The sequence below is a fragment of the Pedobacter polysacchareus genome (genome assembly GCF_019802255.1).
In the GTDB taxonomy this organism is placed as follows: domain Bacteria; phylum Bacteroidota; class Bacteroidia; order Sphingobacteriales; family Sphingobacteriaceae; genus Pedobacter; species Pedobacter polysacchareus.
In genome coordinates this window covers 115,344-173,014 of record NZ_JAHYSS010000008.1, presented here as the reverse complement: position 1 = coordinate 173,014, position 57,671 = coordinate 115,344, and the positions used below count along the sequence as shown (strand labels likewise).

Genomic DNA, 57,671 nt, shown 5'->3' with positions numbered 1-57,671 from the left:
AAAACCATATTGAAATATGGATTCTTTTCTTACGGTGTTTCAGAAGCACTTTTCATGTCTGATAAAGAAAAGAAAGTCATCGAAACATTATTTGATGCCATTGCCATCGAACTGGATCGCCATAATGATCAGTTCAGTCAGGACATATTGGTATCGCAGATAGAATTACTGCTGAACCACAGCAACAGGTTTTATAACCGACAGTTCCTCACACGTAAAGGGATTTACAAGGGCTTAATTGAGCTGATGAATGACTATCTACAGGAGCGTTTTAACCAGCCAGGACTGCCTTCAGTGCAAGAAATTGCTGCACATTTGAAGGTTTCTCCGAGGTATTTAACAGACCTCCTGAAGTCTCTAACCGGACAAAGTACACAACAACATATTCATGACAAGTTGATCGAAAAGGCAAAAAACATCCTGGCGACCAGTAACCTCAGCATTGCTGAAATCGCTTATACATTGGGATTTGAACACCCGCAGTCTTTCAATAAGCTGTTTAAAAAGTTAACAGATATATCGCCCGGTGTCTATCGACAAAATTTTGGTTAATGAAAAAATCAGTTTCGTATACCCGGTAATTGTGGTATACGAAACTGATTTCCCGCTGAGTTACCTGTATCCTCCGTTTAATAAATTACCAAAGAATATCGAATTCAGGAACAGACGTCCTGTACCCAACCAATAACCCCTGTAAGTAGGATCATCGGCAAATAGGATCACTTCTCCTCTACCAATTCCTGTGGCAATAATTGCCGCAGAACCCGCTACTTTGTCAATATTCGATTGAGAAGAATAACCGTTCACGAAAGGCTTTAATGCATACTGTGCTACAGTTGCATATTTATTTTCACTTGGCAGTAATAACGTAGCGCCATTTTTATTGATAAACAGTTTGCGGGAACTGACCCCAAAAGCTACCGGATGGGTAATGTCAAGGTCGGCTAAGAAGATCGCCCCATTGATTCTTTTTGAACCTTCCACATCTTCCTGATTGGCAAAATCCAGTCTGTCTTTAGTCCCTCTCACAGGTTTGGCAGCAAGCGATTCAGCTCCAGCTGCCCCTCTTCCCGGACCTTTAGTTTTATCTTCTTCTTTAGATGATGCCGCAGCTAACGGTGCTGCTGCTGGCACCTCGCCCCTTCTGGAGAAATTGTCTGTTTCCGAAAGCTTTTCTTTTACGATGCCCTGGTTTACTGCCCAGGCTGTTGCCGTTTGGAAAGTGATCAGCGTTCCACCTTCAGTTACCCAGTTTTTGATCTTATCAATCGTGGCTTTGTCCCAATCGCTATAGTTACCGCCTGGCAGTACCAACACGTTATAGCGGTTCAATGGTGCTCTGGCAAAACTTTGCAGGTCCAGCTTAGTAACCGGCAGGTCTAGCTGCTGATTCAACAGGAACCACACCTGACCAGCTTCAGAAGAAGTTACACCCTGACCAAAAGCCAGCGCAACTTCAGGTTTTCGCACAGCCTTAATACTGCTGCTGCCTAAATCGATACCCTCGGCACTAAAACCTGTGGCCACCGGGCTAATGTCAATATTAGCAGATCGGGCCACACTTTTCAATACCGCATACAGGGAATCCGGAGGAAGCGTCTGCCCTACTACCGGAATCACCAGAGCGCCTGGCAGGTATGCTTTTTTCTCGGAGCCAACAGTTGCAACGAAAGATTTAAACGCCGTTTTAACCAGCACGTTTTGCAGCTGCAGCTGATACAATGCTTTCGTAAAATTATAATCGGAAGAATTGATCAGGTAGGCATAAGAGGAACGATTGCCATTTAACCGCCCAGTTTCCGCAGCTACATTTTTTACAGCGGCACCCTTAGAAAAAGCACCATTTACTTTTGCATATTTCAATCCGTAAGCCTGAATGATACTCCATCCGGTATTGTCGTAAAAGATGCTGTCCTTCAATATATTCTCCTCAAAGATAGAGTGAATAATTAAAAAGTTGGGCTGGGCAGATGGAACAATATAACTTTTTCCTTTCTCAAATGTTTTCCCCTCCTGACTGATTTTATCAGCAAGTTCATACACCTCTACATGATGCTGTAAGAGCAAGCCCAGGAATTTCTGCGTCAGGTTCACATCATTTTGATCGCCAAACACAAATGCTTTGGCAGGATTCTTTTGTCCTTGTCCTAAAGCGTATTTGAAGAAGTCTTTTTGTACTTTAAAAAGCCCCGATTTCTCTGCCACAGCACCTCTGATCGTAGAGAAACTCGTGGCCAGGTGGTTGCGGATGGTGAAGGCAAAAGTTAATGGGCCATTGGTGGATTCCTGCAAAATCCCCCTTGAACTCGCCTGCTCAAAAGTTGCCGCTACCGAACCAAAAAACTTAGGATAAGTAGAACCATAAATCGGTGATAAGTTATCATAATTTTCTTTGGTAAAATAAAGCGATCCGATATCATCCAGCGCTTTTGCATGGTATTTTGCCAGGTTTACCTGAAATTCATACAAAAACTGTGGGATCACAGGGCTCTCATGGCGTTTCGGCGAAGGTTCAAAATAATACGTGGCATTCGTTCCCTGCTCATGAAAATCGATCTGTACATTTGGATACCATTTATGGAAGAAAGCAAGGCGGTTCCGGCTTTCTACCTGTACAAGGTTCAGCCAGTCTCGGTTCAGGTCGGTAAAATAATGGTTGCTCCTTCCATTCGGCCATGCCTCCTGGTGCGCTTTGTCCAGCGGATCGCCTACCGCAGGAAAAGAATGATAGGAATTATGCCAGTTCGCCGCACGGTCTCTGCCATCCGGATTAAGCGCAGGATCAATAAATACGATTGCTTCTGTCAGCCATTTCTGGGTTTCCTCATCATTGCTTGCTGCCAGGTAGTAAGCTGTAAGTAAGCTCGTTTCTGTACTGGAAGTCTCATTGCCATGCACCCCGTATCCCAAGTGGATAATCACTGGGGCATTATTGCTCAGTACAGGTTTAGAAGGATCTACCTGATCCAGGTGTTCCTGTCTGATCTGTTCCAACTTCGCATAATTTGAAGGCGCAGTGATGGTCACCACCACTTGCTCACGCTGCTCATAAGTTTTCCCAAGACTTTCCAGGTGTACGCGGTCGGATAGCTTTTCCAGCTGCCGTAAATAGGCCAGCACCTGATCATAGCGCGTATAATAAGTACCGATAGGATAACCTAAAAACTGTTCAGGTGTGGGGATTTTGGGATCCAATGCGCTGGCTTTAGGAAAGAAATAAGCATTTTGAGCCGATGCAGACTGGATCCAGATCAAACTGAGCAGGATCAATATTTTAGTGGTATGGAAGAAAAATTTCATGTCTTTATGCTATAAATTAATACCCTGGGTTTTGTGTCACATCCGGATCTGATTGGATGTCTGAATAAGGAATGGGAAACAGCCAGTAATTCTTATTGGTGATTCCGAGTACAGTTCCTGCACGCTCAGTTCTGACCAGGTCAAACCAGCGGTGTGCCTCAAAGGCAAATTCAATCCCGTTCTCGTCTTCAATTGCCTGGATCAGCGCTGCTTGTGTAGTCGCTGTAGTGGCACCCACATCCGCCCTCGCTCTTACTGCATTCAAATCTGCTGCAGCCTCAGGCAGCTTGTTCAGCTGCGCTCTTGCCTCCGCTCGGATCAGGTAAAGTTCTGCAATGCGGATCAGGTAGGAAGGATCGGTGCTGAGCCCAACGGTGTTGTACAGCACGCCATAAACGGTAGCCCCAGTACCGGCAATCAGTGCTTTCCTGGCGCCACCAATATCAGGATTGTTCAATTTCGAGATCAGGCCATCTGAAGGTTTCAGTGTAAACTGCCCGCCAGAAGAACTAGGATACCAAAGGTTCCAATAGCTATTCCTGTCATTTGAGGAATAAGCCAGTTCCAAAATAGACTCTGCAGTTTGAAATGGCGCGGTGAAAAAGGATTTATAAGGTTTAACCAGCGTATATTTTGTATTGCTGATCACCTGTGTAGCATACGTTTCTGCAGCTGCCCACTGTTTTCTATACAGGTGCAATCTGGCGCGTAAAGCTCTTGCTGCACTTTTCTGTGCACGGTTTCTGGTGTTCGCATCCTCTGGCAGCAGCTGCTCAGCCTGAATCAGATCCGCCAATACCTGATCATAAGTCTGGTCCAGCGTACTGCGTTTGATACCTTTCAGCACAGACAGATCGTTGGTCGGTTTCAGCTGAAGCTGCACTCCTCCCCAGCCCCTGCCTAAATCAAAATAAGACAATGCCCGGATGAAATAGGCTTCCCCTAGGATTTTATTTTTCTCTGCATCCGTTAGCAAAGGATCATTCACCAATGGTACATAAGCAATTACGCTGTTGGCAGAATTGATCGTTCTGTAGAGACTCTGATAAGCAGCAACTGTGATCACATTATCCGTAGGTATCGCATTCTGGTCCAGCTGTAAATACTCACTCAGCGTTCCGTTGAAGATGACGTGATCTGCGGTAATCGTTCCCAATGTTGGATAAGAGGACGAATAGTAATTCTGCACCCGGTCGTAAGCACCAATAATTGCCGCTCTGGCGGTACTGACATCTGTGATTGCGCTTGAGCTGGGCAATGCATAATCTGGTAATTCCTCCAGGTATTTTTTGCAGGAAACAGAGAGCAGGACAAAAGCCAGGAGCAAGCTGTTTCTAAGATATGTTGTGTTCATTTTTTTCTGTTTTAAGATCATTAAAAGGTTACGTTTGCACCAATCTGAATGGTTCTTGGCTGAGGCACAGTTGCCCAGTCATAACCCACGGTATTCTGGTTGCTGGATTGTGAACTGACTTCCGGATCAAGACCTCCGTATTTAGTGAAAGTCAGCAGGTTTGTCCCCTGTACATAAACCCTAACTTTACTGATGCCAACTCTGGTCAGAATATCCTTGGGAAGTGTATAACCAAGGGTAACAGTTTTCAGTCTGATGAAAGATCCATCTTCCAGGTATCGGGAAGAAAGACTAGCTACATTTCCACCGTAGTTGTTTGCGGCACCGCCGTTTTCAGTCGGGTTTCCGCTATAGGTCGTCAGTCTTGGAATGTCGGTGATATCTCCCGGTTTCTGCCACCTGTCCAGCTGACGAGGCAGAAAGCCAATATTGGCCTGTGTACCGCCATGCACCATAAAGAAATCATTCATGTTCATGATCTTATTGCCCTGCTGGAAGTAAAAGAAGAAGCTGAAATCAAATCCTTTATAGCTGAGGTGATTCGTTAATCCGCCAGTGAATTTCGGCAATGCATTGCCTACAATCTGACGATCTGCGGAAGTAATCTTTCCATCCCCATTCAGGTCTTCATAAATCGCATTTCCGGTTTGCTGATCTACATACAATTGTTTATACAACTGAAATGAATTCACAGCATACCCTTCTCTTAAGATAGAAATATTTCTTCCTGAAGCCCCCAGACTGATATCCGAAGCCAGTTTTTCAATCTTGTTGTTGTTGAAAGAGATGTTGAAGTTGGTAGTCCACTGAAATTCATCGGTCTGAATATTAGTAGAATTAATGCCCAGTTCAAATCCTTTGTTCCTGACTGCCCCATAATTCTGTAAATAGGAAGAAAATCCTGAACGGTAAGGAACAGGAACGTTCAGCAGCAGATCATAGGTGTATTTATTGTAATAATCTGCCACAATTTCCAGGCGTTTCTTCAGGATGGTAAACTCGGTTCCTATGTTAAACTGTCTGGTGGTCTCCCAGGTCAGGTTAGGATTGCTCAGCTGTGTTGGTGCAATCCCTGGCTGCTCCAGGTAATTGGCTCCGGACGACCATAATCCTTGTGCAGCATAAGCACCTATCCCATTCTGATTGCCCGAAAGTCCTAGACTGGCCCTTATTTTCAGTTCATCAAAAACATTCAGTTGTTTGATAAAATCTTCCTGACTCAATCTCCAGGCGAGCCCTCCGGAAGGAAAATAACCCCAGCGTTTATTTGATCCGAATTTCGAAGAAGCATCGGCGCGGATACTTCCATCAATGGTATATTTTCCATCATAGGTATAACTGGCCTTACTAAAGAAAGAAATCAGGTTCGCTGCTGAACGTGATGCCGAACCAGAACGCGTAGCAGCTACTGATATCGATTTAAGACTGTTTGCAGCGAAGCCCGACCCTGAAGCCGAAGTACTCTGATTTAATACCGTGTTGATGGTATTCCCGATCAGCGCATTGATATTATGTTTCTTATCCGCTCCTAAGTTCCTCACAAAACTCAATACCTGCTCATTGGTGAGCGCGAGTATTTTGTTCTCACTGGAGGAGGCTGAGCCATTGCTCGCAATACCAGCACTGATTAGTGTATTGGAATAACTATTGTCATATTCGCTGGTATTGTCAATACTCCAGCTGCTGCGCAATTTTAATCCTGGCAGGAAAACATACTCACCATAGATATTGCCGATCGTTCTCCATCCTACGGCCTTACTGTCTATGTTGTTGATCAGCGCCAGGTGGTTATCAAAACTTCCATAACGCGCATAAGTACCGTCGGCATTGAAAATTGGCAGATAAGACCTTGGGAAAAGCGCAGAATTGATGACTCCTGTAGGGTTGTTATCACTGCCGCTCAGCTTTCGGTCTGAACGTGTAAAATTGATACTGGTTCCCACTTTCAATTTATCTGTTAAGTAATTATCATAATTGAACCGGCCAGAATAACGGGTATAGTTTGAGGGTTTCACAATAGATTCCTGGTTGAGGTAACCTAAGCCTATATAATAGGTGCTTTTATCGGTTCCTCCCAAGGTAGACAGCTCATAATTAGAGGTCCTAGCAGTGCGAAACAGCCCACTGATCCTGTCGTAAGTAGGCATACTTGCAGGATCAGGAAAAGGCAGCACCAAAGACGCAGGATCCAGGCCATTATCAATAGCGGTATTTATTCTGGATTCGTTGGTCAGCAAGGCGACTTCCGGCCCTGTGGCTACTTTGAATTTATCTACAGCAGTAGACCATCCCTGAAAGGTATTCAGGTTGATGGCCGCTTTGGTATTTCTTTTACCACGCTTTGTAGTCACGATGACCACCCCATTTGCGCCAAGAGATCCATAAATGGCCGTTGCATTGGCATCTTTCAGGATCTGGATGTCCTCGATATCAGAGGGATTTAAATCCGCCATCGGATTAGATGCGGCCTGATTTCCCAGTCCGGCGTTAATCGGATCATTGTTGTTTACAAACACCCCATCAATGATATACAAAGGATCTACAGATGCGTTGATGGAGTTATTCCCACGTACGCGGAAAGTAATCCCTCCGCCCGGAACTCCTGAGTTGGTAGTGACCTGTACACCGGTCGTCTTTCCTTGCAGCAGCTGATTAAAACCACCTGAGGGTTGATTCTGTACCACCGAGCCGCTCACACTGCTGATCGCACCGGCAATGTATTTCCGCTCCTGGGTACTATAACCGGTCACCACCAATTCGTTCAATTGATTCAGTGTTTCCTCCAGCTTGATCGTCACGGGACTGCCGTTCACGGTCAATATTTTCTGGTCGTAGCCAATAAAACTAACTACCAATATATAAGGAAAACTCTGACCGGTTACAAAGCTGAATTTACCATCTGAATCGGTTGACACAGTATGAGTCGTTCCTCTGATTTTAACTACTGCCCCAGGTAGTGGCTGATTAGTACCTGCATCCAGCACAATACCATTAAGATGAGATTTGATAGTCGGACTTACCTCTTGTGCGCTGGCAATGGCAGTCCAGAAAACGCACAAAACGAGGTAGAACCCTTTTTTGTAAAGATTTTTCATTGTTGTTGTTTAGGAAATTTTAGACAAAATATTTCCATTAGCCCCCCCCATTGGTGGCTTCAGAAAATTTTAATTGAGTATTAGTTTAAATCCGAAAGGGATTTTGAAAGATGTTAATAGCCGATGCTATTACAAAAAAAACAGCTGCATACAGGAGGAAACGATGCGCTGTAAAGGTGTCCGAAATGATCCGAATGAAGGTTCGCTTTTTTCACAAAAGCCGCGGATAGTAAAGAGTGTTTCATGCTTGCAAATTATAAAGTCTACTAATTTAATAGGATAAATCTAAGACTATATTTTTACTTCTCCAAAATAAACTACTAAATTAATAGACTTTATTTCAGATAGCGCTCCTAACACCACCTAATGGGATGCGCAAATCGCGTATGAACTTAGATTGATCGCTGAGAAATAGAAATACTAATATTAAAATTGAAATTACCGAACCGATCACAAAAGAGAAACCGGATTAATTGACCATATTAGCTAAAAACCGCTAATCCCCTCATGAAGAATAAATACCTTATCGCTTTAGGTGCATCAGCTGGCGGGCTCGCTGCTCTGGCTGAATTTTTCGACCATACACTTCCTGATGCCGTTTCTTATGTGATTACGACACATTTGTACCCGCATCAAAAAAGTATGCTGACCGAAATCATACAAAGACATAGCAGTCTTGAGGTGTGTGAAGTAGAAAACGACATGCCAATACAGCCCAATATCATCTATGTGATGCCCGAAAACAAAGTCATGTCTATCAATAATGGCAGTCTGATTTTAACTACCCGAGACCTATCTGTAAAAGTAAACATGGCCATTGATATATTTTTCAATTCATTGGCGACAGACACCATATTTAAAAAAATTGCGGTGATATTATCGGGAATGGGTGAAGATGGCACGAAAGGGGTGCAAATGATTTCCGAAGCAGGCGGCTATGTAATTGCCCAGATCCCTGAATCTGCCGCTGAAGACAGCATGCCCATTAGTGTTATTATCTCCGGATATGTGGATGAAATCCTATCTCCTAAACAAATGCCGCAAGCCATCATTGACTACGTGAAAAGATCCTCTTAAATAGCACATACAGCAACTCGTTTACTGTACAAATGATGTCCTAAGGATACATGATCTCAGCTCTTGCTAAGCCGAAGAATACTTCTTTGGCTTCATGCCGATATGCTGTTCAAAAACCCTCGAAAAATGACTGAGATTGGTAAAGCCCAGCTGGTATCCTACTTCCGACACCGTCAGCCTTTTTTCTTTTAACAACCTTGCGGCTTCCTGCATTCTAGAGCTTTGATAATATTCAAAAACGCCTTTCCCGAAGGTCTGTTTAAATAGTTTTCGAAGCTTGGGTTCACTCATGCTGGCTGCCCTGGCCAATGAAGCAATATCTGGGGCTTGATTTAAGGCAGACTGCAGTCGTAATTTGATGGTATAAATTGCCTTCATATCTTCTATATGCATCCCACTCGTGGCAACGGCTTCTCTTTGCAGCAATTGGGCGAAAATATAGCACAGCAGCTCTTCACACTTGAGTTTATAATAATGTATTTCCAGACTTTCAGGGATGGTTTGCCGCACCATCTCGCCAGCTGTCTGGATCATTTCAGCAGTAATACCGGTTTCAAATACAAAATTGTTTTTGGCTTCCAGGATACTGGCTACCACAGGGTGATCTATTCCACCGAAATACTCCCGCAGGTAATGCCGGGAGGCCGCAATCGTTACACTGCTGAAATAAGTATTAGAAGGCATAGAAATAACAGATGATACGGCCTGCATCCCAATAAATACACTGGCTTGTTCTAACGGAATTTCCTTTTCAGCAGGCATTGGAGCAAAAACCCCACTAAGAAAAAAGATCACATTGTCCTGCCCTTCGGCCAGTAAATTGGTCCTTTCCAGCAATATTTCTTCTTTCAGGTAATAGTTACGAACCATCATTCGCAGATCGCTTCCCCAGTTGAAACCTGTCAGATAGCCTCCACCCTTGTCCTTTGGAATGTAGAAAAAACGACCCCGAACACTTGCCCCTATCGCCTTTGCAAACTCAGCCATGATCCCTGAGCCATTCTCATCTACTACCGATACTTTCATTTATGACTGTTTTTATATTAAATTGAGCTATTTTGACTATAAATATAGTAGTAATTTTGTTTAACATAAATAAGAAAGATATGTTATTACAAGATAAACAAATCGCCATTATTGGCGGAGGGCCCGGTGGATTGACACTAGCCAGGCTTTTAATACAACAAGGTCTCCATGTCAAAGTATATGAAAGAGATGCCGATCGAAATGTCCGTCAGCAGGGCTCTACTTTAGACCTTCATGAAGGAACTGGCCTGAAAGCACTGGAAGTTGCAGGATTGCTGGAAGAATTTAAAAAACATTACCGTCCCGGAGCTGATAAAATGAAAATCATCAACAGCCAGATGGAAGTTTTATTAAACGACCATGCAGCAGCAACTCATGAAAACTTTGGCCATGAACATTTCCGCCCGGAAATCGATCGTGGTCCGCTCCGCGACCTCTTGATCGCCTCCCTGGAAGAAGATGACATCGTTTGGAATGCGAAATTCAAGGAGATGAAGCCTGCCGGAGCTGGCTGGGAATTGTCCTTCGACAATGGCAGCAGCGCCTATGCAGACCTGGTGATTGCCTCAGATGGTGCCAATTCTAAGGTCAGGAAATACCTCACGGATATTCCAGCCATATATTCGGGCGTCACCGCTATTGAGGTCAATATTTATAACGCTGAAAAGAACGCCCCGCAGCTATGGCAACTCGCCAGCGGAGGAAAACTATTTGCGCTGGAAAATGGTAAAACGATCTTCTTTGGTCCCAAAGCAGATGGTACACTCAGTTTTCTCATCGGATTGAATGTATCAGAAGACTGGCTAGCCAATTCCAACATCGACTTTAGCGAGAAATCACAGGTGGCATTATGGTTTCAGCAGGAGTTTGCAGACTGGAGTAGCAATTGGCAGTCTCTATTTGCTACAGATGAAATATGGATCATGCCAAGACCAATGTATCACTATTCGACAGATCAAAACTGGAATACACTGAACAATCTGACGATGATTGGAGACGCAGCGCACAGAATCCCGCCTTATGCAGGAGAAGGTGCTAATCAGGCTTTGGCTGATGCTTTGGAGCTTTATGAAGCACTATGCCTCGGACAATTTGAAACGATCCAGCAAGCCATCGCTTCTTTTGAAGGCAAGATGAGGGCACGAATGGTAGAAATCACGGAAGAAACGCTGCAGAATACAGCAGTGATGCATTCCGCGGATAACCTGCAATTTTTGATGGGCTTTTTTAATGGTTAAAATCATCCCCATCTATATTCATTAAAAAGCTCAACAACACACTCCGCCTGGCTGGAGGCAAAATTGCAGTCCTCCGGCTCCCATCATAGGCATACCGATATCCATACAAATTCTTAAATCCGAATGCATTATTCAGGTTAAGATTAAATGCAGAAAAACCTTTAAGCCAGTTTGGTAAATGGGTAATCCCCAAACTGATATTGTGGTTATTCTGCGTTCTGTCACTCATAAAAACTGGGTTTAAGGGATTATAATAACTCCTGCCCGTACTAAAAGTATAGGTTCCTGAAAACTGCCAATGAACATTTGAGATGCTCCTCATAACCACTAGATTAAAGGTATGCTTAGGAGCGAAAGTTGGCCTGGCCGAACGCTCAAAATCAATATAATTTCTCTTGGTATCCAAATAGGAATAAGAAACATAATACTCCGTTAAATCAATGCTTTGTTTGTCTTTCCAAAAAACATCAAAACCTCTCGAATAACCTTTCCCATTATTATTAAATGCTTCAATTTTCAAAGGTGGCCCATAAGCCTGAAACCCTGAAAAAACCGGAGTTTTAATCTTCACAAGATCCTGATAATCTTTTTGGTAAACCGACAGCCTCAACACCCTAAAAAGCACTTTTAATTCATATTCCAACGCGTATTGAATGGATTTCTCGTAGTCCAGCGCAGCAGTCTGTGTTAGAAAACTGTCGTCTGGTTTTTGGTAATACCAGCCATAAGAAGCAACTAATTTATGACTGGGATCAAGCTGATAATATAACGCGGTACGGGGTGCCAGATTCAGTTGATGAAGGTAAGCCGAAGACTCCATTCTCAAACCTGATTTTAAGTTAAGCTGATCCGTAAAATAGAGTTCCGATTCTGCAAAACCCGCAGCGAGTACATCGCTGTATTTTCTAGACATACCTGCATAGCCCTCCGACCTCTTATTTTCAAACAATTCAGCCCCAATATTGAGCAGTGAGTTTCCCCTGAACTTCCGACTAAGAAACACTTTTTGATGCCAGACTTCATCATTTTGAAAATACGCAGCAGCATTTCCCGGCCCTGATTCCCCTATAGTTACTTGACCTGACTCCAGGGTTTTATTATAAGATACTCCAGCAAACAACTTCCAATCCCCAGTGATAAAATCCTGGTAATTTGCATTGACATACACATTTTTATTCCTGTTGTACAGCAGGTCTTTTGCCGGATAGTTTGGATTATTGATATAAAATGAAAGCTGGGTATCGCTGTAATCGGCAAACACCTTGAACATGCCTGTTTCCGAGGTTTTGTATTTATAATGCAGCGACAATTGCTTTTGCTCAGGATCTTTTTTCCATTCCGTGTATTGCGGTACGATTTTATGATACGGTGAAAAGTTATAATAATTTCCACCCAGCATTAAAGAGCTGTTCTTAAAGCGATGGGTATGCGCGGCACCAAGCCCCAGGTCAACCACAGAAAATTCTGTGGAAGATTTCGTCGCCACTCCTCTGGTGTCCATCGTTAAAACAGAAGATAAGGCTTGTCCCGCAACTGCGCTATACCCATTGGTGCTGAAAGTCGTTTTGTCAAATAGGAATGCCGAAAACCTGCTTCTATTGGCAAGATCTGGCAGCCGACTACCAAAAGCATTCTTCACCAGCATGCCATCAAATAATACGGTCGTTTCCGCGGCTGTACCACCACGCACAAAAAAACCCGTCTCATTTCCTGCAGGAGCAGCACCTGGATAGGTTTGCAGTGCCGCAGTTACATCAGCCGCCGCACCAGCAGTCAGTACCATCGCAATCGAGCCAAGCGTGTAATCCCGGTTAACCTCCGTCAGATTTCTTGTATTCAAAATCTGAATTCCAGCCAGGTTCTGGTTATTCTCATGGAGTGTAAAGTTGGCCTGCAAGCTATCTCCTTTAATCAAAACCCGCAAACTGTCGGCCAGATAACCAACCGCAGAAACCCGCAGCAGGTAATGACCAGAAATATTCGTCTTTAACTTAAACTGCCCATTGGCATCCGTGATCGTACCTAAACCCGGAACGGGAGTCGGAATAAGACCGGTTCCGAAATTCAACACCCTCATACTCACCCCTGGCATTGGCAAACCCTCTGCAGACTGGACTTTCCCTGACAATACCGTTTGTCCGGAACTAAAAAAAACAGACAATACAAAGCCTGCAAGCAGCAACATCTTCTTGTGAAACATTATAAAGAAAAAATGAAAGAAATGGGAAGAAAAAAACAGCCTCCGGTATTAAACCAGAGGCTGTCCATATTGAATTTAAGACTTAACTTTTTGAATTTAGAACTTTAGAGATTCTATTCTCTAAGTCCGTTAAATGATATTTATTTAAGGAATCATGAGTTTTAGGAATGGCCTGTTTAAGACTGGATTGCAGTGCTTTTAATTCGGCTTTCACAAGAGAATAAACATCTGTTTCTGTAGTTCCAGGTACTTTAGAAATAACAACTTCCAACAATGAACCAACATAACTCTTCTGTAAGTTTCTCCGGTAGCTATCCATTTTTACAGATGGCGATTTTAGCTCTTTCCAAATGCTGTTGTGTACGCCATTTAAGTGTTCCACTACGGTATAAGTCCCTTTTCCAAAACGTAAATTATTGGCTAGAATCTGATGCAATACCGAAATGTCCAGCAATGTATTCAGCGTTTTAATCTGCATATCTTCCACAAAGTTTGAACCTGTAGGATTTTGTTTCGGATCAAATGTAGGATCCATATCACTGTCCTGAATATTAGCATTCAGCAACCAAGTCGGAGTAGTAAACAACTCTTTATCAAAAAACTGAATGGCTTCTAGCTGTAATTTTCTAGGCGTAGCCGAATACACAGGAAGTTTTTCATCTTCACTACTATACGTTCTGTAAATACCGCCAACATTGCTCAATACATGGTTCAGGTATCTGTAATATTGCTTCAGTAAATCAGAATGCGTTCTTTCCGTGTTCCCATATAAACCACCTTTTTCATAAGTCCATGTTTTTAAATTTGGAAGGATGCGTTTCAGGTTCTTAATTCCATAGCTGCTCGCTTTCATAGAATTATCACCCAGGTCCTCTGTTTGCACGCGTGGGTCCCCACGCTTAGTTTCCCCATCACCGAACCATAACCTTGGGTTTTTGCCCACACGGTCTACGATCCATTGCTTTACAATTTTCTCATCTTCCTCGGCTGTAGCAGCATGACTGCTTTTATAACCCCATTCTATCGCCCATTGGTCATAATCACCAATTCTTGGGAACAAATATTTCTGCGGAATATGATCTTCTGGCTGAGCCACATAATTGAAACGTGCATAGTCCATGATACTGGCCGTATGACCGTATTTTTTCAGATAATTCAGATTTCTTAAACTATCAACTGGTGTTTTACTGCTGGATCCAAAGTTATGGCGTAACCCTAAAGTATGCCCTACCTCATGACTGGAAACAAAACGGATCAGCTGACCCATCAGTTTCTCATCAAACTTCCCTTTTCTGGCTTCCGGATCTGTAGCACCCGCTTGGATCAAGTACCATTTGTTTAACAAGTCCATTACGTTATGGTACCATCCGATATGTGTTTGAATGATCTCTCCACTCCTTGGATCGGCAATATGAGGCCCATAAGCATTGGCCACTTCCGATGGAAAGTAATTGATCATAGAATACCTGATGTCATCTATATGCATCGTGGTATCATTTTCAGGCCATGGCTTTCCGATGATTGCATTTTTAAAACCTGCTTTTTCAAATGCCACCTGCCAATCAGAAACCCCATCAATCAGTGGCTGTACCCATTGTTTTGGCGTAGCCGGATCAATATAAATCACAATTGGTTTTTTCGGCTCTACCAATTCGCCTTTTTTCCATTTTTCTACATCCGCATCCTTCGGCTCCAATCTCCAGCGAGAGATAAATTTTTTAACTTCTGCGCGCTGCTGATGATCATCAAATTGTTTATAATCATAACCAAAATAACCTACCCTTTTGTCAAAAAACCTTCTTTGCATCGGTATTTTAGGAAGCAAAACAAAAGAAGTATTGGTCTCCAAACTCACTGGTGAGGGATTAGGATTAACGAGATTCGCCTTGGACATCATTGTTTTGCTAATCGCAATTTCCACATTAATTGGATAGGCGCGAATAGACTCAATGGTTACATTTTTCATGAAAGAGGAAGTCAGATTTCCTTCCAGACTCACACCAGGATTGATGCTATTGATAAAATTGACATCCATTAAAAACTTGGAAACATCTATAATGCAGCTGCTCGAATCTTTGGAATACGCAACAATTGGAAAACTAGCTACCAATGGGTTTAAACTGGATCGCAAAACGGCTTTATTGATAGCGCTATTTGGATCAGCCTCACTGATTAGGATGTTATAGCGAATGCGTATAGACGAATCTGCTCCTTTTTCAAACTGAATGGTTTTTTCGTCCAGCTGTTCCCCTGCATACATGCCATAACCACCAGGGGCTTTCGATAGACTGTTAATGACCATCACATCTCTTTTCAACAGGCTATCTGCAATTTCAAAATAAACGGTATCTCTATAACGGTGTACACCAAACAAACCCTTCTGCGTTTTAAAGTTTTTGTTAATGATTGATTCGTAAGGTTTGATCTTCTTATTAGGATCTATTTTCGGTTTGTCTGCTGCTTTTTTGGTGGTATCCGCAACTGCATTTTTAGCCTGTTTTGAACGTTTGCTCTTTTGTGCAAGCGTCACCATAGAACTGCTCAGAAAAAGACCGAGCAATAGATATTTACTGTATTTAATAATATTCATTGTTTGATTTGAAATTAGTTTTCGATGGAGAATTGATCGGTTGCTTTTACACTGGTTACCCCAGGTAGGCTATTCAAGAGCTGGGTAAAGCCTTTCGCTCTGATGGCAGACTTTGCATCTGATAGAATGATTACAGGAATGCTGAAGGAATGCTCCTTTTCCAAGTTGTAATCTACTCTATTCCCCTGCTGCTGACGGTCACTGCGCAAGTCGATCATGACTCCTTTGTTTTCCGTTTTAGCCCATTGTGTCAGGTAGATAGAGGCAAAAGGCTTGAACATGTTCACCAGGTTCAAGGCAGCCTCATCGGCTGCTGCATCCCCAAGCGGAATACAAATGTATTGACCGCCACTGCCCCGTTCTCCGAGGTTGACAATATCTGCTTCAAAGGTCATCCCACAGGAAGTATACCCTCGCCTGGCCACAAACTCCTCCTCCAGGTTAAATGATGAGCCGCTAAAACGGGGCATTTTTTTTCGTTCAATAGGCACATCTCCAGCGCCTTCGCAGGAAGACAACAGGGAAATGCTTAGCGCAATCAGGGCATAGCCCTTCCAGCCCTTGTTTAATAAATAAGGTTTCATGGTTTTATATGTGATTTGATTTTTTTAGTATCCTGGGTTTTGCGTAAGATTTGAATTGGCAAGAATTTCAACGGGAGGAATAGGGAACAGCAGGTCATCAGCCCTAATACCCTGTTTTCCGGGTACCGCCGACAAGACAAGAATTGCTTTACCAGTTCTTTTCAGGTCAAAGAAACGATGACCCCATTCTGCAAACAACTCCACTCTTCGCTCCTGTGCAATTGCGTTTAGCAAACTTTGCTGATTTGCTGCCGCTGTTTTCCCCAGTCCAGCTCTGTTCCGGATCAAGTCAATGTCCTCTGCAGCCAGACTGATTTTATTGAGCATTGCCCTCGCCTCTGCCCTGATCAAATGCAGTTCTGCTAACCTGATCAGCACGTAATTGGTTTTATCCTTCTCAGAATTAGGATATTTGTTAGCGAAATAAGTCTTCCTCCCAAAATAAGGCGCATCAATCGGACTTGGGTTATAATTTAACCAAGTAATTTTTCTTTGGTCATCGGGTTCAAAAGCATTCACCAGCTGTTCCATTACTGCTATTCTTGGTATCAATGCAGTTTCAAATTCAGGGTAATTATTCGGATCTAAAAAAAATTCCTGATCAGATACCGACAAAAATGATAAAGGAACAAGCGGCAAAAAATGGGTCATTTCATTAATCACACCCACATTTGTACTCGGGTTTATTCTGAATTGAAGCACAGTTTCCTTGCTATCCGGATCAAATGCATGTCCCAAGGCTTCTAATTTGTAGGCAGAATTCGCAATCACCTGATTCGCATAGTTCTCGGCATTATCCCAATCCTGCATGTACAAATAAACTCGGGCAAGTAAGGCTTGTGCCGCCACTTTATTGGCCTTGGTATTACTCATCGCAGCGGCTTCAGGATCAGAAAAAAGTATGATCGCCTCCTTTAAATCGGCAATGATCTGTCCATATACTTCCGCCCGACTGGCTCTTTTTAACCTGATCGTCTTTCGATAGTCGCTGCTCAATGGCAAGGGAATATCTCCAAAGAAATTGGTGAGGTAGAAAAAACTGAAGGCCCTAAAAAATCTGGAAGAAGCTTTAAGCTCAATCCGCTTCACTTTGGTCAGTGTTGTCGCTGTTGAAGCAGCCTCTCCATCCAGGATGGCATTGGCCGTATATATTGTTTTGTAGGTCTGCATCCATAAAACACTCTCCGAAACGGTGTTGTTCACCAGTATTTTATTGCTGTTGATTTCCTGCTCTTCTGCAAATAACACCCCATTACTAAGGCCCAGCTCGTCTGCAGCCATTCCTCCATACATGGTTGCTCCTCCATTTAACATCGACAGCGTTCCATCACTAGAAACCATTTGGCTATACATACCAGCCAAAGTTTGGTTGGCCTGCTCGTCAGAAGAAAAAATCTTAGCACTGGTCACCGTATCTATGGGCTCATCTATATCCACTAGTTTCTTACAGCTCGTCAATAAAAGCGCAATACCAATGACTGCGCAGCTCAAATATCTATAAGTCATTTTCATCATCATTTAGTATTATATTAAAAACTACAGTTTAAACCGATGGTAATGGTTCTTGTTAATGGCTGGGACCCAAATTGTCTGACCTCAGGATCCAGGCCATGATAGTTACTCAGGACAAAAATATTATCACCAGTCAGATTCACAGACAGATTGCTGATACCTATCGAATTTAACCGACCAACAGGTAACAGATAAGCTAACTGAAGACTTTGAAGTCGAATAAATGACGCATCTACATAAGCGGCATCGGAAGTCGAATAATTGTTATTGCTGGTTTTGTTGACCGTAGTCAATTTAGAAAAGAGGGCCCGATCACCTGGATTCTGCCAGGTATTTTCATACTCATACACACTCCTGTTTTTGTTATCAGACGGTCCGACTCTTTCTGAACCCTTTTGTTTGAAATAAGTAAAACCGGCCGTTAAGGAAAGATTTTTATACCTGAAACTTTGGGACATCCCTCCAAAAAAATCTGGGGAAGTATTGATGGCGATCACACGGTCATCAGTTCCAGTACCACTTGGAATATTAGTCACATATAATATCTTACCATCACCATTAACATCCTGAAAAGTATTTTCTCCCGTTTGAGGATCTACACCAGTAAAATGAAAAACATAGGTATTATTGAGGGATTGCCCAATTTTATAACTCGCATAATAAGGAGATTCCTCAAATTTAGGGTACCCTGCTAATATATTTTTATTTTTCGAAAAATTAAAACCTGCTTGCCAGGAGAAGTTTTTAGTATCCATTATTCTTGCAAAAAAACTCAATTCAATCCCGCTGTTCTCCACTTCCGCTGGTGAGTTTAAGACCACATTAGTAAAACCGGTATAACCAGGCGTTGGGAAAGACAATAACTGATTATTGGAATAATCACGGTATAAGGAAATATCCAGGTTGACCACATCCTTAAAGAAGGCAAGTCCTAAAGCAACTTCCGACTTTTTATTTTGCTGCCAATGAAAATCATCATTTGGCTGAATCTGAGGAACAAGTGGATTAACACCTTCGTAAGGCTTCATTTTTGTGCCAGAAGCATTAGATCCCCATTGTGTTAAATACTGATAGTCTCCAATCCCATCGCTTCCAATAACTCCATAACTTCCCCTCAACTTAAGTAAACTAATAAATTTAGGTAGGCTATTTTTTATCCAAGGTTCTTCAGAAGCAATCCAGGCTGCCCCAATAGAACCAAAATTCCCAAAACGATTGGCAGGACCAAAACGGCTGCTGCCATCACGTCTTCCGTTTAAATTGAGGATATATTTATTTTCCCAATTGTAATTTAACCTTCCAAATACACCTAGATATTTATGAAATAATGCACTTTCTTGATTCTCGAAAGTGGTCGCAGAGTTGATACTTTGCAATTGTTCATCGGAAGCAAATCCTCGGGCCGTCAATCGTGTTAATTTTGTTGAGGTGGATTGAAAGGTAGCACCAAGCAATGCATTTAATTTACCTTTTCCAATAAATATATTGTATTCTGCCTGAGGTTCTATCACCACATTTTTCACATTGGTATTTGCGGAAGAAATACTCGACTGTGCCGTTGGATTTGTGACCAGGTTAAAAGCAGAAAGAGGGTTAGTAAATCGTTGATCTGAAGACATTGAATTATACCCCAGGTTTACATTCACGGAAAGATCCTTAATTAAAGAATATCCTAAATTCAAACTCGAGGTCAAGGAGGTTCCACTGCCCTTGCTTTTACTTTGTGACATACTAAATTCAAACATATTGTCTTGCCACTGGCCAAAATTCAATTTTCCTTTTTCATCATAAGGTTCCGGTCCATTTGGAGGTAATATGGCGATATTGCCTAAACTGCTGGCATTGTTCATATAACTGGCAAAAGAATTCGAGAAAGTCATGCTGAAACGCTGATCCAGACTTTTATGCGATAGGTTTGAAGAAACTGAAATTCTTTGATTTGCTCCACTCACTACTGCAACATCCTTTACACGGTTAGCTGCAATCGAAGTTCTGAAACTTGTTTGTCCATCACCGCCCGACAACCCCGCCTGGAAATCGGTATATTGACCCGAATATCCATAAAGGTAATCCTGCCAATCTGTGTATCTATTTGGATCATATTTTAACAGTTCAGGGGCATTAATCGCTGTTGGCGTTATGCCATCATTTTTAAAAGCCTGCCTCCTCATCTCCAAGTACTGTTCAGTATTTAATAAATCCCATCTTTGAACCACTCGTTTCAGCCCCTGCTTCCCGCTTGCATTCAACGTTGTTTTTCCAGTCTTTCCTTTCTTTGTAGTGATTAGAATTACCCCATTTCCACCACGACTTCCGTAAATTGCCGTAGCATCAGCGTCTTTTAAGACTTCTATAGATTCTATATCCGCTGGATTTATGCCATACAATGGACTAATCCCACTGGAGTTAGCCAAACCACCCTGGTCCAATCCCGGGGAAATATAACTTTGGGTTTCGTTGCCAGAACCACTTTTTTTTGCTCCCAGAACCGTTAAAGGTACACCATCAACAATATACAGTGGCGCCCCGCTAAAATTAGAATTGATAGAACTTCTTCCGCGTAATTCCACTTTCGGTACACTCATGTCATTGCCGTCGGAGCGCGTAATCTCCAGTCCAGGAACCAAGCCCTGAAGCGCAAGTAATGGATTTACGGCCAACTGCTTGCTGATATCCGAAGCGGTCACCCTAACGATATTTCCTGTAGTTAAACGCTGTGTTGTTCGTCCATAAGCCTGCACCACTACTGCATCCAAAGCATTGGTGGTTTCTTCCAGTTTAATCAAAAACTCCCTTTCTTTGCCAACCGGAACATGCTGAGTGATATAACCGATATAACTGCAGACTAAGGTATCTGTTGGGAGCACATCACGAATTGCAAAACGACCATAGGTATCTGCATAAACCGCTTTTTTAGTTCGTTTAACCATCACTGTTGCTCCAGGCAGACTGATACCATTTTTCTTCGTCCAAACTGTACCACGGATGACATTGTCGTCGAACTGATGGCCGATGAGCTCAACCACTGTTTCTACATATGACTTTTCTTTAACTAGGATCGTATTTTCTTCAATCCGATAGGTAAAACCAGTCCCTGTTAAACACTGTTTTAAAGCATCAGCCACAGTTCCGTTCTTCACATTGAGCGCCACAGTTATCGGTTTCTTAATGACATTGGAGTCATACAAAACATCGTAACCGCTTTGCTGACGGATTAATTTCAGTGCTTTTTCTAAGCTGATATTCGTTTGGTTGATGTTGATTTTCTGAGCAAAACCACTGGCGCTAACTTGCAGCATAGCAGTAAATGCAATTAAAAAAATGAGTTGAATACGCATAATAATCTTTCGCCTTAGGGATGGACTGAGTTGGTTAGGCTTCAAGTCCGGGCATATACTCAACTTCTGCCAACAGGATTTTATCCTGTAGGAGAAATTACTACTAAAATTCATACATTTGAGTTGTTGGGTTATTGGTTTAGTTGTTTGTTCGCATAAATAAGTATTCAAGGATAATCCAATACATTTCAGGAGTGTTAGCGCACTCCTGAATCTTTGAGATTCCCTGAGAAAAGTAGAGTTACTTCATCACGGTTACCCTCCTTCCATCGATTTTAATTTTTATGCCTGCGATTGGTTCAATAATTTTGATGACTGCGGAGATGTTTTTTGAACGGGATACCCAGCCGCCCAGCTTAATGGCTTTTGGATCCACCCCCTCAAAAACAACTTCTACATCATACCAGCGCTCCACTTTTTTCATCACACTGGCCAGGTCTTCATCTTTAAAAATAAAGTCTCCATTTTTCCAGGCCATGACGGTTTCCAGATCTGCTTCTTTTATTTTTAAACGGTCGTTCTCTAAGTTCAATATCGACTGCTGACCAGGTTTCAGTAAAAGCGAATACGATTTACTGCTTGTCTTCACTCGTCCTTCCAGCAAAGTGGTGACTTGATTTTCATCATCAGCATAGGCATTGACATTGAAATGTGTGCCCAGTACTTCCACAGACTGCTGACTAGTATGCACCACAAAAGGCTGGTTATCCCGGTGCGCCACTTCAAAATAAGCCTCACCTGTTAGACTAACTTCTCTCTTTTTTCCATTAAAAGCATTGGAATATTTAAGAGAAGAAGCTGCATTTAACCAGACCTCGGTGCCATCTGGAAGCTGTACCTCATATTGCCCTCCTCTAGGCGTTTCAATGGTATTGATGGATTTATCATCGCCATTGTCTTTCCCTTTAATCCGATAGATCAATTTTCCATCTTTTGTTTTCGTCAACTCTACTCCATCTTCCACTGCCTGACTTCCATTTTTCATGGTATCCAACAAAATCACTTTTCCGTTACTCAACACCAAACGTGCTTTATTGGAGCCCGGACCAATCAGGTTGGCCGCAAACTCCTGTTCTTTTTTATAAGTATAGTTATCGTAAGCAAAGAAGCCTGTCCCCAGAACAATTGCAACCGAAGCAGCAATAGCGATCCAGGCCCAGCGCTTCCTGCCAGAGCGTAGCTTTAAAGTTATAGGAGTTGTTATTTCTGATGTTGATGCTGCTGATTTATTATGTAGAACTGCATTTAAAATCTGATTTTCCTGCTGTGCAGATAGCGGACTTTGATGCGGTATGAAGTTTTCGTAGTGCTGATCGATCAGCGTTTTCAGCTGCCCGTCAAACTCACCCGAATGAATCAGCTGCATCAGTTCTTTTACCTCAGCATTGCTGCCTTGTCGTTTAAAATACTGCTCAAATAAATAGGAAAATCTCTGTTCTTGCATAAATTCATTAAATGCGACTTTAAAATCAGCCTCATTTATTACTAAAGAGTTAAAATCTGGGAAAAGGGGGTAATGGAAATCAAATATTTTTTTTAACTGCTGAAATAAGCAGTGGTCAGCACCAAAATGATGCTCATGTCCATACGGCCATTCACATCTTTCCGAATAAACTGGACGGCCAGCTGGATGTGTTTTTTAACGGTTTCCGGAGATAGCTGAAGTGCTTTTGCAATTTCCTCATGCTTTAACCTATCGTACCGGCTCATCTTATACACCTTTTGTTGTTGCTCCGGCAATTTATCAACTGCCATCTCAATCAGTTTGCGGTAATCATCCGCTGGGTTATCCAGCTTTTCCAAGGCCAGTTCATGCAGCACATCTTTTTCAAATACTGCATGTGAAACACTTTTAGCCGCCATCTTTTTGAGTACTAAAAAAGTTTCATTTCTACATAAAATGTATAGGTAGCCACTGAAATTTTGAATATCCGGGAGCATTTCCCGCTTCAGCCAGATCTTGATGAAGGAATCCTGAATAATCTCTTCTGTGACTTCCACAGAATCCGTGAGCTTAAATACAAATTCGGCAAGGGGCTTTGAATACCAATGGAATAATTCCGCAAACGATCGTTCGTCACCATGCGCTATTTTTTTTAGCACATGCGCTTCATTGTCCAGTGGTGTTACTGCCATTGTTGATTTTCCCCTTTATGTTGAATTATTATAAACCAATATTATAAATAATTTGGGATAAATCAGCTGTTTTTTACATCACAAGCCAAAATTTGGATTCTAAGCTCGCTCTAATACTCAACTTATCCTCCTCACATCCGATCATTATATAATTGTAATATGCAAAAGACACCTTACCATTGTATGTTCTCCCTGCTGATATTGGCTTTATTATTCAGCTCCTGTCAGCCTAAACTAATCGACAAAAATCAGACATTCCATCCCATAACGGCGGTTGACGCGCTTGGCGATACCATCCGTCTTAGCACACCTGCGCAAAGCGTAGTTTCCCTCGTGCCTGCTGCCCTTGATGCACTTTACATGCTGCAGGCAGATAGTGCCATCGTTGGAATTCCGAATCGCGTTTATACGGATCCTAATGTATTTCCTTATTTCTCAAAACTTGACACTCGGATCAAAGCGAAGCTGCTCGCCACGCCTACGTTAACCGAAAGCGGAATGAGTATGGAAACCATCATCAAGTTAAATCCAGATCTGGTGATCATCCAGTCCAATCAAACTGATGCGATTCAAATGCTGAAAGAACTGGGCATTCCGGTATTCGGCATCACTTCTCAAAACTTCGGACAACTCAATCAGGAGGTCCTGAACCTGGGCATCCTTCTTGGAAAAGCAGCCAGAGCGAAGGAGTTGATCGCCTTTACGGAAAGCAAAATCCAGATCCTTAAAGAAAAAAACAAAAGCATCAGCAATAAGAAAACCATTTACTACTCCTGGTCCGGCGGAAGAATTTATTCGACTACCGGCAGAAAAGGACTGATCAACGATTGCTTTGAAATGGCTGGATTGGAGAATGCCTGTCCTTATGAAATTGATGCGCCCAATATCAGTCCCGAAACCCTCATCAGCTGGAATCCAGACATCATGCTGCTTTGGAATACGGACGAAAGTGTGTTATACCAGCAAAAAGAACTGTCTTCTTTAACCGCCTTGAAAGAGAAAAAAGTATTCAATCTTAGTCCGCCATTCCTATACGACCCGCATACGCTTAAAATTGTTCTGGCTTCTATTGCTATCCACCATTACAGTTACCCAAGTACTGCTGCGACTACGCTTAATGCAGAACAGCTGGAAATTCTTTCTGCATTGTATGGTACAGAAAAGGCTAAACTCATCTTAGAATTATGATCCGTCGTATATTAATCAACACTGTTATTTATGGTTTACCGATCCCAGTACTGATCATTTCCTTACTAATTGGTTCTTCCGACAATATTGGAATTGCCGCTTTTTGGGACTGGATCAAAAGCCTGATCAATCCCAGTCATGCAAGTCCGCTGGTAGTGGAGAATGTCATTTTTAACATCCGGTTACCAAGAGCATTGATGACTTTCCTGGTAGGCGCAGCGCTTGCTACTGCCGGAGGAGTGTTACAGGCAGTTTTTAGAAATCCATTGGTAGATCCATTTATTCTGGGCATCTCTTCCGGGGCGGCGTTTGGAGCCTCATTGGCCATCTTAATTCCCTTACTGTCTATCCACATCTCTGCCTTTATTTTCGGGGCCGCAGCCGTATCCCTGACCTATATTTTTGGCTACACCAAAAACTCTTCTTCAATTACCATTATCCTGGCGGGGATGATTGTATCAGGAATGTTTTCCGCCAGTCTTGCTTTAGTACAATACCTGAGCGATCCTTTCAAATTACAAGCCATCATTCAATGGACGATGGGCAGTTTACACCTGAGTTCCTGGCATAAAGTTCAGCAAGCGGTTTTGCCCATCAGTTTTGGACTGCTCGGTTTATATTTAATCCGCTGGAAGCTGAACCTTTTATCTCTTGGAGATGATGAAGCCAGAGCCGTGGGCGTAAATCCAATCTATATCAAAGTCATTGCGGTTTTACTGACCACATTGATCACTGCTGTTGCCGTAGCCAGTGCCGGTATCATTAGCCTTTACGGGTTATTTGTACCGCATATTGTACGTATGCTGGTGGGTGCCAGCAATACCAGAACTACTCCGGCAAACATCTTCTTTGGCGGCACATTTCTACTGATCATCGACAATTTCTGCCGGACCGTATTTCCATACGAAATCCCCATCGGAATTTTCACCATGATCATCGGTGCGCCCTTTTTTATATTCCTCATTAAGAAACGAAAAATCAACTGGTCATGAGTGTAGCTGCGATAAAAATAGAAAACCTATCCTATTCCATACAAGGCAGACAAATACTGGATAATGTTTCCCTAGCTCTGTCTGCTAACCAGTTTAGCGTCATCCTTGGCAGAAATGGCTGTGGAAAATCAACGTTATTTAACCTGATTACGGGAAAATATCCTAAACCCGACGGGATCATCAGGCTGATGGGAAAAGAGCGTTCGGGAATCCCGCAAAAGAGTTTAGCGAAGACCATTGGCTTTCTTCCTCAGTTTCATCAAAGTGTTTTTCCCTTTTCCGTATACGATGTGGTGCTCACTGGAAGGGCTGCCTTTTACAGATTTGGCCCCTCGAAGGAAGATCATGAAATCGTGGAGCAGACCCTCCTGAACATGGGGATCTCAGCGTTAAGGAACAAATCCTATACCGACCTGTCCGGTGGTGAACGTCAATTGGTATTGATCAGTCGCGTGATGGCCCAAGGTCCGGAAATTCTCGTACTCGATGAACCAACCAACCATTTAGACCTCCATTTCCAGACCTTGGTTTTAGAGAAGCTAAAAGCTTATTCCCGCAATGGTCACACGGTGATCTGCATCATGCACGACCCGAATATGGCCAATATTTATGCGGATCATATTTACTTCATCACGGAAAAGAAAGCTTACCACAGCAAGTTACTGGAAGCAGAGAATTTTTCGGCAAACATCTATGAAGAACTCTATGACACCCCATTAATGAGGGTTCAAGTGAAAGATAAAACAATCATTATTCCCCAATTCTAATATGGCTTATTCTCTAATTACGGATCACACTGTGACCTATATATCCAGTCCGAAAGGCGCACAAATAGCCCGTGCCAGAGGTTTTTCTGTCCGTTCCAGAAAAGAATTATTCCCTATGCTGTGTCATGACCATCTGCCTAAAGATTTACAGGCTTTTGAAGAGACTTACAACAACGGAAATGCAGGAATTTTCTTAATTGCAACCACTAAAACCGGTCAGATTACAGGCTGTATCGCAGCCCTTCCTTATGACCATAGATTTGGTCAATTTGAACTTTCCTCAAAGGGACTGACTTATGAAGTCTGCCGTTTGTATGTAGTGCCTGCTTATCGCCATCAAAACATCGGCCGGAAGTTGTTTACAGCGCTCCATATCAAACTCCAAAAACAAGGTGTAAAACACCTGTATTTACACACGCATCCCTTTCTAGATGGCGCACAATTATTCTGGGAAAAGATGGGCTTTGAGTTCTTAATCCAAGATCAAGAAGCGCCATTTTACACCATTCACATGCAACAACTGATATCATAATATGAAGTACATTTATTTAATTTTCTTCCTTTGCTTTTTGAGCAGCCTATCTTTCACCCATCAGGCAAAGGCTCAGGAAAGAGGCCATATTGTAGGCTTGATCCAGGATGAACAGGGCATTCCTGCTTCAAACATCAACATCCGCATTTCCACCGGGCCCATTGTTTCCGGTGGCCTTGTGTTACCAACCGTCCCTGCTGCTCCTGCTACCCCTGGAATCCCCAACGTTTCCAGCTCAAGAAAGAGCGACCAGCATGGTGCATTCTCTTTCCAAAACCTTCCTTTTGGCGAGTACCAACTGATCTTTACCGGGGTCGGATTTCAACCCTATATCCGCTCCGTTTCCATCAATGAAGCACAAAAAGAAATCGAAATGAAAGTAACTTTGAAAAGTTCTGACGATCAATTACAAGAAGTCGTAGTCATGGGCAGAAAGAAACAATCATACGTCAATACGAAAAGCTTTATCGGCTCGAAAATAGAGTCCAAAATCACCGAAATTCCACAAACCATTTCTGTGGTGACGAAGGAGCTGATGGAAGATAAACAGGCTTTTATAATTACCGATGTGGTAGCCGATTTACCTGGTGTGACACAGTTCTCTGCTTATGATGATTTAACCATCCGGGGGTTTAGAAATGGTAATGAAAGTGGCTTCCGACTGGTGAATGGCCTTCGTTCCGGATATGGCTATGGGACCAGTTATTTCAGGGTTCCTTTAACGCTCAATCTGGAAAGTGTAGAAATCCTGAAAGGCCCTGGTGCGGCATTATTTGGGGATATCAGTCCGGGGGGAACCGTAAACATGAATACCAAAAAGCCATTGGAAGAACGCAGACACAGCATTGCCGTTGCTGCCGGGTCGTTTAACACCATCCGCACCATGATGGATCTCACCGGCCCGCTAGACGAGGAAAAGAAAATCCTTTACCGGTTAAACCTCGGACATGAAACCACCAATACTTTTCGGGACATCAATGCCCGTAAATCCTTTATGATCGCACCTACTTTCACCTTCAGGCCGACCGAAAACACCACCATCAATGCGGAAATTAATTACAGCAATTTTGATGGTTACCTGGACAGAGGAATGGGCATCAGAGGCGGAGATTTTTACGCATTGAAGCGCAGTTTTACCTTAAGTCAGCCGAGTGATTATTTTAAGGTGAACGACATTTCCTTAAATGCTTCCCTAAACCACCGCATTAACGATAAACTTTCTTTCAATGCCAATTACATGAAATTCATTTATGCGGAAAACCTGTCGGAACACCGTACCCTGAATACCTTTGCCGATGCGCCTTTGAATACCATCATGAACATGCGTTACCTTCAAAAGCAAACCAAAGAATATACCGATAATGTATCCGCATACCTGCATTACAAAGGCGGAGTAAAAGATTTCAAACATGATGTGGTTGCTGGTCTGGATTATGTAGGTTACGAAACCGATAAAGGAGGTCACCAATGGGAAGCCAGAAGCCAGACCATAGATGGAAAAGTTGTGCCTTTAAGGTTCGATCTCAGCAACCCTACTTATGAATTGAGAAATCCGGCATTGTACAACCGACTGCCTTTAGCACAGTTCTTTGTAGATTACCTAAATTCTTCTTACCAAACCACCGGTATTTTTATACAAAACAGAATTCGCTGGAGAGAAAAACTGAACATCTTATTCGGGTTGAGGTATGAAAACTATGGCGACCAGCGTAAATTTGAAGGGGCCAGTTATGAAAAAGTAAAGCAATCCGTTTTCTTACCAAGGATCGGATTGACCTATGCCATCAACCAGCAGTTTAATTATTTCGTGAGCTACAGCCAGGGCTTCATCCCCATCAACCCTCAATTCGTCCGCAATCCAGAGAATTATGGCCGTACAGAACCTTTCAAAAGTCAGACGAGCTATCAGGTAGAAACCGGTCTGAAAACCGAGTTTTTTAACCAGCGCCTCTTTTCATCTGTATCGTTCTACCACATTGAACGTCAGAATATGCTGGTCAACACCGGACAAATTGCCGATAACGGAAACCCGATCTACAGACAAAATGGTAGGGTAAAATCTCAAGGTGTCGAGTTTGACCTGAAAGGCAACCTGTTCCCATTCTTAAATATCAGCGCCAACTACGCTTTTAACCTGACAGAAGTGATGGAAAGTGACCTTAAATTGGAAAAAGGCATGATGAATGCCAATGCGCCGAAACACCTGGCCGCAGTTTGGGCAAAATACACCCAACGCGATGGTGCCTTAAAGGGCTTAGGAATTGGCCTTGGCGGACAATATGTAGGCAAAAAGAGAATGGAAAATACGGTGCAAAATATCCATTCTGGGGAATTAGAATGGAACTTCTGGCCTTCTTATTTTGTAGCGAATGCCGCCGTATATTACAAATTGGACAAGATGAGTTTCTCCATCAATGCCAACAACTTGTTCGACAAATACTATTTTGTTGGTGGATTTGACTATACCAGAGCATTTCCCGGAAGTCCGAGAAACTTGATGACTGCCATAAAATATACGTTCTAGAAATCTATTGGCCTGAAGGGATTTTTATCCCGAAGGGCCATTTTTTGCTCCTATATCCCCTCTTTAGCTCCCGGCAGGTGTTCCAGTTTCTTTTTCAAAACCATATACTCCTTTTCCAGATGCCGGAAAGCCTTCGACTCCATTTTTCCTTCCGCATGATCTGTTATTCTATGGTGATAATCTGCCGCAACTTGTTCATATCGTGCTTTAACGGTGTTATAATTCTTTCTTTCTATTTTTTCTGTTTCAGTCTCCTCCATGCCGTTCAGGTTTCCGACATAAGCACTATCGGAAATTAATGTCCCATTAGCAGATTTGAAGCAAATGTATACTTCCATCTGACTGTTCATCTTCGATTCGCTAAGTGGGATAAAACAGCTCCCATCCTTCCTTTTCGCTGCATTCAACAACATACTTGCCTTTTTTTCGGCTGGATGACTGACCATCACCATCAATATATCGTCCTCAGCACCATTCTCGGCAATACCCGCATCCCAGCTCAAATTAATTCCTTCTTCGCCTTTGCTGATCCTCGATTCCTTTGCCATTTCCAGGCTTCCTTTGCTGAGGATAACTTTCGTATAATCGACCTGAATATTTGGATAAACGCCTGTTAAAGCCTGCTTTTTATTGTAGGAAGTGGCCAGATTATGCGAATTTTTAGTCGTCCCTTCTGCTTCCAGCTGAAAGCTGACCTTGATAAAATCTGCCATCGGTCTCAAAAGGTTCATCGTCACCGACATTCCCTGGCGATTGGCCATTTGATTTAGAGTCGGTTTTCCTGCTCTGCCGATCAAACGACAGACCGGCTGACCATTTAAAGTATAAAAAACCAGTTTTCCTATTTTTCCAGAAGGGTGTCCATGAACACCAGCTGCACATATTGCCATATTTGAGCATTAATTAAGTTGAATTAATTAATACTAATATACTATTAAATAATGAGATAACACCTATCGAAACCTAATTATGTTCGAATTTTATAAAGTTATTTTAGTGAGTTAAAAGAAAGAACCTACGAGGTTGATTAGGCAAATTGACGGCTATAGGCCCTAGCAACCTACAGCAAAAACACAAGAAAAACTTACAAATAAGAAAAGACAATCAGGGTTCATCTAAGAAGTTTCCTCTGGACTTTCCCTAAGCACGCTAAATGTTTACCAAACAATGGATTAGGTATTTAACAAACGATAGATTAAGTGTTTACCAAACATAGTACTGACCAGCTCTAGTCCTCCATTTCATATTATTCCTAAAAATTTAGCCCTATAGTTATTATCTTCCCAAACTATTTAACGCATAACCATCAAATGTCTAACCTCCTTCTTGTGTTCCAATACCTCAGTAACCTCAAATTGAAAATCGCATTCTTTCTTTTTATCACTGTTTTATCTCTCAAAACTGAAAGCTCCATTGCTCAGCAAATTTATTCGAAAGCCTACGGTCAAAAAGGAAATCCAGCTTTAATATATGTTCACGGAGGCCCTCGAGGTAATTCCACCTTATTTGAAGGTACTACTGCAGCAGCGCTGGCTAAAAGAGGTTATTATGTCATCGTATATGATCGACGAGGTGAAGGCCGCTCTGCTGATCCTAACGCAAAACTGACATTTGAGGAAGCTGCTCTGGATCTGAATGGGCTAATCAAACAATATGGATTGAAAAAAGTGAGTATTTTAGGCCATAGTTTCGGTGGCCTTGTTTCGACTTTGTTTACAACCGCCAATCCGGAAAAAGTAGAACGGCTGATCTTAGTTGGGGGGCTGTTTTCGCAGCAGGAATCTTATGACCATATCCTGAACACCAGTCTAAAACTTGCAGAGCAAAAGAAGGACACCGCTATTCTTCATAAGATTTCCACTATTAAATCCTTCGATAAGAAAAGTGAACAGTATCGGAAACAGACTTATGAGGTCGCCTCCCACTATGGTTTCTTCAAAATGCCAAGGCCTACTGAAGAATCAAAAAGAGTGAATGAGCAGTACGAAAACAGCAGCTTCTCTAAATCCAACATCCGCAATGATAAAGCGCCGACACTGTTTTATGAAAACGAATCACGTGTCAACATTGACACGAAATCCATTCTTAAAAACCTCTTGAATAAAAAGGTAAAACTCTCCGCAATTTATGGACTTCAAGATGGTGTTTTCTCTAACAAACAATTATCCGATTTAAAAATCATCACAGGCGCTTCGAATTTTTATACCATCGACAATTGCTCCCACTATCCATTTGTAGATCAACAGGAAAAGTTTTTGAATAGTGTTGCAGACATCATGAATAAATAACCAATTAAATGAAAAAAGTTTTACCATTTCTCCTATCCATTTTGATGACCAGCTGCTATACTTTTGGTCAAAACAATGATTATTCCAGTCAAATAGATCGCTTAATTAAAACCACACATCCAAGAAGTTTCAATGGTGTGGTACTCCTCCAGCAAAATGGGAAAATAAAATATGCAAAGGCTTATGGTTATACTGATTTTAACCAAAAAACTCCAGTAAAAATTTCGGATAAATTTTCTACCATGTCGCTGGCAAAGCAATTCACTGCAACCTTGATTTTACAGGCAGTAGAAAAAGGATTAATTGATTTACATACGCCAATCAGAAAGTATCTGCCTGATTTGAAATATTCCTGGGCAGACACGGTGACCATGCATCATCTGCTCAACAATACTTCGGGACTGTATAGTGAAGATATGGACAAGCCATTGAAATTTAAACCCGGCACTGCATTCAGTTATTCCAACGCTGGCTATGCTGTAGCGGGATTGGTTCTTGAAAAACAAAGCCAGAAAACATTTAATCAGCTAGTCACCGAATTGTTTAAAAGCTGTGAAATGAAAAATAGTTTTTATCCATCAGCAGCTTCCAAAAAACAGTTAGTCAAAGGGCATACGGTAAAAAAAGACGGGACATTCAGTCTAAATGACCAGGTACGTTTTGGACCCGATCAATATTGGGGAAGTCATTTGATCGTTACAGCGCCCGATCTTGCAAAATGGAATGAATGCCTGCATAAAGGGAAATTGCTAAAACCTGCCACTTATCAGTTGATGACCAGCTATGTGATCACCAATGTCCATCCGCTGTTTAGTGAAAAGCCTATTGGATATGGCTACGGACTGCGCATAAATGACCAGGACCGCATTCTGGAATTTGGACATACCGGTTTTCATCCAGCTGCAGGATTTACTGCTGTTAATCTGTACTATCCTAAAAGTAATACCAGCGTCATCGTGATGGAAAATCAAGCAAATGAAAACTTTGAGATCGCTTATTATTTTGAAAAAGAAATAAGAGAAATAGTGAAAAAAAGTTCGCTTTTGAATTAGACATTTGATGAAAAGCATTTCCTCAAAAAACAAAAAGGCGATTGGTACTTTACCATTCGCCTTTGCTATATTACCCTCCTGTTGATTTGCTCCAGCAAACTTAATTCCTGGTTTTAGGCATCTGCTCATATATATTCCCATAACAATTCACGATCTGTGAAGGGTCCAATCTGAAATTGGCCAGGCTTACCGCAGCTCCATATTTTTGCTGCAGTGCTGGAAACAGCCGCCCGTCATAGGCAATCGCGATCTTATGGTCATCGATCATATAAATCGGCAGGTGTCGGTTTCCCACATCAAAGCAAAATAGCCCTACCACCTCCAAATCATTGGAATGAAGGACCATACAGGTACAAGGTTTAATAAAAATCCGAATCACAACGGCATCATCCTGATAAATCAGGGTACCTTGCTGAAGGACTGTTGAACTAGGTTTATCCAGATGAACTTTTCGGCCTGCCAGGGTTTCCCTTTTGATCAGCGTACGATTGACTTCATACCATTCCAGGATCAAACTGTCCTCTTCCTGCTGCCCCAAAGGCTGCAGAACAGGCAGTTTGTCGATCCTGATGATTTCTTTATTGAGCATTCTTCGCTTTCTTTGCGGCTACTTTGGCTTTCAGCCAGTTGCACCATTCCTCCATTCCTGTATCCTGCAGACTGCTGATAGAAATCACGTCCAGGTTAGGGTTTACTTCTCTGGCATCTTTCGTTGCCGCTTCTACTGAAAAAGGAACGTAAGGCAGTAAATCTGCTTTAGATACCAACATCAATTCACTTGTTAAGAACATGCGCGGGTATTTTTTAGGCTTGTCATCCCCTTCCGTAGAAGCCAATACCGTTACCCTGTAATCTTCGCCAAGGTCAAAAGCTGCCGGACAAACCAGGTTACCTACGTTTTCAATAAACAGCAAATCGCAATCGGTCAGGTCGATATGATCTAATGCCTGTAAAATCATTTGCGCTTCAATATGGCACATGCCGCCAGTTACGATTTGCAATGCATTGATGCCTACTTCGCGCATTCGGATGGCGTCTCTTTCTGTTTCAGGATCACCCACCAATACGGCGATTTTAAGGTAATTTCCTAAACGCTTACCAGTTTCCTGCATCAAAGTCGTCTTTCCAGAACCTGGAGAAGAACAGATGTTGATCACACAGATTCCAGGAATTTTATCACGAACTGCTTTAGCTACATAATCATTAGCTTTCAGCAAATTCAAGGTCGTATTGTCGCATTGTACCGATCCTACCGGCATTTGATTACTTTTCGGTGTTGTTATCATTTTATATGGTGATTTGAAGGTTAAATTATATAGTGATTTGATCGTTAAAAATTACTTGACTAATGCGAAGTTCTTCGCCCTGCACAATCTGATCTGAAGGTTGTCCGCAGCTGCATACAAACTTGTGAAACCGCACTTCAAAGTTGGAAGTACAGCTTTTGCAGTATGCAATAATCGGCAGCAGTTCAATCTCCAGTTCCGTCTCCCTGAACCTCGTTTCTTCTAAAACAAATGCCTCAAAGGCGTTTTGAATGAGAATCGGCTGGACATTACAGAGTAAGCCCGCCTGTATTTTTATTTTGCTGATCTGGTGATAAGTCTCTGGATACGCTTGCTCCAGTGTTTTAAAAATGTCCTTGACTATGGCTATTTCGTGCATAATAATTAGTTTTCAATCTGTACTTCTGCAGGCTTTTTATGTGCTATAAAATCCATACAGATGCTTGATACCGTTCTCATGAAATTATAAAGCAGGTCCCCATTGTTTCCCAATGCACGGAATAAAATCATTTGATTCGCTGCCATGGAAAACCCAAAGCTGATGTCTTCATATTCCCCGCTAAAGATTTCATCCAGTTCCTTTTTAAATTCCACTGCATGTTCAGAAGCGATAATCAAGGTGCTTTGATGGGTATATCCCTCATGAAAGAGCATTTTATCGATCGGCTGTGCGAAAGGCTGAAGCACCTGATTGTCGATGTACACGATTTTGCCTGATCTGTAGATTTTGGTGGTACTGTGCAGCCTTGCATATTGGAAAATCTCCTCCCGCTGTACACGTCCTGCGCAGATAATATCACCCCAGATTAAAGTAGCGCCTTCCTCGAGATATACCTCATTTAACGTATGAAAAATTGAGTCTTTAAAAGGCGTAATCGGATAAGGAATATATTGAAAAAACGCATCCTTACCTACCTTTACCAGCGTTTGCTGCGTCGCTCCGGTTTTCATTGGATGCAGCTTATTATACGATTGGGAATAAAGGTGAAGGACGGCTTCATCCGCGATATCAATATCGATTTTCAAATGGTCTCCATCCATAATTCCTGGTGAGGAACTCATGATGATCAGCTCTAAATGCTGATGCTCCCGCTGAGATCCATAAGGCACTACTTTGTAGGGCATGTTAAAAAAGCTGTCTTTCATGACCGTCTTTTCCTCTTCTACACAAACGCTGATCTTAATTGCACTATCCATGACTTCTCCCTCTTAATCTTCTAGCAAAGCATATTTTTTAATCCAGTCCTGCACCTGATCTAAACCTTGCAGGGTCATCATATTGGTCAGGATAAAAGGACGTTCTCCGCGCATGCGTGTCGCATCGCGCTGCATCACGGATAGGTCGGCTCCTACATAAGGTGCGAGGTCAATCTTGTTGATCAGCAGTAAATCTGACCTCGTAATTCCCGGCCCGCCTTTTCTTGGAATCTTCTCTCCTTCAGCGACATCAATCACAAAAATGGTCACATCGGCCAGATCCGGACTAAAAGTAGCAGTCAGGTTATCCCCTCCACTCTCTACAAAAATGATCTCCACATCAGGAAATTTCTCGGCAAGTTCTTCCACAGCCTCTATGTTCATGGAACAATCTTCCCGGATTGCCGTATGTGGACATCCGCCCGTTTCTACACCAGCAATTCTTTCTGCTGGCAGGGAGGAGTTTTTCTGAAGAAACTCCGCATCCTCACGGGTATAAATATCATTGGTCACCACGCAGATACTATAATCATTGCACATGGTTCTCGTCAATCTTTCGATTAATGCGGTCTTCCCCGACCCAACTGGCCCTGCGACCCCTATTTTCACATATTTTCTCTTTATCATTTTATGTCATTATGAAATATAAATCCTTGTATATAATTTTTCATGCTGCATACACCTGATGTCCTGAGCGATACAGCAGCTGCCCAATAATTCTTCGGGCATGCTTTCTTGTTTTTCCACCAGTTCGTCTATCAGGCCATGCAGGTTGTACAAAATCTTTTGTGCATCCATCTGGCTGATGGGTACCAGCTTCGCGCAATTGGTCACAATTCCGTTTAGGGTGTTGTAGTAAAATGCATGTAATGCGTCTTTCATAGGGATTTTAGCCGCATGCGCATACATGGCAAAAGCCATCGCATAATGTCCGTGTACCGCTCCGCTTTTGATCGCCTGCAGGTATTTTGTACAGCGTGGGATCGGCTTCAGGTTTTCCGTCACTTTCAGGAAACGGATGCCCAGTTTCTTGCTAGCCTCCCTGATTTCAAAAGGCGCTTTATAGGCGCTGATTAAATCGTCCAGTTCCTGAACCCTGGCTTTTGTAGCATTGCTGTCGCACATCTTCCAGGCCAGCATAAAAAATGCGGCGTCATTGTAATAAAAGTTATGTTGCAGCATGGTTTCCGCGTAAACTTTTACGGCTTTGCTGTCTTTCACAATCCCCATGCTGACATAGGTTTCCAGTCCGTACGATTGTGTAAAACTGCCGATCGGAAATGCGGAATCATTGATCTGTAATAGTGTCAGTAATGCGTTCATGTTATTTGCTTGCTAAAGAAATCACCTGCCCTGATGAACTCCATTTGTGGATCATCAGGGTAGAGGTTCTTTCAATGATTCTATCTTCTTTGCGCGGTTTGAATCCCCCTCTTTTCAAAAACTGATACAAAGGTTCTTCGAATGCGATGATGACTTCTTTGTCTTTATTGATAAAGACCGGGATGTGCTTATTGCCAATTTCAAAACAGACAATGGCCATATCTTTAAAGGTAACCGGCTGAAACACGATACAAGGGCCAGGGATGATCTGCACCACAATGATATTCTTCCCTTCCTGGTGCAAAATATCGCCATGAAAAAGTTGCTCCTGTGCCAGATGATGGATCGCGATTTCGCGACCTCCATCTGTTAGCATGCGCAGGATTCTCTTTGTGGTATCATACCATTCCAATTGCAAAACATCAATCTTACAGTTGGAGTAGCGTTTCGCATCGTCATATAGGTTGGCAATTACCCGATCTACTTTTATCATCTTAGAAAAGGAAATAACGCTGTGCCATCGGAAGTACGGCCAAAGGCTCGCAAGTAGCAATTACGCCGTCTACTCGTACATCATAAGTTTCCGGATCTACGGTAATATTTGGCATCGCATCGTTGTGCACCATATCCTTTTTCATCACCGTTCTACACCCTTTTACAGGCAAACTGGTACGGGCAAGCCCATAGTTGGCGATCGCTCCATTTTCTAAAGAAGCTTTAGAAACAAAGTTGAAACAGATGTTAGACAAGGCTTTACCGTGGTTACCGAACATCATTCTGTAGATGATCGGCTGAGGTGTTGGAATAGAAGCATTGGCATCTCCCATTTTAGCACCCAGGATCATTCCACCTTTGATCACCAGCTCAGGTTTTACGCCAAACATTTCTGCTTTCCATAAAATCAGATCGGCAATTTTACCTGGTTCAATAGAGCCTACGTAGGTATCAATTCCATGTGCTTTTGCCGGGTTGATGGTGTATTTAGAGATGTAACGCTTCACCCTGAAGTTGTCATTACCTTTTCCTTCATCTTCTTTCAGCGGACCTCTTTGAATTCTCATTTTATGAGCAGTCTGGAAAGTACGGGAAATCACTTCACCTACTCTACCCATGGCCTGACTGTCAGAGCTCATGATGCTGAATACGCCCATATCCTGTAGAATATCTTCGGCAGCAATCGTCTGAGGACGGATTCTTGAATCCGCAAAAGCCACATCTTCTTTCACATTTTTATCTAAGTGATGGCATACCATCAGCATGTCTAAATGCTCTTCTGCAGTGTTGATCGTGTATGGTTTTGTTGGGTTGGTTGATGCCGGTAAAATGTTAGGATACATCGCGATCTTCATAATGTCTGGTGCGTGACCACCACCAGCACCTTCGGTATGGAAAGTATGGATCACACGACCATCAATCGCACGCACAGTATCTTCTAAGAAACCAGCCTCGTTTAAGGTATCCGAGTGGATGGCCACCTGAACATCATATTTATCAGCTACTTTTAAAGCCATATCAATAGTCACAGGATTTGCGCCCCAATCTTCATGAATCTTCACACCCAATGCACCTGCTTCTACCATTTCTTCGATAGGCGCCATAGTAGAGACGTTTCCTTTACCGAATAAACCGACGTTGATTGGTAAGTTTTCAAATGCCTGCAGCATTTTCTCAATGTACCATTTACCTGAAGTTACGGTAGTGGCATGTGTACCATCTGCTGGTCCTGTACCGCCGCCGATAAAGGTAGTTACCCCGCTGTATAATGCCGTTTCTACTTGCTGTGGACTGATAAAGTGAATGTGGGTATCAATACCACCAGCAGTAAGGATCATCCCAACACCACTGTGTACTTCTGTAGAAGCACCAATGATCATGTGCTCCGTTACGCCATCCTGAACATCAGGATTTCCCGCTTTTCCTACACCAACAATCTTTCCGTTTTTGATCCCTACATCACCTTTCACGATACCCCAATGGTCGATCACCATCACGTTTGTGATACAGAAATCCAATACGCCTTCGTCTGCTAAGGCACGTGCCGACTGGCCCATACCATCACGGATGGTTTTACCACCACCAAACTTGTTTTCTTCTCCGTATACGGCGAAATCCTTCTCGATTTCAATAAATAAATCCGTATCGGCTAACCTCACTTTATCACCTGTGGTAGGGCCAAAAAGCGCTACATATTTTGCTCTGGGAATGTAAAGGTCTCCATCTATATATTTAACGGAACCTGCGTCAAGGCCAAGTTTATCCAGTCCTAACGACCTTAAACCTACTACACTGCCCATGGCAGTCATCCCAACTACCTTAATCCATTCTCTTCTATTCCAGTCTGCCATAATATCTTATCTTAATTTTACGGTTTTATACTTTTCTGCATTCATTTTTGCGATCGCCGCAGTTCTCACTTTTTCATCCGTGTACTTGCCACTGGTTAAGCCATTAAATCCGTGGATTTCTTTGTTGCCGCCAATTTCTACCAGGATGATGTCTTTACTTTCTCCGGGTTCAAAACGGATCGCAGTACTTGCAGGGATGTTTAATCTTTTCCCATAAGCACGTTCCCTATCAAACTGTAAATGTCTGTTCACCTCAAAAAAATGATAATGGGAACCTATTTGTATCGGTCTATCTCCTGTATTGGTCACAGACAAGGGCGATGTTTCGTAACCTACATTGGCCTTGATGTCTTCTTTTTTTATAATGTATTCTCCTGGTATCATTTCTTATGATTTTAAAGATTAGCGAATAGGATTGTGAATGGTCACTAGCTTAGTTCCATCTGGAAAGGTCACTTCAATCTGCACATCATGGATCATTTCTGGAACGCCTTCCATCACCTGTTTTCTACTCAACAACTTGGTTCCGTAGTCCATTAGTGCGGATACAGTTCTTCCATCTCTTGCTTTCTCCATGATCTCTGCACTGATGTAGGCGATACATTCTGGATAGTTCAGCTTCACGCCTCTTTTGAGACGCTTGCTGGCAAGCTCACCTGCAAGATGCAGCATCAATTTTTCGGTTTCTCTGGGTGTTAAACGCATAAAATATAATAGTATTAAATTTATTATCTGTTGGATTCTGAACAGGATTGCTGTAAGAGCTTTACCTGCTGTTATTCGCGTTGGTTTTAGGGCTCACTAGACTGCTGAATCGATGGCTTACTAAATCGCTTTCAGGTTGAAATAAGTACCCAGGATGAAGCGGTTGTTTTTTTCAGGAGGCATTCCAAGGCGGCTCTTATAGCTGATCTTATGGTCGATATATCCGGCAAAAAGTTTCCAGTCCTGATTCACAATTGGCTGGTATTCTAATGCGGCATAACCGGTCCAGTTTCTTCTGAAATCAGAACCTATCGTTTTGTCTTTGGATGCGCTTGCTGTTTCATAGGCTCCTTTTAAAGATACCCCCCAATGTCTGCTCAGCTGCTGGTCAAACCTCAATACCGCAGATTTATACACCACATCTCTGCGCATGATCCTGTCGGCACCCGTGTTTCCAATAAAAGCATTCATAGGGTTTGAGGCCAGCATCGTATGGTCGACTCCATAATCAGAATATTGAAGGTCCAAATACACTTTTGTGTTTTTAGACTGGTACATATTGGCCAGGGAAATGGAATGGTTATCTGCTCCTGCTATCAGCTGGTTATAATTGTAAGACCATTTGGTATGGAATGCTTTATCGAAGAAATTCCCTTGCCAGGTGAAGTAGGCACCCATTGGACGCTCTGATTGCTTGAACTCCCCTGCTCCGTATCCTGCGGTTTTAATCAGCTGATCGAAAGTTTCAGTGGAAGTATTATAAACTTGTAATTGAAAGTTATGGTTTGGATTTGCGGTGTAGGAAAAGTTGGCACCAACCACGAATAGGTTCAGAATACGGTCTACATAATCAGTAAAAATATATTCATAGACCGGATTGTTGACAAACTCATAGCTCCCCACAGCAGCAGCTTGCTTACCAAGAATCACTTCCCAATCTTTCTGTTTACCGAAGCGGTAATTTACCTGAGCATAATCAAGGGCCCTGGAACCATTGTCCTGGGTAGTGGTAGCGAAGGCTTTGTTTAGTCGGAAACGGACTTTATAAGACAGGTCCGGGTTCACATGACCGCTCAGTAATAGCCTGGTTTCATCCAGTCTGAAACCCGCGTTTAACGCACGTTCTTTATTTTGACCGATGTTTAAAGAAGTACGACCAAGTATGTGGAGGTTAAAAATGGAAGGGCTCGCTTGTTTTGCAGTATCAAGGGAAATATTTTTTGTGGTATCAACTGGCGTTTGTGCCGAGGCTGCTGCCGGACAAACTGCACATAAAACTATACCTACACTGGTTCTGATTTTCATATCGCTATACTTAATGATACAAGTATAGGCGGCAGACCTAATAACGCGCTAAAGCGAAGATTAACGCGATATTAGGGAAAAATAAGTGTGAGATTAGAGAACCGCTATAGGACAGGTTATAGTCACGACTGTGCCTTTTCCTTCCGTAGAATCGATCGTCAGACTAGCGTCATGAAGTTCAAAGATATTTTTTGCAAGTACCAGTCCGAGGCCATTTCCATAAATACTGCCCACATTGGAAGCGCGGAAAAAGGATTCAAAAATATGCGGTTTATCTTGATCGGGAATCCCTATTCCCTGATCTACTACTCGTATAATGATCTTCGAATGGTCTACTTCAATGCTCACTTTCACTTCCTTTTCATTGCCATATTTACAAGCATTGGAAATGATATTGGAAAGTCCGATGAAAAACAGGTCCTGGTTCACATGAACGGTTAAAAGGTTGCTATCCTCCGGAATATTGGAGAAATCAAGAAATATCCGATGGTTATCGTTCAGGTATCCTTCAGATTCTTTTACGCTGTACAGCAGTTCATCAATCCTGACATAGCTCATGTTTTGCACCTTGCCATCATAACCTGTTCTGGAAAGCAGCAGCAGGTTGTTCACAATCAGGTTCATCCGATCCACCTCCCTGGACACCATTTCTAAAGAGTAATGGGCAGGATGTTTCGGATCCAGATGATGCAGGGCGAGTTCAGATTCACCGCTGATAATGGTCATAGGCGTTCTCAAGGAATGTGAGGCATTGCTGATAAAGCTGCGCTGCGACTTCACCGCGATCTCCAATCGACTCAGCATATCGTTAATATTGGTGATCAGGACTTCAATCTCATCCTTTTCTTTTGTTTGATCATTAGTTTTCTTGGTGGTTAACCGCATGTTCAAGTTACTAATATTGATCAATCCAATGCGCTTATTAATGGAAGCGATTGGATTTAATAACTTATCAGCAAAATAAAAAGAGATCAGAAAGATGAGGAATAAGAAAATCACGATGCCGGAGATCAAGGCGCGATTGAGGTCCTTATGCTCTGCAATCCCAAAATCGTCTACTGCCGAAGAAACCACCACCAGATTCTTATCGTGGTCTTTGTCTTCAAAAAACAGCGCAACATAAGCCGTATCACCCATCATGAGTTCGGCTTTTCCTTTTTCAATGGCTTCTTCAAAAAAAGCATTGCTCATTGGCAAAAGTGGTTCATAATGGGGTTGCTTCCTGTTTTTCTCTACACGTACCAGGAAATTCCTGCCTAAAGAAAACTGATTGATGAACTGATTACTCAACTCATAATAACCTTTATCTTTATAACTCTTCGAATTAAAGACATGCGTGCCTAACATTCGGGCGTTTTCTTCTAGCCTGATAAAGAATTTACTTTCCAGGGTCTTTGCAGTAAAATAGGAAACATAAACTGCAAAAGACATCAGGATCAAACTCCCGATCGCCGAAGACAGCAGGATAATTTTGGTTCTAATCTTCATGATTCTCCTGGACTCTGAGTACATAACCCATCCCTATCACGGTATGAATCAATTTCGGACTAAAATTCTTATCGATCTTTTTGCGGAGGTAATTCAGGTAAACATCTACCACATTGGTGCTGAGGTTGAAATTCATTCCCCAAACCTCTTCCAGAATATCTACACGCGTGATAATTCTGTTCATATGCTGCATCAGGTATTCAAGCAGTCGATGTTCTGTAGCCGTCAGTACGATTACTTTTCCAGCCCTGGTGACTGATTTACTGTCTTTATCAAGTACTAAATCTGAGATGCTCAGCAGATTTGCAGGCGTAGTGCGAACAGTTCCCGATTTACGTGATTTGCGAAATACACGGGCCTTTAATTCGTCAATTTTGAAGGGTTTAGTCAGGTATTCATCAGCATCCAGATTAAAAGCAGCCACAATATCCTCTGTCTGGTTTAAGGCAGAAAGAATGATAATCGGAACATCTGGATCTGTTAACCTGATGTTCCGGCAAACCTCCAGACCGTCCATACCAGGCAGCATGATGTCCAGAATAATCAAGTCGAAATGGTTCATCCCAGCCATTTTTAACCCGGTCAGGCCATCCATGGCCACACTAATGTCTAAGTCAATATTTTCATCCATTAAGCTTCTTTTGATCAAAGAAACTACCGCTATCTCATCCTCTATTAACAGTATCTTCATCTTAAAATCCCTATCGTTATTATGATTCCCTATCCTGCAAATTTACTGAAAAATGGTCAGTGGAAATTTGCATAGCGGAAAAAAAGACATTGAAACAATAATTTATTATAAGAAATTTCATCGAATTGGTAATTAAAAAGAAAATCATTATTTTTATCTAAAGCACTGCTCTCAAATCAAATACGGCTGATGCTTCTTGTTTATTAAATTAAAAATTATGAACATCATCCAGCTTAGCCTGCTCAAAAACTCTGGTTGTGGAGGTGGTTGCAAATTTTGTGGACTGAGTAAAACGGAGACCACAGATCGAAAAACATTGGTCAGGGAATCCGATTTCCAGCAGACATTTGATCAGGCCGCTGCCACAGGTTCCCGGGTAGAACTGGTCTTTCAAACAGTTGGTGCTAATGTCATTGAAGTCATGAATTTCCTGCTGGAAATGAAAGAGGTGATCCAGCGAAACTCCCACATTGAACTGGCCATTAACCCCGGAATTTGTACCCGTCCTGACTTCTACGAACAAATTGCCAATCTTGGCATCAAACGCTATAGAAATAACCTGGAATGCTCCCGAAAACTGTTTGCTGAAATGGTCCCCAAACGCCCATTAGCACAGGATGACAAGCTAAAATCCCTTTTAATCGCACGTGAGGCTGGACTCCGGATAGATACTGGATGGCTTTGCGGCCTTGGGGAAACCGAATCAGATGTGGAAGATATGCTGAACCTGCTTGAAATAGTTAGTCCAGATGCCATTACGCTCAACTACTTTGATCCACAGGAAAGTGCGGAGATATTCGCCCACAGCAATCCTTCAGCAGAGCGTGGTATGGAGTACATCCAACTGCTGCGCAGCCGTTTCCCTGAGGTCGAACTGACTTTGGGAGGCGCCTATAAATTATGGCTTGATCCTCATTTAGCGGAGATCTCCAATATTGACGGCCTTTACCTGGGTACTTTTTTAGACCATGGTTTACGCGCCAAATCCTTGGAATCTGCCGAAAATAACCAGTAGAGATTTATGAACGGTTATCCATCTTCTAACTCCGGTTCCTCCTCCGACCAGGATTCCTATATTTCTGTTGAGGTCCTGATCATTGGGGGCGGACAGGCGGGACTGGCCATGAGCTATTGCCTGAAGCAAAGAAACATCAGTCATATTTTATTGGAACGCGGACAGATTGCTCAGCGCTGGCGATCAGAAAGCTGGGATTCACTAAGGCTCCTTACGCCAAACGACCAGACCAATTTACCCTCATGGCCATATCAAGGAGATCAGCCAGAAGGCTTTATGCCGGTAGGCCGCTATATTTCCCTTCTGGAGGATTATGCGCAATCCTTTGAGGCCCCTATTCTTACAGAAACAGCAGTGGAGGCGGTCAGCAAATCTGGCCATCAATTTTATATCCATTCCACAGCACAGCGATGGGTCGCCAATGCAGTCGTGATCGCAACCGGGCATTGCTGTACCCCTGTTATCCCTGAATATTCAAATCGGGTAAACCCTGAAATCCATCAAATTACTGCTAGCCAATACCTCAATCCAGGGCAGATTCCTGAAGGAGGAATTCTGGTCGTTGGTGCAGGCGCATCAGGCGTGCAAATTGCAGAAGAGTTACGCCTTTCCGGACGCGAGGTGATGCTTTCTGTAGGGAAACACCGCCGCCTGCCCAGAAGGTACAGAGGGAAGGATATTCTAACCTGGTTGAAGGAAGCGGGAATTTTTGATGCGTTCACAGACTCCAAATGCGATCCAAACATCCCTGCGCCACAGCTTATTGGCTCAGAAGATGCACATTCGATAAATCTCGAAACCCTGCAAAATCAGGGTGTAAAATTAACCAGCAGAATAGCAGCCATAAACGATTCCCAGGTTTCATTCGAGGACAACCTATTGACAGCTGTACATCAGGCCGATCAGGATATGTATGCGCTGTTGGAAAGAATCGATCAATATATAAACGACCTGATGATCGACCATAGCATGAATTTTCATCAGGTAGCCCCGATTTCAGTACCTCCTGCTCCATCCAGCATTGACCTTAAATCAGCAGGAATAAAAACGATCATCTGGGCAACAGGTTATCGCCGAAGCTATCCCTGGTTACACATTGATGTATTGGATGCACAGGGCGAAATTAAACACCAGGGCGGAATAACAGCAATCCCCGGATTGCTGGTGCTGGGCATGCGTCGTCAAATCAGATACAATTCAAATTTCATTGATGGCGTTGGAAAAGATGCCGAATTACTGGCTGATTACCTCAAAAAACACCTGTCCTGATGATGAAAAACCCAGGTCAGTATTCGATTTCCGAGCTTGGACAGCAGCTTCGTGCAGGCACACTGAGCTGCGTTACCCTCACAGAAGTGGTATTAAAAGATATCAAGACCAGAAATCCCTACTTCAAGGCTTTTATACTGATTTTAGAGGAAAGAGCGCTGGAAGAAGCCTTGCAAGCGCAGATAGCGTTTAATAATGGACTGGATCTAGGCCCATTACACGGGATTCCTTATGCGGTGAAGGGGATTTTTGATGTGGCAGGTTTTCCAAATACTGCAGGATTGGGTATCCTAGAGGAGCAAATTTCAACAGCATGGCCGATGGACTATATCCCCTCATCAGACGCTGCATCCATCAGGCTATTAAAACAGGCAGGCGCTATATTGGTTGGCATCACCAACACCAGCCCTTTAGCTGCCACAATTCTAGGCATCAACCACGTTTTTGAGACGCCTCATAATCCATGGAAAACTGAAGCCTACCTCCCTGGCGGTTCCTCCAGCGGCTCTGCTGTTGCCGTAGCAGCCGGAATGGTTCCTTTTGCATTAGGCAGTGATACCGGGGGCTCCATTCGTGTACCTGCTTCACTCTGTGGTGTAGTGGGGTTTAAGCCAACAAAAGGCTGGCTTTCAACTCAAGGGGTATGGCCTTTGGCTCCAAGTCTGGATACGATTGGTTTGATTGCGGCTATCGTGGCAGATGTAAAGATCGTTTATTCCCAACTCCAGGATTCCGGATTTCAGGATTCCAGGTTTCAGAACGATAAAGTTCAGACCGAAGGAGCCCGTAACTCGAGGTTTTCTACTTTGCAGGAACCGAAATTGCCGATGGCAGATTTACGTATCGGCTGCTGTAAGACTATTTTCTTTGATGATGCCGATCCGGAAGTGATTCTGGCAGTAGAAAGGTCTTTAAAAATACTTGGCAGCCCGGTCTCCACAGTTGAAATCCCGATTATACAGCAACTGCGGGAAATGATGAAGGAAAATAGTTTAATCGCCTCAGAAGCCTATCCTTTGCACGAAGAAATTATATCGCATCCCAATATTGACTGGGTATTGAACTGGCTGAAATCAGCGGCAGCACATTCCCTGCGTGATACGGAAGCTATCCAAAAACAATACGCAGCCATTGCAGCGCAATTGTCCCTCAGCCGGTATGGTATAGAGGTACTGGTTGTACCTACCACCCCGCTTCCTGCAGTATTGCGCTCGGATTGTGATGAACCATCTTCCCATGCAGCACTGTCGTCCATCTACTCAAGGAACACATTAATTGCAAATCTTGCAGGCTGGTGCAGTATTTCAGTACCCTGCGGACTCACGAAGGACGGCCTGCCCATTGGTTTAATGTTTTGCGCTGACCCGCATCATGAAGCCGTCCTGATCAGCCTGGCTGAAGCCTTCGAAAATAGTTCGGGAAATAAAAAAATGGCACCCTATAAAAACAGAAACCGCCCTGAGATACAGCTATAAACTAAAAACAAACATAACCATCATAAACTACAGAAAAAGAATAAAATATGTACATAAAACTATCAGAAAGCAGCGAAAAAGCAAGAGCAGAATACGAACAGCATCTTGGCGTCTTTCTTAGGGAAAGTCCGGTGACCAAACGCCGTGGTGAACCTGGCTTTGCAGATCTTTTATTTGGAGATCCGCATGGACACTCCTTTCCTGAGATCGCGGAAATACTGCATGAGCAGGTTGACATTAGCCATCACCTGGGGTTCAAATATGTGCACCATATTGAAAGCTCCAGAGCAGCCGCAGCATCATCACTTAGTCAAAGATCAGGGATAAAGTATGCCGCAGGAGACTTGTTTTTTACAACCGGTGCTTTTGCCGGATTATCCTGCTGCCTTCAGGCCTTATGTGACCCGCTTACAGAAGTCCTTTACCTGGGCCCGCCATGGTTTTACTATGAACCGATGATCAGGTCCCAAGGTGCAATTCCGAAGGGAGTAGATTTAAATCCGCTGGATTGGAGTGTTTCGATGAGTCAGTTTGAGGCTGCTATCGGCCCTAAAACCAGTGCCATACTCCTTAACTCCCCTCATAACCCCACTGGTAAGGTGTTTTCAGCTCAGGAGCTCTTAGAATTGACCAATATTGTGGCGGCAGCTAGTCAGCGATTAGGAAGAACCATCCCCATCATCTCAGATGAAGCTTATGCCCGTATTGTTTTTGAATGCAGTCATGCACCCAGTCCGGCAGCATTCTACCCGGCTACGATTAGCATTTATACTTATGGAAAAACACTTTTAGCCCCAAGTTTGAGAATTGGTTATATGGCCCTCGCCCCAGGTTTTCCGGAAGCAGCGCACATGCGTCAGGTGATTGATGCGCTTCAACCCATCTCCGGCTGGCAGCTTCCCGGTTGTATTTTACAACGTGCGGTACCACATTTGGAAAGCTTATGCGTGGATATTGCACAGCTCAAAAGAAGACGTGATCATTTAGTGAGCGCATTGAGGGAAGGTGGCTTCAAAGTGAACCCGGCACAAGGTACTTTTTACATGCTGGTAGACAGTCCGGAGCCCTCAGATGAACATTACTCAAGAGTTCTTGAACAGCGGAAGGTGTTGGTTTTACCAGGTTCCACCATGAAGATCCCAGGCACATTCCGGGTCTCCTTAACCGCCTCTGATGAAATGATTGACCAGGCAGCTGAGGTATTCAGGTCAGGATATTAAAATAGCAGTAAAGCTTAGCAAACTAAGCTTTACTGCTATGCTTTAACAGTGCTATGCTTTAACAGTGCTATGCGGATAGTGATCCTTATTTCTTTATGTATTTTTTGACCACCTGATCTATTTTTCCAAAGATCGAATGGCCTTCCTTATCGTTCATTTCAATCTCAATCCTGTCTCCATAAGACATGAATGGCGTACTGGCTTTTCCGTCTTTAATGATTTCCAGGCACCTCACTTCTGCCAGACAGCTGGAGCCTGTTGGGCTACCCTGATTGGCTACTGTTCCAGATCCAATCACCGTTCCTGCAATCAGCGACCTCGTTTTTGACGCATGGGCAATCAATTGGCCAAAGTCGAATACCATATCGACCCCCGCATCCGGTGAACCGATCAATTTACCGTTTAACGTGGACCGCAATGGCAGGTGTAGTTTTCCATCGCTCCATACCCCTTCTAATTCGTCTGGGGTAACAACTACCGGCGCGAAGGAAGTCCATGGTTTGGATTGGTAAAAGCCAAATTGCTTGGACAATTCATCAGGAATCAGGTTTCTCAGCGTCACATCATTGAGGATCGTGATCAGTTTAATATGGTCCAGTGCAGTTTTCGCATCTGTTCCCGCAGGCACATCGTCTGTAATCACTGCAACTTCAGATTCGAAATCAATGCCCCAGGCCTCATTCTCCACTTCTATGTCGTCATTTGGGCCGATAAAAGCATCTGAAGCGCCCATATACATGAGCGGATCTGTCCAGAAGGTTTCAGGAAGCGCAGCATTCCTGGCTTTTCTTACCAGTTCCACATGCGTCACATAAGCACTTCCATCTGCCCAATGGTAGGCCCTTGGAATTGGCGCCATTACTACTTTAGACGAAAGGTCAAAAACAGCTGAATCACTGTCGTTTACATTCAGTAAATCATAAACATTTTTGAGCTTTGGCGCAGCTGCTTTCCAATTGTCAATGGCATCCTGCATGGTGGCTGCAATCTCAGGAACAGGAACTGCTTTCGTGACTGCTTTGTTCACGACCACCAGTTGTCCATCCCTGGTATTATTAAATATTGTTGCTAATTTCATTTATAGGTGTTTTATCAGGAATTTACAATCTTTATTTATCGGGAGATAAATATCATAAAAGATTGTCAAATACCATAATTACCAAACTTGACAAAATGGAGCGTTGCCAGAATTTGGTAATTACAGAGATGTTTATACGGTCGTGGTTAAATCAGTGCAGCCAGGTGCTCTACTTTCACTGTAGCTCCTTCTGTTCTCCATACTTCATCGAATTTGAACTTGTAATTGGCAGTATTTTGGTCCTTCCCATCCAGTGCGATTAAGATGGAACCAATCAGGGTATCCCATTCATAAACACGAAGAGAAATGATGGTTTGGCCATTCAGCTTGTGGATGGAACCGTTTACGATAAAGTCTTTGACTGCCCGCTTTCCCACGGTGAAGGTTCCTGTACCCGCTACCCGCCCGCGTTCGCCGGCAAGATGTAAAACAATAACAGGGGAATCATTAGTTTCAGGCTCGTTAACACTGCCAGCGGAAACTACTAAACGTTGTTGATAAGGTTGTTCTAAAAATTTCATAATGTTAATTTGTTAAATCATTTATATTCGAATGTAGGGTTAATTAGCGATAATAAAATAGGCATAAATACCTATACTTAAACTACTTAAGATGAATTATATCATGTTTTATTTAAGATAAATACACTTTGCATTTACTTTAACTCTCAGCTATCATCTATTAGAAAAAGAAGCCATGTTCAATTTCGGCATTTACATGTGAGAGAAAGGCCAGAAATTCTTTTCCACTGAATTCATTAGGAAGCTTAATTCCCTTTTTTTCAGCAGTCTCAGTGGTACTGGAATCAACCTTGAAGCCTTTAAGTTTGGCAGATTGAGGGGCAAGCTGTTGGTTGCGGTTGAGCTCCGCAAGTTCAAATACAGGTTGCAGAAAGCGAGCGATGTTTCCTTGCATTATAAAGTTGAGTATAACGTTAATTTACGCCTTAACCTCAGCAACTATCCACACCACATCTAAGGCATAACTACATAAAGCTACAAGTTAATTTACGCAACAACAAGAATTTATAATGAAATTTTAATTTCAAGCGAAAAAAAAAGTATAATGACTAAAGCTTATATCCCGAATGATTTTATCTTTAATTTTCAATAAAAATCAATTACCTGATTGCTTTTGAAAAATTTTGTATTATTCACCGCTCCAGTGCCGTTAAAGCGATATTGCAGACTGACGATCTGCCCGCTGACAAGCAGCTTTACCCTCCTTAATCTCCGTTTTCAAAGTGGTCTCAAAAATGAAATTATCGTTCTTCATCCCTCCCATGTCCCTGATGTTAAAGAAGCGCAGTTTCGGCACTGAGGGGCTGTAAGGGAACACGATATCGTCAGTTCAATGACTGAGGCCGTAAATGAAATAATTCATCCCTATTTACAAGATAATCGCTGAATGGATGTTTTGTAAATAGGGATATCTTAAAGCAGCATCATTATAAAAACCTTTACTTCTTAAATATAAAGAGCCCTTTTTCTCTCATGAGATCGACTTTATTGAATTTAACATTTTCGATCTCATAAGGGCTGCAATGATTTACCGGCTTTTTCACCGTATAAAACAAGGAATCTATTGGGGTATCTGCGATTTTAATCAGCAAGGTATCAATAGGCTTGTGATAATCAAATGCCAGCGAAAACGCACGAATGTCACTTCCAACGGGAATTAAACGCAATGGCTCCTTAAAGGTCTTATCTTTCGTTCTATAGACGTTAATTTCATTGATTTTATACTTTGGACTTTCAGCAAAAAACAAGTCTGCTCCGGAGGTTTTATCCTGGACTTGAAAAAACATATTGGAACTTGGGGGATCACAGCCAGGATTTCGGTCATCGTCCATGGTTTCTTTGAGACAAGCCGACAGGAAGGTAACACCTGCAATCATTAAAACATAAGCAGCGGATCTTTTCATCATCATTTGGAATTTGGTTAGTTTAAAACTAGGTTCTTTCCTGTTAAAACGGCAAACACCCACTTTTCGCTACAGTTATAAAAATTTTATGCTAATTTACATGGGCATTCAGTACTTTCCTGATTACTGCAACCTCTTTCTTAGACAACAACTTAGGGGTGAATGTAATTGGTGTTAAGGGTAAATCATGCTGATCCGTTGGTACTGAATTGATGGCATCTGCCACTTCCATTCCCGCTACAATTTCCCCGAATATCGTATAATCAAGATCCAGGCGAGGAATTCCCCCGATCTTTTTGTACGCTGCTCTTTCAGCGGCAGAGAAATGATGGCCTTTCTTTTTCTCCATTGCATTCAGTTCTTCCTCTGTTTGTGGTTTTCCTGCGACCAGGTAAATCTGTGTCAGGTAAGAGCTGTGTTCAGGATTGTCGTTTCTACCGGCACCTAATGCGCCTTTTTTATGAAAAAGACCCGGAACAATCTCTGCAGGAATCCGTGCTAATGGCTTTTCAGGATGCAGCTTTTCCCTATCCAGGATCGTCTCATCTAACTCTCCTCCCTGACTCACAAAACCTTTGATCACCCGATTAAAAGCGGCCTGATCATACAAACCTTGCTTTATGGTTTTTACAAAGGCATCCCTATGTTTAGGAGTCTGGTCATACAGCATCAGGGTAATCGCTCCTTTGCTGGTTTCTAAGCGTACAAACTTTGATTGTCCATAAGACATCAGGGCAATTAGTGCAAACCCTGCGGTGGTAAAAAGAAACTTCATATTTTAAATTTTCGGCAAGTTATAACCATTATGGTATGGTGCCATTAAGTATTTACTATTAATTTGTTTGTCGGTAAATTGGTTTTTCTGGGCATCCCAGGTTAGTTTTTCTCCGCTTTTGTAAGCGATATTGCCCATTTGGGCGATACTGGCCACGTGGGCGGCAGCCTGGATATCACAATTCAATGCTTCTTTTTTCCTTGACCTTACACTGGCAAAGAAGTTCAGCATATGGTTGTTAAGGCCATTATCTGAGGCTTTCACTAGAGGTTTGCTCACTTTATTACCGCTTTGTCTTTCTTCAATGACCTCCCATCCTCCTCTATTCAAAATCAGCGTTCCATTGTTACCAATATAGGCGATGCCATGATCTCTGTTGTAAGAACCGTTGTCGATGCCCATTGCCGAATCCCAAACCATGTTAAATTGATCAAATTCATAAAGGGTAGTCAGGGTATCTGGCGTTTCCTCATATAAATCAGGGTAAGCAAAACGTCCGCCTAATGCTGAAATACTTTTCGGAACTGGCGAGCCCATCCCCAATAAACCATAGTCGATCAAATGTACGCCCCAATCTGTCATGAGTCCACCGGCATAATCCCAAAACCACCTAAAGTTAAAGTGATACCTGCTGGAATTGAAGGCGCGTTTTTTTGCTGGCCCTAACCATAGGTCATAATCTACACCAGCGGGAACTGCGGTATCCGGAACTACGGGCCCAGGCTTCATCCAGCCCTGATAACACCAGACTTTAACCGTCCTGATGTTCCCGAGCTGTCCACCTTGTACAAAGTCTACCGCCTCTTTAAAATGCTGCTGACTCCGCTGCCATTGCCCTGCCTGCACTACTTTATTATATTTTTGCTGTGCAGCAACCATTGTCCGGCATTCCAGAATTGAATTTCCAACCGGTTTTTCTACATACACATCTTTACCTGCTTCACAAGCATGAATCATCATTAAAGCATGCCAATGATCCGGACTTCCTATGATCACTGCATCAATGTCTTTATTGTCCAATAAGGCGCGATAATCTTTATACGCTTTCACCTTTGCCGCATCGATGTTTAAGCCCTTCAATTCCCCCATCCTTTTGTCTAACACGTTCTGATCCGAATCGCACAAAGCGATTAAAGTTACTCCAGGAACATTCAGTGCGGCTCTCAAATCCGACCAGCCCATTCCGTTGATCCCAATCACTCCGATATTGATCTGGTCGTTAGCCCCAATTGTTCGCTCATAAATCGCATAAGCAGGGTGATCGAGTGCAGAAAGCAGGGCTGTACTGCCTAATGCGCCAGCACTATTTCGGATAAAATTTCTTCGGTTGAGCATCGTTTTATTTCTTTAAAGGTTCATATCGATTGTAAAATACAAATAAATCATTGAGAATTGATCAAAAAAACCAATAGGCTTATAGGCTATTAAAGCTAATTAAAAGCGGGTTTTAGAAAAAAGGGTAGTATTATTCTTATTAATAATAGTAATACTATTACATTTGCAGTAAATACAGCTATTATGGATCAGCTACTCGCAAATATAAAAATCCAGGTGAACGACAAGATCTATGTGAAAGATCCGGAAACCACTGCTCTTGGCAGAAAGATCATCAGGCACAGTCTGATCATCATGGATGAAATCGGCTTTGACAACTTCACCTTCAAAAAGCTTGGGGAGCGCATCGGTTCAAATGAGAGTTCAATCTACCGTTATTTTGAAAACAAGCATAAATTACTGGTCTACTTTTCCTCCTGGTATTGGAGTTGGATAGAGTATAAAATGGTCTTTGCTACCGCCAACATTCCTACTCCTTTAGACCAGCTGCTCAAAGCGCTGGAACTCGTAACGGAGAAAATTGAGGACGACCTGAACACTCCCTACATCAATGAAGCCTTGCTCAACAAGATCATCATTGCGGAATTTACCAAGACTTTTTTAACGAAAGAGGTAGATGAAGAAAACAAAGAGGGCTTCTTTTTGATTTACAAAAGAGTGATCAGCAGAATGGTAGGAATGGTGGTCATGATTGATCCGGAATACCCTTTCCCGAAAAGCTTAATTTCGAGCATCGTGGAAGGCGCATTACACCAGCATTTCCTGAAAGATCATTTCAAAACCATTACTGACTGTAACGAAAACACCAGTCCTACTGCCTATTATACAGACCTTATCCAGCGCATACTAAGCCCAAAACCATGACCCCAGCAAAAAGATTCTTCAGTCTGCTAAAGCTTGACAAAAAAGATGTAACTCAAATATTTTTATACGCCATCATTGCCGGACTCATCAGTCTGTCGCTGCCCTTAGGCATCCAGGCGATTGTGAATTTCCTGCAAAGCGGCAGGGTCAGCGTTTCCTGGATCATCCTGGTGATCGGGGTGGTCACGGGGGTTGCTTTTGTAGGGATTTTATCGCTCATGCAATTGCGGATCACAGAAAACCTACAGCAGAAAATCTTTGTACGTTCTTCTTTTGAATTTGCCTACCGACTTCCGAAAATCAGGTTCGATGAGTTGTACCATGACCTATATCCCCCGGAAATCGCCAACCGCTTCTTTGACACTTTAACCATTCAGAAGGGCGTTTCCAAGCTCATGCTGGATTACTCTTCAGCCCTACTGCAAATAGGTTTTGGTATCATTCTCCTGTCTTTATACCACCCTTCGTTCATCCTGTTTGGCGTATTACTGGTGGCCATGCTGTACCTGATCTTTAAATTTTCTTATACCAAGGGGCTGGATACGAGTTTGAGTGAATCCAAGTATAAATATCGCGCCGCAGAATGGCTGCAGGAGATTGCAAGGAACAAACACAGTTTCAAAAAATCATTGAACTTCGACTTTGCCCTTCAGAAAAACAACAGCTTAACCAATAACTACCTGGATTACCGCGAAAAACATTTCAACGTCATCAAGCGACAATATGCACAGCTGATCATCTTTAAAGTGATCATCACCGCCGGCCTGCTCCTGATTGGAGGGTATCTGGTACTGAATCAGCAAATGAACATCGGCCAGTTTGTAGCCTCCGAGATTATTATTTTACTGGTGATCAATTCGGTAGAGAAAATCGTGCTGGGCCTGGAGACCTTCTACGATGTATTGACCGCTGTAGAAAAGATTGGAAAAGTAACGGATATGGAAATAGAAACTCTTTCAGAAACCGAAGGCAAACCACTTTACGAACGCATTACCCTGGAAGCAGATCAGGTATCTCTTCGATTCCCTGGCGCTGAAACCGACATGTTAAAAGACATCTCCCTGAAAATTGAGCCCGGCGAAAAAATCATCCTGAATGGCGCAAATGGCTCAGGAAAAACTACTTTAATCCGTACCCTTTCGGGATTATTAAAACCAACTTCCGGTGCATTATTTGTCAATGACGATACCTTCCGACAGATCGACATCAATCAATACCGCGCGCAGATTGGCATGATCATTCAAGGACAAAGCCCATTTGAAGGCACCATCCTGGAGAACATTACCTTCAATGACCCCTCTGTTTCTGCACAGGACCTCCGATGGGCATTAGATGCGGTGCAGCTGAGTGCCTATATTAAAACCCTGCCTCATGGACTGGACACTAAAATATTCCCGGAAGGCAAGCAGCTTTCTTCTTCCAATGCGCAGAAAATCATGCTGGCAAGAAGCATTATTCATAAACCAGCCGTCCTGCTTTATGAAGACCCGACAGACCGCCTGGATCAAGATACCGCAGATGCTATTATCGACTTCATCTGCGCTGAAAGCCAACAATGGACGGTTATTGTCTCCTCTGGAAACCCTACCTGGAAGTTGAAATCCAATAGGTCAATTACTATGAAAAACGGAAAAATCATCAACGACCTAAAGAAATAAGAAAATGCTAAATTTATCTGATCAGAAAAATACGCAGCAGCATATATTAGACCGCTATAGTGCAGTTAAAAACCTAGGCAACCGACCGCATTATAAAATATTGAACCGGTTGATTCTTGCGATATGCATCATTGGGATCATCGTTCTTTTTCTACCCTGGACACAAAACATCTCCGGATCTGGTGCCGTAACGGCTTTAAAACCTAATCAGCGGCCACAAACCATCAATACGGTCATCGCCGGAAGGATTGAAAAGTGGTACGTACAAGAAGGAGATTATGTAAAAAAGGGTGATACCATCATTTTTCTCTCCGAAGTGAAGGAAGAATATTTTGACCCAAAGCTGTTAGAAAACACGAAGAACCAAGTGGATGCCAAGAAAATGGCACTGCAATCTTACCAGGGAAAAGTGGCTGCACTAAATGCTCAGGTGAGCGCTTTAGAAGGTGAAAAAAACCTGAAACACCAGCAGGCAAAGAATAAAATCAGACAGTCACTTTTGAAAATAGAAAGCGACAGTATGGATTTTGAAGCGGTTAAAATACAGCTTAAAATTGCCCGTACACAAGCAGAGCGCTCCATTCAGCTCCAAAAAGAAGGATTAAAACCACTCACCGATGTGGAAGAAAAGCGATTGAAACTACAGGATGTACAGGCAAAAGTCACTACCCAGGAAAACAAACTATTGACTTCCAAGAATGAGCTGATCAATGCCCGACTGGAAGTGGAGCGCCTTTCCGCAGAATATGCGGAGAAAATATCTAAAGCGAATGGCGATAAATACACTACTCTCGGCAATCAGGCCGATGCTTCCGGGCAGCTGAGTAAATTGGAAAATCAATATGCAAATTACAGCATTCGAAATGGCATGTATTACATCAAAGCGCCCCAGGATGGGTATGTAAACCGCGCCCTGCAATCTGGATTGGGCGAAACCGTAAAAGAAGGTGTACCAGTTGTGAGCATTATGCCTTCAAAATATGAGCTGGCTGTAGAAACGTTTGTCAGCCCGATAGACATGATTCTTTTGAAAAAAGGTGAAAAGATCCGCGTATGGTTTGACGGCTGGCCAACGATCGTATTCTCCGGATGGCCGGATATGTCTTATGGTACCTTTGGTGGAAGAATTGTGGCCATAGAGAATTTTATCAGTCCAAATGGCAAGTACAGGGTATTGATCGCACCAGACCCAGAGGAAGACCCATGGCCAAAGCAATTGAGTATGGGCTCCGGTGCAGAAACCATTGCTCTGCTGGAAACCGTGCCCGTATGGTTCGAAATCTGGAGAACTTTAAACGGTTTCCCTCCCAACTATTATCAATCGGAAAAACCTGCTACCGCTAAGAAATAAACCCATGAAAATCAAAATATTAATCCTGATCAGCTGTCTTTTCTGCGCTTTACCGAGCCTTGCACAGGAGCTCAAACCAGAAGTGCTGACTTTTACAGAGTTCCTGGGGTATGTAAAAAAGTACCATCCGGCAGTGAAGCAGGCAGACCTTTTGCTGAGTAAAGCCGAGACTGCCCTCATGATGGCTCGTGGTGGATTTGATCCTAAACTGGAAGTCGATTTCAGCAATAAACAGTTTAAAGGAACCGAGTACTATTCCTTATTTAACAGCAGTTTTAAAGTGCCCACCTGGTACGGCATAGAAGTAAAAGCGGGTTTCGACAGTAATGACGGCAATTACCTGAATCCACAAAACAGGACGCCAGACAACGGCCTGACTGCCTTGGGCATCACTGTTCCTTTAGCTCAGGGCCTATTGATTAACCAGCGGATGGCCGACATTCGGATTGCTAAAATCCAGCTGCAGCTGAGCAAATCTGAACGCCAGTTACAAGCGGTAAACATCATTTATGATGCTTCTACTGCTTATATCAACTGGAAAAGAACCTATGATGAGGCTAAGCTTTACCGGGAG

At 42.8% G+C, this 57,671-nt stretch carries 50 protein-coding genes (2 of these 50 cut by a window edge); 18 read left to right on the top strand and 32 right to left on the bottom strand.

Going from position 1 to position 57,671, the window contains the following annotated elements:
* Positions 1-552, top strand: partial view of a helix-turn-helix domain-containing protein gene (locus K7X70_RS22770; protein WP_222539210.1) — the 3' portion only. The gene continues 342 nt to the left of window position 1, outside the view; 552 of the gene's 894 nt are visible here — the last part of the coding sequence; its start codon lies off the left edge, out of view; its stop codon occupies positions 550-552.
* A gap of 60 nt (positions 553-612) precedes the next feature.
* On the opposite strand, the gene K7X70_RS22765 is transcribed toward K7X70_RS22770, so the two are convergent.
* The 3 genes from K7X70_RS22765 to K7X70_RS22755 are packed head-to-tail and all read right to left on the bottom strand — an operon-like array spanning position 613 to position 7,749.
* On the bottom strand, positions 613-3,300 hold the full coding sequence (locus K7X70_RS22765) for a M14 family zinc carboxypeptidase (protein ID WP_222539209.1): 2,688 nt from the start codon (positions 3,298-3,300) through the stop codon (positions 613-615).
* Between the two features lie 16 nt (positions 3,301-3,316).
* Complete coding sequence (locus K7X70_RS22760; RefSeq protein WP_222539208.1) at positions 3,317-4,654, bottom strand: RagB/SusD family nutrient uptake outer membrane protein; 1,338 nt, start codon at positions 4,652-4,654, stop codon at positions 3,317-3,319.
* 20 nt (positions 4,655-4,674) lie between these two features.
* Positions 4,675-7,749: a SusC/RagA family TonB-linked outer membrane protein gene (locus K7X70_RS22755; RefSeq protein WP_222539207.1), complete on the bottom strand. Its 3,075-nt coding sequence runs from the start codon at positions 7,747-7,749 to the stop codon at positions 4,675-4,677.
* A gap of 507 nt (positions 7,750-8,256) precedes the next feature.
* Here K7X70_RS22755 and K7X70_RS22750 point away from each other — a divergent pair.
* Positions 8,257-8,826, top strand: a complete 570-nt coding sequence (locus K7X70_RS22750) for a chemotaxis protein CheB (protein ID WP_222539206.1) — start codon at positions 8,257-8,259, stop codon at positions 8,824-8,826.
* Positions 8,827-8,892: 66 nt separating this feature from the next.
* On the opposite strand, the gene K7X70_RS22745 is transcribed toward K7X70_RS22750, so the two are convergent.
* Positions 8,893-9,852: a helix-turn-helix domain-containing protein gene (locus K7X70_RS22745; protein ID WP_222539205.1), complete on the bottom strand. Its 960-nt coding sequence runs from the start codon at positions 9,850-9,852 to the stop codon at positions 8,893-8,895.
* An 80-nt stretch (positions 9,853-9,932) separates the two neighbouring features.
* On the opposite strand from K7X70_RS22745, the gene K7X70_RS22740 reads away from it, so the two are divergent.
* On the top strand, positions 9,933-11,090 hold the full coding sequence (locus K7X70_RS22740) for an FAD-dependent oxidoreductase (RefSeq protein ID WP_222539204.1): 1,158 nt from the start codon (positions 9,933-9,935) through the stop codon (positions 11,088-11,090).
* Here the strand turns inward: K7X70_RS22740 and K7X70_RS22735 are convergent.
* The 7 genes from K7X70_RS22735 to K7X70_RS22705 all read right to left on the bottom strand — a co-directional run bounded on the left by K7X70_RS22735 (position 11,080) and on the right by K7X70_RS22705 (position 23,450).
* A complete protein-coding gene (locus tag K7X70_RS22735; protein WP_222539203.1) occupies positions 11,080-13,290 on the bottom strand; it encodes a TonB-dependent receptor in 2,211 nt (736 codons plus the stop codon). The genes K7X70_RS22740 and K7X70_RS22735 overlap by 11 nt on opposite strands.
* 82 nt (positions 13,291-13,372) lie before the next feature.
* Entirely contained in the window at positions 13,373-15,880 is a 2,508-nt protein-coding gene (locus tag K7X70_RS22730) for a zinc-dependent metalloprotease (protein ID WP_222539202.1), read from the bottom strand.
* 14 nt (positions 15,881-15,894) lie between these two features.
* On the bottom strand, positions 15,895-16,464 hold the full coding sequence (locus K7X70_RS22725) for a hypothetical protein (protein ID WP_222539201.1): 570 nt from the start codon (positions 16,462-16,464) through the stop codon (positions 15,895-15,897).
* Positions 16,465-16,488: 24 nt separating this feature from the next.
* Entirely contained in the window at positions 16,489-17,982 is a 1,494-nt protein-coding gene (locus K7X70_RS22720) for a RagB/SusD family nutrient uptake outer membrane protein (RefSeq protein ID WP_222539200.1), read from the bottom strand.
* Between the two features lie 11 nt (positions 17,983-17,993).
* The gene (locus K7X70_RS22715) at positions 17,994-21,314 is read right to left on the bottom strand and encodes a SusC/RagA family TonB-linked outer membrane protein (RefSeq protein WP_222539199.1); all 3,321 of its coding nucleotides are present in this window, start codon (positions 21,312-21,314) and stop codon (positions 17,994-17,996) included.
* 241 nt (positions 21,315-21,555) lie between these two features.
* Positions 21,556-22,758, bottom strand: a complete 1,203-nt coding sequence (locus tag K7X70_RS22710) for a FecR family protein (protein ID WP_222539198.1) — start codon at positions 22,756-22,758, stop codon at positions 21,556-21,558.
* A 92-nt stretch (positions 22,759-22,850) separates the two neighbouring features.
* A complete protein-coding gene (locus K7X70_RS22705) occupies positions 22,851-23,450 on the bottom strand; it encodes an RNA polymerase sigma-70 factor (protein WP_222539197.1) in 600 nt (199 codons plus the stop codon).
* Positions 23,451-23,609: 159 nt separating this feature from the next.
* Between K7X70_RS22705 and K7X70_RS22700 the strand changes: the two genes are divergently transcribed.
* The 5 genes from K7X70_RS22700 to K7X70_RS22680 are packed head-to-tail and all read left to right on the top strand — an operon-like array spanning position 23,610 to position 29,453.
* The gene (locus K7X70_RS22700; protein ID WP_222539196.1) at positions 23,610-24,638 is read left to right on the top strand and encodes an ABC transporter substrate-binding protein; all 1,029 of its coding nucleotides are present in this window, start codon (positions 23,610-23,612) and stop codon (positions 24,636-24,638) included.
* The gene (locus tag K7X70_RS22695) at positions 24,635-25,630 is read left to right on the top strand and encodes a FecCD family ABC transporter permease (protein ID WP_222539195.1); all 996 of its coding nucleotides are present in this window, start codon (positions 24,635-24,637) and stop codon (positions 25,628-25,630) included. Before K7X70_RS22700 ends, K7X70_RS22695 begins: the two co-directional genes overlap by 4 nt.
* Positions 25,627-26,397: an ABC transporter ATP-binding protein gene (locus K7X70_RS22690; protein ID WP_222539194.1), complete on the top strand. Its 771-nt coding sequence runs from the start codon at positions 25,627-25,629 to the stop codon at positions 26,395-26,397. Before K7X70_RS22695 ends, K7X70_RS22690 begins: the two co-directional genes overlap by 4 nt.
* A gap of 1 nt (position 26,398) precedes the next feature.
* Positions 26,399-26,929, top strand: coding sequence for a GNAT family N-acetyltransferase (locus tag K7X70_RS22685; protein ID WP_222539193.1), 531 nt, complete (start codon positions 26,399-26,401; stop codon positions 26,927-26,929).
* Between the two features lies 1 nt (position 26,930).
* Positions 26,931-29,453: a TonB-dependent receptor gene (locus K7X70_RS22680; RefSeq protein ID WP_222539192.1), complete on the top strand. Its 2,523-nt coding sequence runs from the start codon at positions 26,931-26,933 to the stop codon at positions 29,451-29,453.
* Positions 29,454-29,503: 50 nt separating this feature from the next.
* Here K7X70_RS22680 and K7X70_RS22675 read toward each other — a convergent pair whose 3' ends face one another.
* Positions 29,504-30,343: a DUF6266 family protein gene (locus K7X70_RS22675; protein ID WP_222539191.1), complete on the bottom strand. Its 840-nt coding sequence runs from the start codon at positions 30,341-30,343 to the stop codon at positions 29,504-29,506.
* Between the two features lie 420 nt (positions 30,344-30,763).
* On the opposite strand from K7X70_RS22675, the gene K7X70_RS22670 reads away from it, so the two are divergent.
* Together K7X70_RS22670 and K7X70_RS22665 are read left to right on the top strand one after the other, a co-directional pair.
* A complete protein-coding gene (locus tag K7X70_RS22670) occupies positions 30,764-31,741 on the top strand; it encodes an alpha/beta fold hydrolase (protein WP_222539190.1) in 978 nt (325 codons plus the stop codon).
* Positions 31,742-31,749: 8 nt separating this feature from the next.
* Positions 31,750-32,793, top strand: coding sequence for a serine hydrolase domain-containing protein (locus tag K7X70_RS22665; RefSeq protein WP_222539189.1), 1,044 nt, complete (start codon positions 31,750-31,752; stop codon positions 32,791-32,793).
* A gap of 100 nt (positions 32,794-32,893) precedes the next feature.
* Here the strand turns inward: K7X70_RS22665 and K7X70_RS22660 are convergent, their stop codons facing one another.
* The 13 genes from K7X70_RS22660 to K7X70_RS22600 all read right to left on the bottom strand — a co-directional run bounded on the left by K7X70_RS22660 (position 32,894) and on the right by K7X70_RS22600 (position 43,133).
* Positions 32,894-33,382 (bottom strand): urease accessory protein UreE, encoded by a 489-nt coding sequence (locus K7X70_RS22660; RefSeq protein ID WP_222539188.1) that lies wholly within the window; start codon positions 33,380-33,382, stop codon positions 32,894-32,896.
* Positions 33,372-34,079: a hydrogenase nickel incorporation protein HypB gene (hypB, locus tag K7X70_RS22655; RefSeq protein WP_222539187.1), complete on the bottom strand. Its 708-nt coding sequence runs from the start codon at positions 34,077-34,079 to the stop codon at positions 33,372-33,374. Before hypB ends, K7X70_RS22660 begins: the two co-directional genes overlap by 11 nt.
* Positions 34,080-34,104: 25 nt before the next feature.
* Positions 34,105-34,458 (bottom strand): hydrogenase maturation nickel metallochaperone HypA/HybF, encoded by a 354-nt coding sequence (locus K7X70_RS22650; protein WP_222539186.1) that lies wholly within the window; start codon positions 34,456-34,458, stop codon positions 34,105-34,107.
* A 5-nt stretch (positions 34,459-34,463) separates the two neighbouring features.
* Positions 34,464-35,276, bottom strand: a complete 813-nt coding sequence (locus K7X70_RS22645) for an urease accessory protein UreD (RefSeq protein ID WP_222539185.1) — start codon at positions 35,274-35,276, stop codon at positions 34,464-34,466.
* A 12-nt stretch (positions 35,277-35,288) separates the two neighbouring features.
* Positions 35,289-35,903 carry an urease accessory protein UreG gene (ureG, locus tag K7X70_RS22640; RefSeq protein WP_222539184.1) on the bottom strand — a complete coding sequence of 205 codons (615 nt, stop codon included), beginning with the start codon at positions 35,901-35,903 and terminating at the stop codon, positions 35,289-35,291.
* Positions 35,904-35,912: 9 nt separating this feature from the next.
* On the bottom strand, positions 35,913-36,599 hold the full coding sequence (locus K7X70_RS22635) for an urease accessory protein UreF (RefSeq protein ID WP_222539183.1): 687 nt from the start codon (positions 36,597-36,599) through the stop codon (positions 35,913-35,915).
* A gap of 1 nt (position 36,600) precedes the next feature.
* Positions 36,601-37,092: an urease accessory protein UreE gene (locus K7X70_RS22630; RefSeq protein ID WP_222539182.1), complete on the bottom strand. Its 492-nt coding sequence runs from the start codon at positions 37,090-37,092 to the stop codon at positions 36,601-36,603.
* 1 nt (position 37,093) lies between these two features.
* Positions 37,094-38,944, bottom strand: coding sequence for an urease subunit alpha (gene ureC / locus K7X70_RS22625; protein ID WP_187668173.1), 1,851 nt, complete (start codon positions 38,942-38,944; stop codon positions 37,094-37,096).
* 6 nt (positions 38,945-38,950) lie between these two features.
* Positions 38,951-39,328, bottom strand: a complete 378-nt coding sequence (gene ureB / locus K7X70_RS22620) for an urease subunit beta (protein ID WP_222539181.1) — start codon at positions 39,326-39,328, stop codon at positions 38,951-38,953.
* 18 nt (positions 39,329-39,346) lie between these two features.
* On the bottom strand, positions 39,347-39,649 hold the full coding sequence (gene ureA, locus K7X70_RS22615; protein ID WP_062548395.1) for an urease subunit gamma: 303 nt from the start codon (positions 39,647-39,649) through the stop codon (positions 39,347-39,349).
* 120 nt (positions 39,650-39,769) lie between these two features.
* Positions 39,770-40,954, bottom strand: coding sequence for a porin (locus K7X70_RS22610; RefSeq protein ID WP_222539180.1), 1,185 nt, complete (start codon positions 40,952-40,954; stop codon positions 39,770-39,772).
* 93 nt (positions 40,955-41,047) lie between these two features.
* Entirely contained in the window at positions 41,048-42,442 is a 1,395-nt protein-coding gene (locus K7X70_RS22605; RefSeq protein ID WP_222539179.1) for a sensor histidine kinase, read from the bottom strand.
* Positions 42,432-43,133, bottom strand: coding sequence for a response regulator transcription factor (locus tag K7X70_RS22600; RefSeq protein WP_222539178.1), 702 nt, complete (start codon positions 43,131-43,133; stop codon positions 42,432-42,434). The genes K7X70_RS22605 and K7X70_RS22600 overlap by 11 nt, the downstream gene beginning before the upstream one ends.
* A 217-nt stretch (positions 43,134-43,350) precedes the next feature.
* Here K7X70_RS22600 and K7X70_RS22595 point away from each other — a divergent pair, with 217 nt between their 5' ends.
* From K7X70_RS22595 to K7X70_RS22580, 4 genes are read left to right on the top strand one after another with little or no spacing between them, the layout of a single operon-like run.
* A complete protein-coding gene (locus K7X70_RS22595; protein WP_222539177.1) occupies positions 43,351-44,148 on the top strand; it encodes a radical SAM protein in 798 nt (265 codons plus the stop codon).
* A gap of 6 nt (positions 44,149-44,154) precedes the next feature.
* On the top strand, positions 44,155-45,417 hold the full coding sequence (locus K7X70_RS22590; RefSeq protein ID WP_222539176.1) for a flavin-containing monooxygenase: 1,263 nt from the start codon (positions 44,155-44,157) through the stop codon (positions 45,415-45,417).
* Positions 45,417-46,892, top strand: coding sequence for an amidase (locus K7X70_RS22585; RefSeq protein WP_222539175.1), 1,476 nt, complete (start codon positions 45,417-45,419; stop codon positions 46,890-46,892). Before K7X70_RS22590 ends, K7X70_RS22585 begins: the two co-directional genes overlap by 1 nt.
* A gap of 47 nt (positions 46,893-46,939) precedes the next feature.
* Positions 46,940-48,112 carry an aminotransferase class I/II-fold pyridoxal phosphate-dependent enzyme gene (locus K7X70_RS22580; protein WP_222539174.1) on the top strand — a complete coding sequence of 391 codons (1,173 nt, stop codon included), beginning with the start codon at positions 46,940-46,942 and terminating at the stop codon, positions 48,110-48,112.
* Positions 48,113-48,197: 85 nt separating this feature from the next.
* Here the strand turns inward: K7X70_RS22580 and K7X70_RS22575 are convergent, their stop codons facing one another.
* The 7 genes from K7X70_RS22575 to K7X70_RS22545 all read right to left on the bottom strand — a co-directional run bounded on the left by K7X70_RS22575 (position 48,198) and on the right by K7X70_RS22545 (position 53,224).
* On the bottom strand, positions 48,198-49,190 hold the full coding sequence (locus tag K7X70_RS22575; RefSeq protein WP_222539173.1) for a fumarylacetoacetate hydrolase family protein: 993 nt from the start codon (positions 49,188-49,190) through the stop codon (positions 48,198-48,200).
* Between the two features lie 146 nt (positions 49,191-49,336).
* Positions 49,337-49,711, bottom strand: a complete 375-nt coding sequence (locus tag K7X70_RS22570) for a hypothetical protein (RefSeq protein ID WP_222539172.1) — start codon at positions 49,709-49,711, stop codon at positions 49,337-49,339.
* A gap of 160 nt (positions 49,712-49,871) precedes the next feature.
* On the bottom strand, positions 49,872-50,105 hold the full coding sequence (locus tag K7X70_RS22565) for a hypothetical protein (protein WP_222539171.1): 234 nt from the start codon (positions 50,103-50,105) through the stop codon (positions 49,872-49,874).
* A gap of 255 nt (positions 50,106-50,360) precedes the next feature.
* Positions 50,361-50,507, bottom strand: coding sequence for a hypothetical protein (locus K7X70_RS22560; protein ID WP_222539170.1), 147 nt, complete (start codon positions 50,505-50,507; stop codon positions 50,361-50,363).
* A gap of 142 nt (positions 50,508-50,649) precedes the next feature.
* A complete protein-coding gene (locus K7X70_RS22555; RefSeq protein WP_222539169.1) occupies positions 50,650-51,120 on the bottom strand; it encodes a hypothetical protein in 471 nt (156 codons plus the stop codon).
* 85 nt (positions 51,121-51,205) lie between these two features.
* The gene (locus K7X70_RS22550; RefSeq protein WP_222539168.1) at positions 51,206-51,889 is read right to left on the bottom strand and encodes a peptidylprolyl isomerase; all 684 of its coding nucleotides are present in this window, start codon (positions 51,887-51,889) and stop codon (positions 51,206-51,208) included.
* Between the two features lie 3 nt (positions 51,890-51,892).
* Entirely contained in the window at positions 51,893-53,224 is a 1,332-nt protein-coding gene (locus tag K7X70_RS22545) for a Gfo/Idh/MocA family protein (protein ID WP_222539167.1), read from the bottom strand.
* Positions 53,225-53,407: 183 nt separating this feature from the next.
* On the opposite strand from K7X70_RS22545, the gene K7X70_RS22540 reads away from it, so the two are divergent.
* The 4 genes in view from K7X70_RS22540 to K7X70_RS22525 are tightly spaced (at most 4 nt apart) and all read left to right on the top strand, a layout consistent with a single transcriptional unit that may run on beyond the window.
* The gene (locus K7X70_RS22540) at positions 53,408-54,088 is read left to right on the top strand and encodes a TetR/AcrR family transcriptional regulator (RefSeq protein WP_222539166.1); all 681 of its coding nucleotides are present in this window, start codon (positions 53,408-53,410) and stop codon (positions 54,086-54,088) included.
* Positions 54,085-55,746, top strand: coding sequence for a peptidase domain-containing ABC transporter (locus tag K7X70_RS22535; RefSeq protein ID WP_222539165.1), 1,662 nt, complete (start codon positions 54,085-54,087; stop codon positions 55,744-55,746). Before K7X70_RS22540 ends, K7X70_RS22535 begins: the two co-directional genes overlap by 4 nt.
* Before the next feature lie 4 nt (positions 55,747-55,750).
* Positions 55,751-57,097 carry an HlyD family secretion protein gene (locus K7X70_RS22530; protein WP_222539164.1) on the top strand — a complete coding sequence of 449 codons (1,347 nt, stop codon included), beginning with the start codon at positions 55,751-55,753 and terminating at the stop codon, positions 57,095-57,097.
* A 4-nt stretch (positions 57,098-57,101) separates the two neighbouring features.
* Positions 57,102-57,671, top strand: the beginning of a protein-coding gene (locus K7X70_RS22525; RefSeq protein WP_222539163.1) for a TolC family protein. The gene runs 825 nt beyond the window's last position; 570 of the gene's 1,395 nt are visible here — the first part of the coding sequence; it begins with the start codon at positions 57,102-57,104; its stop codon lies beyond the right edge, outside the window.

Bases quoted from the DNA above. Each gene is read 5' to 3' on its own strand.
- K7X70_RS22765 (WP_222539209.1), bottom strand. From the start codon at position 3,300: ATGAAATTTTTCTTCCATACCACTAAAATATTGATCCTGCTCAGTTTG.
- K7X70_RS22760 (WP_222539208.1), bottom strand. From the start codon at position 4,654: ATGAACACAACATATCTTAGAAACAGCTTGCTCCTGGCTTTTGTCCTG.
- K7X70_RS22755 (WP_222539207.1), bottom strand. From the start codon at position 7,749: ATGAAAAATCTTTACAAAAAAGGGTTCTACCTCGTTTTGTGCGTTTTC.
- K7X70_RS22750 (WP_222539206.1), top strand. From the start codon at position 8,257: ATGAAGAATAAATACCTTATCGCTTTAGGTGCATCAGCTGGCGGGCTC.
- K7X70_RS22745 (WP_222539205.1), bottom strand. From the start codon at position 9,852: ATGAAAGTATCGGTAGTAGATGAGAATGGCTCAGGGATCATGGCTGAG.
- K7X70_RS22740 (WP_222539204.1), top strand. From the start codon at position 9,933: ATGTTATTACAAGATAAACAAATCGCCATTATTGGCGGAGGGCCCGGT.
- K7X70_RS22735 (WP_222539203.1), bottom strand. From the start codon at position 13,290: ATGTTTCACAAGAAGATGTTGCTGCTTGCAGGCTTTGTATTGTCTGTT.
- K7X70_RS22730 (WP_222539202.1), bottom strand. From the start codon at position 15,880: ATGAATATTATTAAATACAGTAAATATCTATTGCTCGGTCTTTTTCTG.
- K7X70_RS22725 (WP_222539201.1), bottom strand. From the start codon at position 16,464: ATGAAACCTTATTTATTAAACAAGGGCTGGAAGGGCTATGCCCTGATT.
- K7X70_RS22720 (WP_222539200.1), bottom strand. From the start codon at position 17,982: ATGATGATGAAAATGACTTATAGATATTTGAGCTGCGCAGTCATTGGT.
- K7X70_RS22715 (WP_222539199.1), bottom strand. From the start codon at position 21,314: ATGCGTATTCAACTCATTTTTTTAATTGCATTTACTGCTATGCTGCAA.
- K7X70_RS22710 (WP_222539198.1), bottom strand. From the start codon at position 22,758: ATGCAAGAACAGAGATTTTCCTATTTATTTGAGCAGTATTTTAAACGA.
- K7X70_RS22705 (WP_222539197.1), bottom strand. From the start codon at position 23,450: ATGGCAGTAACACCACTGGACAATGAAGCGCATGTGCTAAAAAAAATA.
- K7X70_RS22700 (WP_222539196.1), top strand. From the start codon at position 23,610: ATGCAAAAGACACCTTACCATTGTATGTTCTCCCTGCTGATATTGGCT.
- K7X70_RS22695 (WP_222539195.1), top strand. From the start codon at position 24,635: ATGATCCGTCGTATATTAATCAACACTGTTATTTATGGTTTACCGATC.
- K7X70_RS22690 (WP_222539194.1), top strand. From the start codon at position 25,627: ATGAGTGTAGCTGCGATAAAAATAGAAAACCTATCCTATTCCATACAA.
- K7X70_RS22685 (WP_222539193.1), top strand. From the start codon at position 26,399: ATGGCTTATTCTCTAATTACGGATCACACTGTGACCTATATATCCAGT.
- K7X70_RS22680 (WP_222539192.1), top strand. From the start codon at position 26,931: ATGAAGTACATTTATTTAATTTTCTTCCTTTGCTTTTTGAGCAGCCTA.
- K7X70_RS22675 (WP_222539191.1), bottom strand. From the start codon at position 30,343: ATGGCAATATGTGCAGCTGGTGTTCATGGACACCCTTCTGGAAAAATA.
- K7X70_RS22670 (WP_222539190.1), top strand. From the start codon at position 30,764: ATGTCTAACCTCCTTCTTGTGTTCCAATACCTCAGTAACCTCAAATTG.
- K7X70_RS22665 (WP_222539189.1), top strand. From the start codon at position 31,750: ATGAAAAAAGTTTTACCATTTCTCCTATCCATTTTGATGACCAGCTGC.
- K7X70_RS22660 (WP_222539188.1), bottom strand. From the start codon at position 33,382: ATGCTCAATAAAGAAATCATCAGGATCGACAAACTGCCTGTTCTGCAG.
- hypB (WP_222539187.1), bottom strand. From the start codon at position 34,079: ATGATAACAACACCGAAAAGTAATCAAATGCCGGTAGGATCGGTACAA.
- K7X70_RS22650 (WP_222539186.1), bottom strand. From the start codon at position 34,458: ATGCACGAAATAGCCATAGTCAAGGACATTTTTAAAACACTGGAGCAA.
- K7X70_RS22645 (WP_222539185.1), bottom strand. From the start codon at position 35,276: ATGGATAGTGCAATTAAGATCAGCGTTTGTGTAGAAGAGGAAAAGACG.
- ureG (WP_222539184.1), bottom strand. From the start codon at position 35,903: ATGATAAAGAGAAAATATGTGAAAATAGGGGTCGCAGGGCCAGTTGGG.
- K7X70_RS22635 (WP_222539183.1), bottom strand. From the start codon at position 36,599: ATGAACGCATTACTGACACTATTACAGATCAATGATTCCGCATTTCCG.
- K7X70_RS22630 (WP_222539182.1), bottom strand. From the start codon at position 37,092: ATGATAAAAGTAGATCGGGTAATTGCCAACCTATATGACGATGCGAAA.
- ureC (WP_187668173.1), bottom strand. From the start codon at position 38,944: ATGGCAGACTGGAATAGAAGAGAATGGATTAAGGTAGTTGGGATGACT.
- ureB (WP_222539181.1), bottom strand. From the start codon at position 39,328: ATGATACCAGGAGAATACATTATAAAAAAAGAAGACATCAAGGCCAAT.
- ureA (WP_062548395.1), bottom strand. From the start codon at position 39,649: ATGCGTTTAACACCCAGAGAAACCGAAAAATTGATGCTGCATCTTGCA.
- K7X70_RS22610 (WP_222539180.1), bottom strand. From the start codon at position 40,954: ATGAAAATCAGAACCAGTGTAGGTATAGTTTTATGTGCAGTTTGTCCG.
- K7X70_RS22605 (WP_222539179.1), bottom strand. From the start codon at position 42,442: ATGAAGATTAGAACCAAAATTATCCTGCTGTCTTCGGCGATCGGGAGT.
- K7X70_RS22600 (WP_222539178.1), bottom strand. From the start codon at position 43,133: ATGAAGATACTGTTAATAGAGGATGAGATAGCGGTAGTTTCTTTGATC.
- K7X70_RS22595 (WP_222539177.1), top strand. From the start codon at position 43,351: ATGAACATCATCCAGCTTAGCCTGCTCAAAAACTCTGGTTGTGGAGGT.
- K7X70_RS22590 (WP_222539176.1), top strand. From the start codon at position 44,155: ATGAACGGTTATCCATCTTCTAACTCCGGTTCCTCCTCCGACCAGGAT.
- K7X70_RS22585 (WP_222539175.1), top strand. From the start codon at position 45,417: ATGATGAAAAACCCAGGTCAGTATTCGATTTCCGAGCTTGGACAGCAG.
- K7X70_RS22580 (WP_222539174.1), top strand. From the start codon at position 46,940: ATGTACATAAAACTATCAGAAAGCAGCGAAAAAGCAAGAGCAGAATAC.
- K7X70_RS22575 (WP_222539173.1), bottom strand. From the start codon at position 49,190: ATGAAATTAGCAACAATATTTAATAATACCAGGGATGGACAACTGGTG.
- K7X70_RS22570 (WP_222539172.1), bottom strand. From the start codon at position 49,711: ATGAAATTTTTAGAACAACCTTATCAACAACGTTTAGTAGTTTCCGCT.
- K7X70_RS22565 (WP_222539171.1), bottom strand. From the start codon at position 50,105: ATGCAAGGAAACATCGCTCGCTTTCTGCAACCTGTATTTGAACTTGCG.
- K7X70_RS22555 (WP_222539169.1), bottom strand. From the start codon at position 51,120: ATGATGATGAAAAGATCCGCTGCTTATGTTTTAATGATTGCAGGTGTT.
- K7X70_RS22550 (WP_222539168.1), bottom strand. From the start codon at position 51,889: ATGAAGTTTCTTTTTACCACCGCAGGGTTTGCACTAATTGCCCTGATG.
- K7X70_RS22545 (WP_222539167.1), bottom strand. From the start codon at position 53,224: ATGCTCAACCGAAGAAATTTTATCCGAAATAGTGCTGGCGCATTAGGC.
- K7X70_RS22540 (WP_222539166.1), top strand. From the start codon at position 53,408: ATGGATCAGCTACTCGCAAATATAAAAATCCAGGTGAACGACAAGATC.
- K7X70_RS22535 (WP_222539165.1), top strand. From the start codon at position 54,085: ATGACCCCAGCAAAAAGATTCTTCAGTCTGCTAAAGCTTGACAAAAAA.
- K7X70_RS22530 (WP_222539164.1), top strand. From the start codon at position 55,751: ATGCTAAATTTATCTGATCAGAAAAATACGCAGCAGCATATATTAGAC.